The organism is Flindersiella endophytica, from assembly GCF_054779015.1.
In genome coordinates, this window is record NZ_BAAGYY010000008.1 from 1 (window position 1) to 57,052 (window position 57,052).

Consider the following 57,052-nt stretch of genomic DNA (forward strand, 5'->3'; position numbering starts at 1 on the left):
ATTAGCGGCGGGCTGGGCGGGCGGGCTGGGCGGGCGGGCTGGGCGGGCGGGCTGGGCGGGCGGGTGCGTCGGGTACCGTCGTGGTGACTCAGGGAGTTGCTGACCGGCAGGAGCACCCACCTTCATGGATCCAGGCAGGGGAGCCTTGCGCATCGCTCGTGGCGGTGTGTTGGCTGCGGCCTGCCTGTTGCTCGCGATCGCCGGGCACGTTGGCGGTGGCGGGCACCTGCCGCCGCTGCCGGCACTGGTCGTCACCGGTGTGCTGATCGGTGCCGCGTTCGCTGTGCTGGCGGATCGGCGGCGCGGGCTGAAGCAGCTGATGGCCGCCTCCCTCGCGGCCCAGGTGCTGTTCCACGCGGTGTTCGCGCTGGCCGGGCACGATCAGCACACGCTGCTGGTCTCGGGCGCGCCCGCGCTCGTCCGGCATGGCGTGGCGTCGCTCCTGGTGGCCGCGCTGGCCGCCCGCGCCGACGAGATGCTGTGGACGCTGGCCGGCCTGCTGCGGCGGGCGCTCCCGCCGCCCCTGGTGGTGGTGCCGGCGGCTCCGCCGCTCGCGGCGGTTCCGGACTTCGTTCCCCTGGCGAGTCGTGTGTGGACGGACGCCCACTCCTGCCCACGCCGCGGCCCGCCACCCTGCTGACCGGCACGCAGGGCTGTTCCTTCGATTCTTTCGACGCGCTCTTGCGTGCCTGGATGTTTCCTCACCAGGTAGTCAGCACAGGTCAGCGCAGGGAGTACCAGCCATGTCACAGCAGAACCGTGCCGCGAGGCAGGCCAAGCTTGCCGCCGCCCGCGAAGCCGGGGAACGTCAAGCCAGGCGGCGTAATCTCACGATCACACTCGCGGTCATCGCCGCGTTCGCCGCGGTCGTCGGTGGGTTGTTGGCGATCAACGCCGTTACGAACAACGAACAACCGGCCGCCGCCGAAGGCGCGGCGAACGGCGGCGGCGCGCCGCACGTTCGTTCCGACAGCCACCGGCTGGGCACGGCGGCCGACGGGAAGGTCACGCTGGTGGAGTTCCTCGACTTCGAGTGCGAGGCCTGCCGGGCGGCGTACCCGATGGTCGAGCAGCTGCGGAAGGACTACGCCGGCGAGGTCACGTTCGTCGCGCGCTACTTCCCGCTGCGAGGGCACTTCAACGGCGAGCGGGCGGCCCGCGCGGTCGAGGCGGCGGCCAAACAGGGAAAGTACGAGGCGATGTACCAGAAGATGTTCGAAACCCAGTCGGAGTGGGGTGAGCAGCAGGTGCCGGCCGACGACACGTTCCGCGGCTTCGCGCGGGATCTCGGGCTCGACGTCGCCGCATGGGAGAAGGCATACAACGACCCGGCGACGCTACGACGGATCCAGAAGGATCTCGCCGACGGGCAGGAGCTCGGCGTGCAGGGGACGCCGTCGTTCTTCCTGAACGGGGAGCGGCTCGAGCCGCGGTCGTTCGACGACTTCAAGGCCGCGATCGATGCAGCACTCGCCGAGTGAGGCGGTGAACGGCGGCGCCGCCAGGCCGGCGCCGCCGTTTCCGCGGCTGGTTCCGTGGCTGCTGGTCGTGGGTGGCGCGGTCGGGCTGGCCGCCGCGTTCACGCTCACGCTGGAGAAGCTCGCGCTGCTGCGCGACCCGGCTTACGTTCCGACCTGCAGCATCAACCCGGTCCTGTCGTGCGGCTCGGTGATGACCAAGCCGCAAGCCGAGGCGTTCGGCTTCCCGAACCCGCTGCTGGGGCTGGTCTGCTTCACGATTGTCGTCACGGTCGGGGTCGCGCTGCTCGGCGGCGCCCGCCTGCCGCGCTGGATCTGGCTGGGGTTGCAGGCAGGCGTGACGTTCGGCGCGGTGTTCGTGCACTGGCTGATCTACCAGAGCCTGTACGTCATCGGCGCGCTCTGCCCGTACTGCATGGCGGTGTGGGCGGTGACGATTCCGATCTTCTGGTACGTCACGCTGGACAACCTCGGCAGCGGACGGCTGCCGGGGCCGTCATGGCAGCGCGGGGTGGTGAGAGGGCTCACGAACTATCACGCCGTGGCGTTGACGCTCTGGTTCCTCGCCGTCCTCACGCTGATCGGTGTGCGGTTCTGGGCGTACTGGAGCACGCTGCTGGCGTAGACCGGGGCTGCCGTATGTTCAGCCTTTCGTGAGTTCAGCTTCTGATGTACAGTGCTGGCATGCTCGCGATCGCCACACATGCCGAGGTGCTGTCCCGGTTCGGGCACGCCCTGTCGGATCCGACCAGGTCACGGGTGTTGCTGGCGCTGCGCGAAGGGCCGGGATACCCCGCCGATCTGGCGGCCGCGCTGGGCGTGTCGCGGACCAACCTGTCCAACCACCTGGCGTGCCTGCGCGGGTGCGGCCTGGTCGTGGCGGTTCCCGAAGGCCGGCGGACTCGTTACGAGCTGGCCGATCCGCGGCTGGTGCACGCGCTGGGCGACCTGCTCGGCGTCGTACTCGCGACGGATCCGGCCACCTGCCCGCCCGACTCGAGCGGGGAGTGCCGCTGATGGTCGCCCTCGACCTCCCGCGGCAGACCCAGCTGGCCCGGCGGGTGCGCCTGCTGGTCGCGGCGACCATCTCCTACAACGTGATCGAGGCCGTGGTGGCGATCACCGCCGGCACGGTCGCCTCGTCGACGGCCCTGATCGGGTTCGGGCTCGACTCGGTGATCGAGGTCTCGTCCGCGGCGGCGGTGGCGTGGCAGTTCTCCGCACGTGAACACACGGTTCGGGAGGCCCGGGAGAAGCTGGCGCTGCGGATCATCGCGGTCTCGTTCTTCCTGCTCGCGGCGTACGTCAGCGTCGAGTCGGCGCGCGCGTTGCTGGGCGCGGGGGAGGCGTCCCATTCCACGGTGGGGCTGGTACTGGCCGCGCTCAGCCTGGTGGTGATGCCGGGCCTGTCGTACGCCCAGCGGCGAGCCGGCCGCGAGCTGGGATCGGCGAGCGCGGTCGCCGACTCCAAGCAGACGCTGCTGTGTACGTATCTCTCGGCTGTGCTGCTGGTCGGACTGGGGCTGAACAGCCTGTTCGGCTGGTCCTGGGCCGACCCGCTGGCGGCGCTGGTGATCGCCGGCGTCGCGGTCAAGGAAGGCGTCGAGGCGTGGCGCGGCGACGCCTGCTGCACGACGGTGCCGGCTGCCGGACTGGCGACCGCCTCCACCGAAGACGCGTGCGGCTGCGAGCCCGGCTGCGACTGCTGCTCCGACGATCAGTAACGGCGCTGCGCTGACACACTGGCCGATCCCGGCCGTTACTCCTTGTTTCCCGTCACCGGGTGGGCGGCAGTGCCGTTGGACCACGACCGGAGGAGAAGGAGAGCTATGGGTATTGGCACGGGCGTCTTCCTGATCGCCGCAGGCTCTGTCCTGTTGTGGGCGATCGACGCCGACCTCCCGTACATCGAGGACGACACGCTCGGGCTGATCCTGTTGGTCGCCGGCATCGCGGTGCTGGTGATCTCGGTCGTCATGAAGGTCGACCGGCCGGAGGCCGGCGTGGGCACGGGCGTCTTCCTGATCGCGGCCGGCGCCGTGCTGTCCTGGGCGATCGACGCCGACCTGCCCTACATCGCCGACTACGTGCTGGGCACGACCCTCATCGTCGCCGGAGCGATCTCGATCTGCGCGACGCTGGCACTCAGCCTGCAACGCAGACGCGAACGGCAACGCGCCTACGAGCAGCGGGCCGCGTTCCAACCGCCGCCGTCCTATGCCCCGCAGGCTTACCAGCAACAGCCGTACCAACAGCAGCCCTATCAGCAACAGCAGCAGCCTTACGGGCAACAGCAACAGCCGTACCCGCAGGACCGCTACTGAGATTGCGGAGTTCGTCGCAGCAGCGCGATCCCCCAGCGCCGACGAACCGGGATGCGACGGCTCAGCGGTTTCTCGCGTTGGCGGCCGAGCTCATCGACGCCTCGCTCGCGGCCGCCGACCAGCTACGACCGCGCCGGCTGCGAGCACTTCACATCCCTGCCACGCTGGAATGGCTTCGTACCGAAGACGTGCTCCGGCAAGGCTCAGCGGTAGTAGCTCTCGGCGAGCTGCCGGATCTCGCCGGCGGTCTCCGCCTGTCCGAGGAACTCCAGCGCCTGCCGCAGGATCCGGGTCTGCTGGCCCACGTCGCCGGGCCGCCCCAGCGCTGCGCCCATCGGTGTGTCGACGCCGAGCACTCTCGGTGCGCCCATCTGGGCGGCGACCGTGGGCAGCGAGGCGATGATGACCGTCGGGATGCCGGCCGTCTCGATCGCACGTTGCAGCGTGACCGCGGCCCGGTGGCAGCTGCCGCAGCCGCCGGTGAGGACGACGGCCTGGCTGCCGTCGGCTCGTAGCCGGGCGACGAGCTCGGTGGCCGTACGTTCGGCGACCAGCTCGATCTCGCTGCCGCCGCCCTGCATGGCGTAGTGCATGCCGGCGACCGCGCCGATCACACCGGCGGCCGCCAGCTCGCGCAGCCGTTGCAGGGGATAGAGGCAGTTGGGGTCCTGGTTGACGTCGGTGTGGTCGTAACTGCCGGACGAGAACACGATCCGTTCCCGCGGAGTGTCGCCGCGGATCTCGCGGAGGCTGTAGTCGCCGTAGCCGGCGAACGGCTGGTCGCCGTGCACGTGGGCGGCTGCCGCGGTGACGAGCGTGACGGTCGTCTGGCCGAGCGCCTGCTTGGCGTGGACGAGCGGAACCGGTCGTGTGTCGGGGATCGGCACCTCGCAGGCCAGGCCGGCGGCCGCTTGTGGGTACGCGTGGTCGACGAGCTTCTGGTTACGTGCGACGAGATCCGGGTCCCACCTGGCGGGCGCGGGCTCGATGGTGTGGCCGGCCAGCAGGGACTTCAGCATGCCGACGGCGCGGTGGGCGTCCTGCGTTGCCGCGGTGTTCTCGCCGAGGACGTCGGTCTCCTGGCCGGTGTCGCCCTTGTTGACCTCGACCAGCGCGGTCATGTGGACGTTGCCGACGACCATGCCGCGGGCCGCCGACCAGCACACGCCGACCGTCGGCGTTCCGTTGTCGCAGAGCGAACGGCCCCGGGCGCTGATCCGCGCGATCTCGGAGATCTCGGCGGCGAAGTCGATGTGGTTGTTGCCGAAGCCTTCGGTTGCGACGATCGCGCCGGCGACGTCGAGCGCCTCGACGGCGGCGCCGACCCGGGCGGCGACGAACTGCTTGCCCGCTTCGAGATGCGGGCTGCCGACCACGATGACGCCGGCCGGCCAGAGGTCCGGGTCGCTTGCCAGGACATCGAGCAGGGGGTCGCGGAAGTAGTGGAGGGTGGTCTCCTTGCTGGACGGGCCGACGCAGCAGAGCGAGTGGAGCGCGCCGTCACGGATCTCGTTCGTACGCAGGACGACGGGCGCGTTGCCGAGGTCGATGATCGACCGGCCGCCTCGTACGCCGGCGGGCTGGGCCGGCAGGAGCAGGTTGTCGTGCATCGCGCCCTGGCCCATCACGAGCTTGACCAGGGCGATCCGTGGACGGCCCGGGTCGGTGGTGCCGGGCTCGGCGTAGGTTCGTCGTTCCCGGATCGCGTCGTCGGGTGCGGCCAGCAGCGCGGCCCGGATCCGTTCGGCCACCTGGTCGGCGGCCTGGTGGGCGGCGGCGGGGCCGCGCCGCTCCATCCGCGTACCGGCGGCGATCGTCACCGCGACCCGGATGATCCAGTCGCCCGGATCGGGCGTGCCGGCGGCGGCGTCGGCCAGCTTTCCGGCCAGCAAGCCGGCGGAGTTGCCCGCCTCGCCGAGCTGCTCGCCGGCCTCGTCCACGCCGGTGACCAGCAGCACCGCACCGCGAGCGAGCCGGGTGATGCCGGTGCCGAGCCTCCCCTCGACCTTGACGGCGAGCGGCATGACGTCGAGGACAGTGTCGGTGGTGACGTCGCGTCCGGCCGGCGGGAGTACGTCGACGGCCAGCTCGGTGACCAGCGGCACCTCGATACCGTCGGCGATGTCCGCGGCCACCGTCAGCGTGCCGCCGGCCCAGCTGGTGTCCGCGCCGCCTGTGCGCACGTCCGTGATCGGGAGGATCTCGTGGACGAGCTGGGAGGGCGGGAGCAGGGCGCAGACGTCTGGCCCGGTGGCGGTGACCGGCATCGTTCTACCTCGGTATTCTTCTAGTGCGTTGGCGTCAGGAGTAAAAGGCTTGTTGCTGCTGACTCTAGAAGAAGTTTCGTCAGGAGTAAAGATGGAGTTTGGTACTTATGCGGGCCGCGCGGTGCTGACCGCCGTCGATCTCGTGAACAGCTACGACGCTGTGCACGACGTCGAGCGGCTCGCCGGCGCGGAGGGCCTGGTCGCGCTCCTGACCGACCGTGGCTGGGTTGTCGACGCGCCGATCAACGAGCGGCAGCTCGGCCGGTTCCGGGCCCTGCGAGGACGGCTGCGGGCGGCGTTCGAGGCGCCCGAGGTGGCGGACGTGGTTGCCGGGCTCAACCAGGTCCTGGCCGAGCAGCGCGCGGTGCCACAGCTCACCGACCACGACGGTGGCTGGCACTGGCACTACCAGCCGCCGGGCAGTGCGCTGCCGGATCGGGTCGCCACGACCTGTGCGGCGGCACTGCTCGGCGTCATCGCCCGCGACGGCGATGCTTCCCGGTTACGTACGTGCACGGCCGATGGCTGCGGCAACGCGTTCGTGGACGCCTCCCGTAACGGCAAACGCCGCTTCTGCGACGACCGTACGTGCGGCAACCGCACCCATGCGGCCGCCTATCGTGCGCGGCAGCGCCCTCACTGAGGCGGGCTGCCGGTAGGCCAGCGCTCCGCGATCTCCTTGACCTCCGGGTCCTTGATCTCGGCGTGCAGAGCGCCGGGGAAGTCGCCCCAGTAGACCTGGTACGGCCGATCCCAGATCCGATGGATGCCGGTGTCGACGGGCTCGGTGATGCCGAGCGCGTTGTGCATGGCGGCGACCTTCTCGTACACCTTCAGCAGCGCGGCCTCCCGCTGCTGCCAGGTCTCGGCGCGCAGCGCGTTCCACAGCAGCGGCGACAGCTCGGGACCGCAAGCCAGCCGGGAGAACGCGGTGCCGAACCACTTGGAGTACGGGGCGTACTTTCGTTCGAGCAGGAAGCAGAGCCGCATCAGCTCGTGGACCATCCGGGCGCCGATGATCGCCGACCCGAGCTCGTCGCCGACGTCTCCGGACCGTCCGACCAGGTTGGCTTCCGGGTGCACCCGCCACCAGGCACCGATCATCAGATAGAGCCAGACATCGCGCGGATAGTAGGCGAAGCGGTCGCGCACCGCCTGCAGCCCGATGTCGTCGTGGAACACCGCGCCGGCGGTGAACATGCCGAGTCGCAGCTCGTTGAGCGCGAGCCAGTCGGCGGCGTGCAGCTCGGCCTCGATGTCAACCTTGAGCTGCTCCTGCACATACCCACGGATGGTGTGCACACCGAAGTCCGTCTGCCGGCCCTCGAACGTTGCGGGGAGTCCTGCGCGGAGGGCCTCGTCCAGTGCTTCGTGGTGACGGGCGTGGTCCTCGTCGCTCAGGAACAGGAGTGCGCGGGGCTCCCAGTTGTGGTCCCTCGACATGTCGTCGTCGAAGCCGAGCACCTCGGACCCGCGTCCGAGCAGTGCCGCGCTGTGGGGGAGCCTGGGCGCTCTGCGGTCGAGGATGGGACGGACTGCTTCGTGGTAGAAACGGCGGCTCAGTTCCTGGCCCTTGGCGAGTGGCATGGTCGAACTGTCGCAGGTTCGCGCGGGTTGCTGTCAAACGAACAGGTGATCAGCTGGTACGCCGGGGCGCGAGCAGGAAGTCGAGTTCCCGGCCCAACCATCGGGCGAGTGAACCCCTGCGGAAGATGGCCCAGCTGACCAGAGCGCCGTTGTAGCAGGCGAGGGTCGCCCGGGCCAGCTGCTTGATGTCGCAGGGCACGAGCTCGCCGCCGGCTTGCGCGTCGGACAACAGGGCGCGGATCCCTTCGAGCATCGCGTTCGCATGTCCGAGGACGTGCTGGTGGAAGTCGGGATCCGCGAGCTCGAGTTGCAGGAACGCGAGGTGGTTGGCGAGCTCGCCGGGCGCGTCGATTCCGCCTGCCATGCCCACCAAGGCGGCTCGCAGCGCCGCCAGTGGCGACGTGTGCCGGGTGCGTGCGGCGGCGAACCGCACGGCCGGATCGCCTGAGGCCTGCGCGGAGAAGGCGAGTAACAGCCCACGCTTGGAGCCGAACCGCTGCACGAGTGTGGCGGCGGCCAGGTTCACCTCCGCGGCGACGGCAGCCAAGGTGAGGCGGTCCGGGCCAACCCGGGAGATGACGCGGGCAGTCGCGGTCAGGATGTCGTCGTCGCTGACGGTTCGAGGTCGTCCCATTCCTCCATCATAGTTTATGAACGTTCGTTTATAATCGATCCCATGACGACATTCGACATCGATCTGCGCGGCACCGTCGCGGTGGTGACCGGCGCGAGTCGCGGCGCCGGCCGGGGAATCGCACTGGTCCTGGGCGAGGCGGGCGCGACCGTGTACGTCACAGGACGCAGCACCCGAGGCGAACCGTCCGGCCCGGGCCGCGAAGGCAGCATCGAGGAGACGGCCGAGGCTGTCGACGACCGAGGCACCCTACGGGGTGGACGTGGCATCCCGGTCCGCTGCGACCACACCGACGACGAGCAGGTGCGGGCCGTGTTCGCACAGGTCCGTCAGGAGCACGGCCGCCTCGACCTGCTGGTCAACAACGCCTGGGGCGGCTACGAGCAGCGCCCCGACGAGCCGGAGATCGCCTTCTTCGGCACGCCGTTCTGGGAGCAACCGCTGTGGCGATGGGACAGCATGTTCACGTCCGGCGTACGCGCGCACCTCCTGGCGGGCAGGCACGCCGCACCGCTGCTGGTCCAGCATCGTGACGAGCGGCCCGGTCTCGTCCTCAGCACCATCGCCTGGGCGTTCGGCGCCTACCTGGGCAACGTGTTCTACGACACCGCCAAGGCGGCGACCATCCGCATGGCCTACGGAATGGCCGAGGACCTCCGCCCGCACCGCGTGGCAGCCATGGCGATCGCCCCAGGACACCTCGGCGTCAACGAGACGAACGAGTACCTCGGCCGGGCCGTCGCCACCCTCGCCGCCGATCCGGACATCATGGCCAGGACGGGTGCCCAGGTGACGGTCGGCGAGTTGGCCCGTGAGTACAACTTCACCGACACCGACGGCACTCAGCCCGAACCCTTCGGGCTACCAGTGCCCAGCTGACGTCGTCGCCGGATGCCCCCAAGCCGGCCGAGCCAGCCGGCCGGTTTGGGGACGGCGCGATGAAGTGGATGCGTGGGAAGTTCTGGACTGTTTCATCGGCGGTGGGTGGGAATCATGGGGCCATGGTCGAGTTCGGCGCGAACGCCATGCACAAGCTCAAGGAATCCGCTGTCGTACGCCGCTTCCGGCAGGAGAAGCGGATCTACCAGCACAACCATGACCAGCCGCTGGAAGGCTACGCGGCTGCCATGAGCCTCTTCGCCGGCGGCGTTCTCGCAGCCACAGCTGTGGGCCTGCTGGTCGGCCGCAAGGCTCCGAACGGCTTCCGGCTTGCCGATGTGGTCCTCGGCGGGATCGCCACGCACAAGCTGGCCCGGATCGTGGCCAAGGATGCGGTGATGAGTCCGCTGCGCGTGCCGTTCACGCGGTTCGAGGAGCCCACCGGTGCCGGCGAGGTGGCCGAGGAGGTACGCGACGAGGGCACCGTACGCACGGCGTTCGGCGAGCTGATCAGCTGCCCGTTCTGCCTGGCGCCATGGATCGCCAGTGCGTACACCGCCGGCCTGGTGCTCACCCCTCGCATGGCGCGGACGTGGGCGGCGGTCTTCACCACGGTGGCCATCTCCGGCTGGCTGCAGCACGTCTACGCCCACGTACGGACCGACTGAGCCATCGGCCGCAGCCCTGAAGCATGGTGTACTGCCTGCTTCGCAGGGTAGCGCGTGTCGCATGAGGCTAGGGGTCATGGACATCGGCTCGAACTCCGCGCAGCTGCAGGTCGTCGATGTGATTCCGGGAGCGCCACCGCTTCCGACGCATGCGATCAAGGAGCCGACACTCCTCGCAGAGGCGATGAACGAGCACGGCGAGATCGACGAGTCCGGGCTGGCCCGGCTGACCGACGCGGTCGCCCGCGGCATGGTGGCCGTGGAGCGCCTGGGTGTGGGGGAGCTGTACATCTTCGCCACCTCCGCGGTGCGCGACGCCCGAAACCGCGACGAGGCAGTACGCCGGGTCGAGGCGGCGTCCGGCCTGCGGTTGCAGTTCCTCTCCGGCGAGGAGGAAGCGCGGTTGACCTACCTCGCGGTTCGCCGGTGGTACGGCTGGTCGGCGGGCCGCCTGCTCGTCCTCGACATCGGCGGTGGCTCGATGGAGATCGTGCTCGGACGGGACGCCGAGCCGGACTTCGCCGTCTCGCTTCCCCTCGGCGCCGGCCGCCTGACAAGGGCGTACCTGCGGGGAGATCCGCCCACCCGTAAGCAGATCAAGGCGCTGCGCAAGCACGTACGCGAAACGCTGAGTGAAGTGATCGACCGGCTGCGCTGGGAGGCGGAGCCCGCACGGGCGATCGCGACGTCGAAGACGTTCAAGCAACTGGCCCGGTTGGCCGGTGCGGCGCCGCAGCGCAAGGGGCCGTTCAAGCATCGTGAGCTCTCCGTCGACGACCTCGGGGAGTGGATTCCCAGGCTCGCGAAGCTCCCGTCGGCCAAACGCTCCGATCTGCGCGGGATCTCGCGTTCGCGGGCGCGGCAGATCGTCGCCGGCGCGCTCGTGGCGAAGGCGACCATGGACGCGGGCGACATACCGGCGGTCGAGCTCTGCCCATGGGCGCTGCGCGAAGGCATCATGCTGACCTACCTCGAGTCGAAGGCACACCAGTCGGCGTGCACGACGCTGCAAACCGTCCGGCCACGCGCGAACGGCGAGTCCACGCCCCTGCACGTCGTCACCGAAGAAGGCGGGTGACGGGGGCCGCGACCGCCCCCGCGCTGAGGCGAATGCGCGGCGCGGTTGTGGTTAACCAGCGCGGTGGGGGGAATCCCCAGCGCCCGAACGTGAACCACAAAGTCTTGTGAAGGAGACTGGCAATGCCTGATGTCGTTGATCTGATCATGGCCGACCACCGGGAAGTGGAACGGCTCTTCGACGTTCTGCAGAAAGAGCCCGACCAGCGTCCGATCGCCGGGCCGACGGTGACAGCACTGCTGATCGCCCACTCCCGCGCCGAAGAGGCGGAGGTCTACCCGGTCGCCCGCGACGAGGCCGGCGAGACCGAGGAAGTGGAGCACAGCCAGGAGGAGCACGCCGAGGCCGAGGAACTACTCGAGAGGTTGCAGGCCACCGACCCCACCAGTAGCCAGTACGAACAGATCCTGCAGAAGGTCGTCGACTCCGTCACCCACCACGTGGAGGACGAGGAGAAGACCGTCCTGCCAGGTATGCGTGAGCGGCTCAGCGACCAACGCCGCGCGGAGCTCGGCGAGGCTTTCGCCAGGGCGCGCGCCGAACACCTGGGCGACCTGCCGGGCGAGGCGACCCGCGAAGAGCTGGTGCTCCAGGCCAAGAACTCAGGCATCAAGAATGCCGGCAACATGACCAAGGCCGAACTGAAGCGCCGGCTCCAGCCGTAACCATGCGGCCTACCTAGCTAACAGGGGATTGTGACGAGCAATGTGGCGCGGCCGGAGCGAACCGACGCTCCGGCCGCGAAACGTATCACCGGACGCCGAAGCGCCGGCGGTCAGTGGGCTTCCTGCTCGCTGTCGATCGCGGACGGGTCACCGGGCTCGTCCTTGCTCGCCGAGATGTCGCGCGCACCGACCGCCGCCCCTACGTTGTCGAGTTTGCGTTCGATCCGTTCGAGGTCCTCGGCGTCCGCCTGGAAGAGCAGGTGCTTGGCGCCGAGCAACAGGATGGCCTGGAAGACCAGCTGGAACCATTCGCTCTGCCAGTTCTCGAACGTGGAGGCGAAGAAGCTCGGCAGGAAGTCCGACCACGCGAACTCCTGCCCGTGCTGGCTCTGCTCGCTGGTGAACTCGACCATCTGGGTGAAGAACTGGCCGAGCCACGAACCCAGGAAGAGCAGTACGAGGACGTAAACCGCACCCCAGCGACGAAAGTGACGCATAGCAGGACCTTCCGTTCACCGCGTCGAATCACAGCTTTCCGTTTGATAAGGACGGATACCCCGAAGAGACCGGTCAAACGGTTCTGGCCGAGCCCATGCCATTGCTCGGCCGTCAGCGCGGAGAAGAAACGCCGGTGCCCAGCCAGGCGATTGTGAGCATCGCCGAGCTGAGCGTCGGCATCGGTCAGCTTGTCTTGTTCAGCCGGGCGGCCAGCAGGTCCTTGCCTTGGTCGCCTGCCTTCTGGTTGTTCTCCTGGATTCTGCGGAACCACGTGGCCAGTTCCTCGTCGCCTTCGCGCTCGGCGTCCTGGATGTACTCCTCCATCCGCCAGGCGTTCTCCAGCGACAGGTGCAGAATGGTCACCAGGTTGTAGTTCTTGTCCTTCAGCGGACTCTGTGGCATGACGGCCTCCTCGTAGATTGGCTCGAATCCCCCCTCCACGGAGTGCTTCCCCAGGCTCAGAAGTCAAACGCCGGACCCGGCGAAGCCCGAGCGGGAGTACGCCAAGGCCGAACTCACGGCACCCTCGTCCGCCCCAGGTGCGGCTGGCCGTCGCGGAAGCGGTCGTTCGAGGCGAGCGACACATGGCATTCCGGCTCATAGCCGGCCTGCGTGCACACCAACTTCACCAGCACCTCGTTCCACCCCGCCGTGAGCGAGACCGGACCGGCCGAGTCGGCGCTGCCGCCGTAGTTCGGGCGGACGCCGCGATAGCGGTTCGCCGCCTTGACGAACGTGCCGTTCACCCAGTACGCCACCGGGCAGTTCGCGTCGACGACCAGCCACGCCTCCTGGCCGGCCGGTGCGTGTACGAACGTCTGCGCGTACAGCACTCCGCCCCCGGGATCGAACTCCCCGGCCAGCGGAAGCGAGTGCCCGGCAGCCCAGCCGGACCGCCAGCCGGCCGGTGAGAAGTCCGTCTCCAGCAACTCCGCATCCGACCGGCCGTCGGCGGGATACGGCCCGGCCAGCCGGGCGGCGACCGCGCCCACGAGCACGACCGGAACCGGCTGCTGGACCGGCCGTCGCCCGGGCGCCACCGTGAGGTACAGCCGGTTCGAGTTGTCGACATATCCCGACGCGGGGACCTCGATCCGCCAGGCCAGCTCGGCCGAACCGTAGCCGTCGACGGACACGCGCTGAGGAGCCGGCGCGGTCCAGCCGGACGGCACCACGAGGCCGCAGTCGACGTCAACCGCGTCCGGACGGTTGTTGGTGAGCACCGTCGCGACGTCCTTGACGGTCTGCGGAACGGCGACCGGAGAGCCGTTGTACTCAACGGCCACACCGACGTCCGGCGCCGGGAACGAGACCCGCGTCGGGCTGGCGTTCCACAGCCGTTCCACGGACTCGTCGGCGTACAGGTCTTCCTCCGCGACGGTGAGCCGCCCGTGGTCGAGCAGCGAGCGCTCCGAGAGCACGGACATCGCCACCCGCCGGATCCGGCGGACCAGTTCGTCGAGATTGGCCGGGATCGGGTTGGGACCGTCGGACAGATGCCGTACGCCACCCCACGACTCGTTGGTCGCGATCGTGTCGCCGAGCGGCTCGATCCACTTGCCAGGCAGGCCGGAGCGCCCGGCCAGGATACCGAGATAGCTGCCGATCGCCGCGCCCGAGGAATCAGTGTCGTAACCACAGTTGACGGTCTTGCAGATGCCGTCACCGAAGTCCTCGCCGTACAGCAGCCCGATCACCTGGAAACCAAGGTTGATGGGGGAGTACTGCGCGTTGTAGTGCGGCGTCGCCTCCAGCACGCACCGGCGCGCGGCCTTCCAGTCCAGGCCCTCGGCGTGTGCGGTCACGGCGGCGCCGACAGCGGCAGCGGTCCGGCTGCCGGCGGGAACATACGACAGCCCGATGTCGATCAGCCGCTGCCGATCGTCGACCACGAAGCCCGCGGACTCGACCGCCACGTTGAACAGCTCGCCGTAGACCGACTCGCCACCGGCGTGGTCGCAGATCGCGTCCTGGTACGCGTAGAGGGCGGCCACCCGTGGAGCGGCGGGTGCGACGCAGGCCCAGATCTCCGAACGGATCGGGCAGCCCATGCAGTCCTTGAACCAGTTGTTGTGGTTGCCGCTGACCGGTGGCTCCAGCCCGAGCCGCAGGTTGGTCTTCGACAGGCCGTACTCGTCGAAGTTGTAGCCCACGTGGTCGAGCCAGTACCGCGCCAGATCTCGCGCGGTGAGCCCTGGCCCGACCTCCTCCAGAGCCTTCAGCCACGCCAGCTGGATCTCCAGGTCGTCGTTGGGCAGACCGCCCTCGGCGAGCTCGGGGTACCACCACACGTCGAACGGCTCCGGCTCCCCGAACGCCTTCTCCAGCGGGGTTCCGAGCGTTCCTCCGGCGTTCTTGCCCAGCCAGCAGCCGTAGACCTTGTCGTAGAAGACCGAACCATCGAGGTCGAGTTCGAGCACGTTCCGTACCTTCCTTCTTGGGCCTTCACATCGGTGCTGTGGACTCGCGGACGACGAGCTCACAGGGCAACAGGCGGTCGACGACCCGCGCCGGACCGGTGCCGCTCATCCGCTGGTGGAGCAGCGTCATCGCCTCGTGGCCCAGGCGTTGCTTGGGCTGAGCCACGGTCGTGAGCGGCGGCACCGCGTGCTCGGCCAGGTCGATGTCGTCGAAGCCGACGACCGACAGGTCCTCGGGCACGCGCAGCCCGCGCTTGTACGCCGCCTGGATCACGCCGAGCGCCACAGCGTCGTTGGCCGCGAACACCGCGGTCGGGGGATCCGGCAGCGCGAGCAGTGCCTCGAGCGCCGACGCGCCGCCGGTACGGTTGAGCGGCCGCAGCACGGCCAGCTCGCGGGCGACCTTCACCCGCGCGGCCTTCAACGCCTCGGTGTAGCCGCGGCGCCGACCCTTGGCGAGGTTTCGCCCACCGACGTAGCCGATTCGCCGGTGCCCGAGCGCGATCAGGTGCTCCATCGCCTGCCTGGCACCGGCGTGCGTGTCGGTCGTGACCCGGTCGGCGACGGGCGGGTCGAGCCGCATGCCGATCAGCACGATCGGCGTGCCCTGCCTGGCGGCGGCGACCAGGTAGTCGTTGATCGCACGGGTCTCCGGAGGAGTCACGACCAGCCCGTCGACCTGGTGGCTTCGCAGCGCCGTGAGCGCCTGGAGCGTACGGTCCTCGTCCTCGTCGGTCGACGTAGTGACCACGCAGTAGCCGAGCTCGGTGGCGCGTTCCTGCAAGCCCCGCACCAGCTCGGCCGTGAACGGGTTGGCGAGGTCGGAGGTGACGAAGCCGATCAGCCCGGACTTCTTCGTCGTCAGGCTGCGGGCGGCGATGCTGGGCACGAAGCCGAGCTCGGCGATGGCCAGCCGGATCTGCTCCCGCGCGGCCGTCCCGACGTAGCCGCTGCCGTTGACGTACCGCGACACCGTGCCGATCGACACCTTGGCCCGGTCAGCGACGTCGTACATCGTCACCATCCGGCACTCCGATCCGATCGCGGTGGTGTGTAACCGCTTACACAAGACCGCACCGTGAACGGGCAGTCAAGCTGCGTGACCGGTGCAGGCCAGTGCCCGCCAGCTGTCAACCTGGCCGTTACAGGAGCCGGTTTCGCCGGCCACGTTGGGTGCTGAGCGTGACCTGATGCTGGTCAACGGATTTCCCACGCAGTGGAACGCGAGTAGCGTGTGGCTCCCGGCGCGGCGGGTGGTCGCCCTAAGCCCTAGTCGGGCCCCGCCGCGCCGGCTCGGCCCGCCTGCGGGCCGCGTGCTGCCGGCTGCAAAGTGCAAGTTGTCTCGCTATTCGAGACGTGTTGTGACTATTTGTGAGTCCTGTTTCGCAGAGAATCCGATCCGGGCGGGCCGATCTGGTTATCGCCGCGGTTCGGAGGCCGATACTCCTACGAGCCGGTTCACGGAACAGGGATACCAGCCTGGTTACCAGGCGTGCTTTTCGGTCACTTACGACACCCCGGATATCGGCTGTTGTCCTGGCTTGCGCGGCCCGCCACGCCTGATGAAGATTGAGCCCGCGACTTGGAGTTCTTGGGGGCGAGTGCTCGAGTCGCTGGCCAAAACCCCTCGGTTTGGCCGGAAAATGGCCGGCCCGCGAGTGCTTTTGCTCTGTCAACAGAGTTCTGCGTGGAGAGCGCTCGCGGGTCGTGCCTGTCCCCAAGCTTGAATACACGCATTCTTTCGAAGGGCCGTCGCATGGTGGAAAGAACCGCCATGAGCGTGGACCAGATCCACCTCTGGCCGATGATCGATCAGCTGCCGTCCTGCCGTATCCACCACAGCCCACCGGCGATATCGGTGCGGTTCGCGCGCGAATGGAGCATTCATCTGCCCGCGACGGCCGCCAGTGTTGCTTACCTGCGCCGACTCGCCGCCGTCGTGGCGACGTGCGCGGACGTGGTCGACGAGGACGTCACCCGGCGTCGCTCCGGCACGCACAAGAAGACCAACGACAGGAGGACGGAGCCGTAATGCTGCTCGGTCTCCCCACCGCACCACGGTCGCCCGAGCCGCTGAACGCCTTGTTCATCGACGATCGACTGCACTGTTACGGGCCGGACCTGTGCGCGCGGCTGCGTTACTCGTCGTTGGCGGAGGCCGCCCGGGTCACGCCGGCCGGCTCGGTCGCCTTGCTGGAGTTGGGTGGTGCCGGCCTGCTGGACGGCGCCGGCGTGAGCGAAGCGCATCCGTTGCGTGTCATCGAAGCCGAGGCCGAGGTGTCGGTCTGGATCGGCTTGGCTGCGTTGCTCGTCCTGTGCCGGAAGGCGCCGCACCCGCTGGCAGAGACGTTCGATGCCTGGGCGGAACGCCAGCGCGAGTTCGACTCGCTGTTCGCCGTTCCACTGCCGCTGTTCGACGAAGGTCTCGACCTGCTGGCCCGGGCGATCGGCCCGACCGTCCAGGTGCTCGGGACGACCAAACGGTGCGACCAGTCCGGTGGCCGGGCGCTGGACGGACAGGTCGTCGATCCGCCCGACGTCTTCGAGCTGGGAGACATCGTCGGATCCTGCCTGGAGGACGAGGTTTTCCTGTTGGAGCAGTTCGGCGGGAGCTCGGTAGCGGTCCGGGACTGACGCTGATGCGAAGCGGGTAGTCAACGGGTGCTCGAACCCCGTACCCGAAGGGTTGCCCGACGTGCCCGAAGCTGGTTCCAGTCCAGCGGTCCTGCCCCGCGGTGTGGTCGTCCTGCTCTGGACGGCAAGCCTGGTCGTGGCAGTGGCCGGGATCCGTGCGATCTCCGGCCTGATCGGCCCGATCTTCCTCGCGCTGATGCTCGTCATCGCGGTGACGCCGGTGCAGGAGGCGTTGCGCAAGCGCGGGTTGCCCGGGTGGCTCGGCACGGTCGTGACGCTGATCCTGCTCTACGCCGTGCTCCTCGGCCTGGGCGTCGTGCTCGCGGTGTCGGTCGCGCGGCTCGCGGCGCTGGTGCCGCAGTACAGCACCGAGGCGCAGGGCCTGGTCGACTCCGTGGAGAACCTGCTCAGCCGGCTGGGCGTGAGCACCACGGAGGCCGGCAAGCTCGGCGCGCAGATCGACTACAACCGCGTCTTCGACCTGATGACCGGCGTGCTCTCCGGACTCGCGGGGGTCTTCTCCAACCTGCTGTTCCTGGTTCTCCTGATGTTCTTCATGACCCTGGACGCCGCCGGTTTCCCGGCTCGGATGGCCGAGTTCGCCCGAGTGCGTCCGGACGTCGCGACCGCACTCGGCAGCTTCGTCCACGGCACGCGGCGCTACCTCGCCGTCTCGACCGTGTTCGGCGCGATCGTGGCCGTGCTGGACTCCGTGGCCCTGGCGATCATGAGCGTTCCGCTTCCGTTGCTGTGGGGCGTGCTGGCGTTCATCACCAACTACATCCCGAACATCGGCTTCGTCATCGGCGTGATCCCGCCGGCTCTGCTCGGCCTGCTCGACGGCGGCTGGCCGACGATGGTGCTGGTGATCGTGGTCTACAGCGTCATCAACTTCGTTCTGCAAACTGTCGTTCAACCGAAGTTCATGAGCGACAGCCTGGGCTTGACCGTGACGATCACGTTCCTCGGCCTGACGTTCTGGGCGTGGGCGCTCGGCGCTCTCGGCGCACTGCTCGCGATTCCGCTCACGCTGCTGGCGAAAGCGCTGATGGTCGACATCGACCCGGCCAGTCGCTGGGCGAATCTCTTCCTCGAGGCGAGACCAATCAGGCAGCCGGACAAAGAACCTGTCAAGCCGTCGGCGACGCAACCGCCCCCGGAGACCGAGGTCGAGCGAGACGAGGACTGAACGGCGTTGTTGACTGCCAGTAACAAGCTTTGACGGGCATTGTCGCCATCTGAGAACTTGAGCGATTCCAGTCTTGCCCGGCGATTTTCCCGCGGCCGTTGCCTGGTTATCGCCGGACGACTTCCGAACGGTGTGGTTGGGCAACCATCGCTATCGGCGGTGGACAAACCCATCGGATTCAGGCGTGACGCGCCGATCGGACGAGTCAGGCAAGGCTTGCATACTCACTGCAACCCAACTAAGACTTGGTGTATCCATCGTTGTAAGGCGTGCCCTGCAGGGGGGCTTCAGTCGGTTGAATCTCGGCACACGCCGCAACGGGAAATTCGAGAAAGAGGTGTACGGGTGCCTTCGGATCTGGAAGCACGGGGGACCGGGAAATGCGCGACTGAGCGGCGTAGGTCCTACCGCATACGAGATCGCGTGTTCCTTCGGCTCAAACGGGAGTCGAGAAAGCTCAGTCAAGCCGACATGGCCGCGTTCATCGGTGTGTCACGGTCGGCTGTCACGCACTGGGAGTCCGGCGCCAATCCATGTGTCGACGAACGTAACGCCGAACTCATCGCAGTGCTGCTGGACGAGCCGATGCAGGCACTGTTCGTCGAGTAGGTCGACGAGGCACGGCTCCACATCGTGGTAATCGCGAGAAGGAATCTCATCCCATGTCGAAAGTGCGCAGCGGACACGTCGGATTCTGGCCCCGGACCGACCAGGTGCTCACGTACTCCATCCGTGACAGTGATCCGCACGAGGTAACGCTTCGGCTCGCTTCCGGGTGGAGCGTCCACCTGCCGGCGACGGCCAGCGGCGCCGCCTATCTTCGCGGCCTCGCCGCCGTGGTCGCGAAGTGCGCCGAGGACCTGGAAAAGGCAGCGCCCTACCTCGGCCCGAGGTGACCGGGCTGGTCGCGTGGTAGGAAGACGCATGCGGTTCGTCGTCCTGGGGCCGGTTCGCGCGCTGCGTTCCGGCGTCGCGGAGCCGGCCGGTGGTGTACGCGAGCGGTTCGTGCTGGCGAGCCTGCTGGTGTACGCCGACCGGCCGGTGTCCGCGGACGGGCTGGTCGACCAGCTGTGGGCGGTGCCGCCGGACACCGCGCGAGCTCAGCTGCACAACCTGGTCAGCCGGCTGCGTCGCAAGCTGGATCCGGACGGTAGCGGGCTGATCGTCACCCGGCCGGGGGCGTACGAGCTGAGGCTTGCCGGGCACGAGCTCGACCTGCTCGAGTTCCGTTCGGCGGTGCGGGCCGCTGCCGACGCGGCAGACGGTGCCGACTCCGACGGCGGCGATGCCGAGGTCGCGTACCAGCGGATCGGCGCGGCGCTCGACCTGTGGAGGGGACCCGCGTTCGCCGATCTGCCCGCCGAGCTGCTTCGCAACGAGCGTGCGCTGCTGACCGAGGAGTGGTACGCCGCCCGCGAGCAAGCGCTGGCCGCCGGGTTCGCGCTCGGGCGGTATGCCGAGGTGGTCGAGCGTGCCGAGGAGCTGCTGGGGGAGGAGCCGTACCGCGAACGCGCGCTCGAATGGGCGATGCTCGCGCACTCCGCCGCGGGGAGGCCGGCCGAGGCCGTGCGGCTGTACGACCGGGCCGACCGGCTGTTCACCGCCGAGCTCGGAGTCGAGCCCGGCGCCGCGTTGCGTGAGCTGCGGCGGCGTCTGAGCGCGGGCGTGGGCTCGGGCTCGGCAGGGCCTTCGTCCGCGGCGAGCCCGCCTCGTCCGCGCCAGCTGCCACCACCGAGTGCGGCGCTCACCGGGCGGGACAAGCTGGTCGAGGAGCTGACGGCCCAGCTGCGCGAACCGGGCGGCAGCAGGGTGGCCGTGCTCGCGGGGCCGGGCGGCGTTGGCAAGACGACGTTGGCACTGACGGTCGCGCACGAGCTGGCCTCGACCTTTCCCGACGGCCAGCTGTACGCCGAGCTGCGTGGCAGCAGCGCCAACCCGGTGGACCCCCACGACGTCGCGGCCCGCTTCCTGCGCGCCCTCGGCGCCGGCCAGGACGAGATCCCAGAAGCCCGCGACGAACGACTGACCGCCCTCCGCGACCGCCTCGCCGGCACCCGCGCCCTCATCGTCATGGACGACGCAGGAGCCGAGGAACAGGTCCGCCCGCTGCTGCCCGCGATCCATGCAGAGGACTCGCGACCCGCCGAGCCCGCCGAGCCCGCCGCGCGCAGCGTGACTGGCGCGAGTGGTGGGACCAGCGAGGCCGTCGGAAGCAGCGCCGCCAGTGCGAGCGGCGGCACCGCCGCGGGCAGCGAGGTTGGCGGGAGCAGTGCGGCTGGCGCGGGTGGCGTGGTTGGTGCGAGTGGCGTGGTCGCTGGGAGCAGCGCTTTCCTTGTGACCTCTCGATATCAGCTGGCCGGTCTCGCCGGCGCGGACCATCGGCGGGTACCGCTGCTCTCGTCCACCTCGGCGATCGACCTGTTGCGGCGGATCGCCGGCGGCGAGCGGGTGCTGGCGGAGCCGGATGCGGCCGAGGCGATCGTCGCGGCTTGTGGGCGGTTGCCGTTGGCGGTTTCGGTTGCCGCGGCTCGGCTCGCGGTGGAGCCGGAGGCGACGCTCGCCGAGCTCGGTGAGCGGCTCGGCGCCGAGCGCGGGCGGCTGGACGAGTTGCGCGTCGGAGACCTGGACGTACGGGCGACGATCGGGTTGAGCTACGAGCAGCTGAGCCCACCTGCCCGGCAGCTGTTCCGGCGGCTCGGGCTCGCGACCCCGCGTTCCACCGACTGGCCCGAGTGGGTGGCGGCCGAGCTGCTCGAGTCGCCCGACCCCGTACGGACGCTGGACGAGCTCGTCGACGCCCACCTGCTTGAGCCACTTGGCCACGACGTCACGGGCGGCTTGCGCTTCCGGATGCACGACCTGGTCGCCGACGTGGCCCGCGAGCGCGCTGACCTGGACGACGAGCCCGGCCGGCTCCGGTACGTCCAGGAACAGCTGCTCTCGCGCTGGCTCGGCGCCGCGGCGCAGGCCGACGAGTACGTGTCGCCCGACCAGCCGTTCTGGCACGCCCTCGTACACGAAGGCCTGCCGGACCCGCCGGCCGAGCTCGGCGGCGTGCTCCGCGAGCACCCGCGCGACTGGTTCGAGACCGAATGGGCGTGCCTGCTCGCCGCAGTGGGCCGCGCGGCGGAGCTCGGCCGCGCGGACCTGGCGGGGCGGCTGGCGCTGTCGTTGACGGACTTCGCGTCGATCCGCAACTACCTCGACGACAAGGAGCGAGCGCTGACCGTCGCGATCGGTGCGGCCCGGGCGGCTGCTCCGGGCCGGGACGCCGACGAGCTGCTCGGCTCCCTGCTCGGTGCGCTGTCCACCCTGCGCGCCCAGCAGAACGCCTACGCCGAGCTTCGCGACCTGGCCGACGAGCAACGCGCGATCGCCCGCCGGCTGGCCGATCCGGCGATGGAGCTGCGCGCGATCCGGAACGCGGCGTTCGCCGCGGCCTGCGTCGGAACGCTCGTCGAGGCGGGACAGCTGGTCGACGACGGGCTGGAGCTCGCGCGCGAAGGGGAGCTGCCGGGCGTCACGGCGCTGCTGGTGCTGCGGGCCGACCTGCACAACGACGTCGGTGAGTACGCCCAGGCGGTACGTCTCTTCGGCGAGGCGCTGCCCGACCTACGTTCCGGAGGCGGGACCCGCCGGCTCGCGATCGGCCTGAGCATGTACGCCAACCTGCTCACCAACGCCGGCGACCACGCCGAAGCGACGGCCGTGGTCGCCGAGGCGAGGAAGATAGCCGCCGACCTCGGTGACGAGCTCGGGCTCGCCCACCTCGCACTCAACGACGCCGAGATCGACGTCGCCGCCGGCCGCCTGGACACGGCCGAACGCGCGCTCCGCCAAGCCCGCCGCCAACTTGACCGCATGGACGACCGCCTCGGCCTGGCCGCCGTCTTCCTCACCGAGGGCGACCTCCACACCCGCCGCGGCGACCTCGTCGCAGCCCGCGCGGCGCTGGAGCAGTCACTGGCCATCCGCCGCGAGATGCGAACACCGCTGCAGATCGGACGGCTGCTCGCCCGCCTGGAACGTGTCCACCGGGCAGCCGGTCGCCCCGCCGAAGCAGACGAGTGCCACGCCGAGTGGACCACGACCTACGCCGGCCTGAACCTCGACGAGCGTGCACTGCAGCTTCCGGCGTACTACCCGTGAGACCGGCGGAGTAGCCCGCGCGTCCCTTCAGTCCTCGACTGTTGTTGCCAGTGCGTCCGCCGCGAGCACGGCCGCCAGTAGCAGGAACGTGACGACGTGGACCACCGTGCAGTACAGGCAGATCGCGCGGAGTACGACGAACTCGACGTAGACGAGGTAGCACACCATCGCCATGCCGATCCCCGCGCCCGCGATCCGGGCCCAGCGCCAGGTGGCCGCGCGAGGACCCGGCCGCCACGTACCCGGCAGGCAGAGCAGCAGCATCACCACGAAGTACGGAACGCCCGTGACCGCCACCGGGATCACGCCGAACAGCATGGCCTCGGAGCTTGTCGTGACCTTGGCGCAGTTGACCACGCCGGTGTCCGGGCAGGCGAGCACCGTGGGGCTGGTGTAGTGGGCGTACGTCAGATAGACCGCGAAGCCCAGCCCCACCAGGCAGAGCGCGATGCACACCGGTGCCGCCCAGCGTGGAGCGACACGGGTCGCCGTAGGCGTTCTACTTGTCACCGAGCTGCCCTCGCAGCGAGCTGATCGCGGACGACCCGCAGACGTTCGCCGGCTTGCCGCCGGTGGTCTCGCACACCGCGGCGGTGATGGTGTTGGCCGAGCCGTTGATCGCCTGCGCGATCGGGCTCTTCGGGTCCTTCAGAGCGTCGGCGATCTGCTCCATCGACTTGCCCTCCAGCACTTTCGGGTCGTACTGCGTGCCGCGGATGGTGAACTTGCCGGCGAAGTCGACGAACGGGAAGCTGTTCTCGCCGTTGGTGAGCTTGTCGAACTCCGCCTCCTGCCCGGCGGTCAGCTTGTCCAGCGGCGCGTAGCCGTTGCTGTTTCCGTTCTTGGCACGCTGGTTGGTGTTCAGCTCCTTGCCGACGAAGTCGATGTAGTCGCTGCTGAACGTCGAGCCGTGGAACGTGAACGTCGGCGTGTTGGGGTAAACGTCCTCGGCCCCGGAGGTGGTGGCGCCCAGGCCGCTGAACGTGCCGAACCGGCTCAGCGCCACGACCATCGACCAGCGTTCGGCCGCGCAGTAGGGGCAGTACTCCGCACCAACGTAGAGCACCTGCGGCTTGCCGGCCTTGGCGAGCGCCTTGCCGGACGCCTTCGCGGGCAACGACACCGCCGAGCCCTTGCCGATCTGCTCCAGCACCGAAGGCGGCACCGAGGTGGCGGCCTTCAGTACGCTCGCGGGCAGGTCGCCGCTCTGCCGCGCGGAGTCGGTGTCCCTGGTCACCGAGATCGCGACGATTCCGCCGACCACGACCAGGACGCCTGCCAGCACGGCGGCCACGATTCCCAGCCGCCTGCGCCGGTCCGCGCGTTCCTGCTCGGCACGCATGGCCGCGACCTTCGCGCGGGCTGCCTCCTGACCCGCGCGCCGCCGCTGTGCCTTGGACGAAGCCATGACCTTCCCTTCGTACGTGGTTCTTCCACGAAAACTAGTTGCTGGTACGGGACGGAAAGTTCCCGGGGGCGAACAGCTGGGTCAGGCCGATGAAGAGCTGCCCGATCGCGACGACCGCGAGCGCTGTGGGGGACTCGGGTCCACGCTCGTGACCCGCACCCGCCTGGACAGCCGTTCCGCGCGTTCCTGCCAGGCCGTACGCTCGCCCGGACGGCCGCACCGGACACTACGGTCGCGCTCCGGCAAGCCGTCGCTGGCCTCGACCACGACCGGCGGGAGGCGTTCGTCCTCACGCAGGTGCTCGGGCTGTCGTACCACGAGGCCGCCGAGATCTGCGGCTGTCCCGTCGGAACGATCCGCTCCCGTGTCTTCCGGGCCCGCGACGATCTGGTCGCGGAACTTTCGCCGGTCGAGGACGACCGGCCGGCCACGCCGCGGGCAGGCGTCACGTAACCGCAAACCGTCGGCAGGTGCAGACCAGCGGTGCGGGAGGCTGCGATGGACGAGGAACACCGGCCATGGCTGTACAGCCCGGCTCCGGTCGTCCAGCTCACCGACGAGACGTTCGTCGAGGGTATGACCGGGCTGCGCTGGCAGCTGCGCGCTCACCTGTCCGGCGGCGCCCGCTACATCATCGTGGACGTGAGCCGCGTGCGGCACCTGTCGTCGACCGCGCTGGCGGCGCTGCTCGGCGCCCACCGGATCTGCCGGACGCGTGGGGGAGCGGTCGTGCTGCGCAGTCCGGGCCGCCGGACGCTCGACCTGCTGACTCGCACGGGCCTGCACCAGGTGTTCCGGATCGATCGGGCCAGGCCGGAGGCCCTGTCGGCGGGACGGCTCGGCGATCGCCCACCGAGCCGTCCCGCCGACTGACCGCCTGGGTCGCCCCTACCAGGCGGTCAGTGGACCCATCCCCTACTGCTTCGACAGACCCCACTTCAGAGTTTGAGTTCGTGGTATTGCGAATGCGCAGCCAGTTTCTTTGCGGTTTCATGACGATCAGATGATGGAACGCAGGTGGCGGCCAGGTTTACCCCTGCCGGCCCTGCCCCTACCGGCCGGCGCGGAGTGCGGTGTAGTCGGCGGCGGTGAGTGGGGCGGATCGGATGGATCCGTCGATCAGTGGGGCGCCGATGATTTCGCCGTTGTGGAGGAGGCGTACCCGGTCTATGTCTGGTTGGGCGGTGGCGGTCAGCACGATCTGGCCGACGGCCAGGATGGTGTCTTCGACGGGGGAGTTGCGCAGCTCGCCGGTGAGCTCGATGGTCGCCTCACCGTTTTCGACGCCCGCCACCGTCAGCAGGAGGTCGTTGGGGACCGCCGTACTCAGCCCGGCGGCCTGCTCGGTCTCGGTCGGGCCGATGAGCAGGGCGGAGATCGCGTCGTGCAGGCGCGTGCGCGGTGAGCCGCCCGGCAACGTGCGCTCGACACCGATCAGCCGGTCCGCGTCGACGAAGAACGTGACGGGGTTGGCCTGTTGCGTCTGTGTCGGTGTGGAGTCGGGCTCGGGGCGACCGGAGGCCAGCAGGCCGTTCGGCACGTTGGTCGGATCGATCACCGTGGGTCGCTCCTGGCTCGGCACACCGCACGCCGCCAGCAGCGCCACCAGCATCAGCAACCCGGCCAGCCCAGCCGGTCCAGCAGCCCCAATCCGCCGCCACCGCCTCACGGACCCGCCTCCGGCAGCGAGATGACGAAGCGGGCGCCCTGCCCGTCCGAACGGTCGGTGCACCACATCGCGCCACCGTGCGCTGCCACCGTCTCGGTCGCGAGCGCGAGACCGAGCCCCGTACCCGTCGCCGACCGGCGAGGGCCCTTGCCCGTCGCGAAGCGTTCGAAGATGCGCTCCCGGTCGGCCGGCGGAACGCCGGCCCCGTTGTCGTCGAAGCAGAGCAGGACCCGCCGGTCCTGGGCCGTGACGGTGATCCGCGCGGTTCCGCCGGCGTGCTGGTCGGCGTTGTCGAGGATGTTCAGGACGACTCGCTTGAGCCGGGCGGCATCGGCCCGGACCAGCGGGAGCTTCGGAGGGCGCGCCAGCAGCTCAGCCGGGCGGCCCGTCTCGGCGAGCGTGTCGGCGACGAGCGCGGCCACAGAGATGTCCTCGACGTCACCGGGGTCCAGGCCGGCCTCCGCACGCGACAGTTCGAGCAGGTTGCGCAGCAGCTTCTGGAACCGGTCGAGCTCGTCGGTGATCAGGTCGAGCGCGTGCCGCGAGCGTTCGGGCAGCTCGTCGCGCCGCTTGTTGAGCACGTCCACGCCGGCCACCAGCGTGGTCAACGGGGACCGCAGCTCGTGGCTGACGTCGGCGGCCAGCCGGGCGTCGCGTTCGATGCGTTGCTGGAGCGTGTCGACCATGCTGTTGAACGAGCCGACGATCGTGGCCAGGTCGGGATCCCGGGTGGCCGGCAGCCGGGTGTCGAGCTGACCGGCCGCGATCCGGGCCGCCGTGCTGGCCACGCCCTCCAGCGGCCGGACGACCGACCGGCTGGCCCACCAGCCCAGCGCGATGCCCGCCGCGGTCGCCAGCAGTGCCCCTGTGGTCAGCGCGGTGCTGAGCACCTGCAGCGTCTCGTCCAGCTGGGCGAGCGACACGACCTCGTAGATCTCGGCGTCCGCTGACGGCAGCGGGATGCCGACGACGAGCACCATGCTGCCGTCTGCGTGGATCCGCTGGTGGACCGCCTGCCCGTCGGCGACCGCTGTGCGGATGGCCACCGGGATCGAGCCCTCGTCGGCGTCCAGCGCGGACGCGAACCACCGACCCTGGGAGTGGATCACGATCGCCGTGGTGGTCGGCGGCGCGAGGTTGGACAGCACGTCCCGGCCGGTAACCCCACTGGTCTGCAGCCGGTCGCGCGTGATCGTGGCATCGGTGTAGACCTGCCGCAGCACCGACCGCTCGCGCTGCGTCATGAGATAGCTGTGCGCCAGGAGATACGCCAGCGCGGCGAACGCCGTCGTCACGATGAGCGCGCCGAGCCCGAACGCCGTGATCACCCGCGCGCGTAGCCCGCGCGGTCGGAAGAGCGCCAGCCAGTTCGTCATCTGCGGTCGAGGCGGTAGCCCAGCCCTCGTACGGTGACGACCATGCCTGGGTTCGACGGGTCGGGCTCGATTTTGGTACGCAGCCGGCGGATGTGTACGTCGACGATCCGCTCGTCGCCGACGTAGCCGTGGTCCCACACCAGCTCGAGCAGCGTACGACGGCTCAGCACCCGGCCCGGCGCGTTGGCCAGCTCGGTGAGCAGGCGGTACTCCGTCAGCGTCAGGTGGATCTCGTCGTCACCCCGGCGAACGGTGCCGGCCGACGGCGACAGCACCAGCGCCGGCGGGTTCGTGGAGTCGAGTACGAGATCGGGCTCGGCGGCCGCCTGGCCGGTGCCCCTGCTCCGGCGGCGCAGGGCGCGCAGCCGAGCGGTGATCTCCTTGATCTGGAACGGCTTGGTGACGTAGTCGTCCGCGCCCGCCTCCAGCCCGGCGACGATGTCGTGGGTGTCGCTGCGGGCGCTGACCACGATGATCGGCAGGTCTGTGGTGCGGCGGACTTCGCGGATGCAGGTGAACCCGTCCATCCCGCCCAGCATGAGGTCGACGATCGCCAGGTCCGGCGGGTCGCGGCGGATCTGCTCGACGGCGGACTCGCCCGAGTCGGCCTCGAAAATCTGGTAGCCCTCGTCCTCCAGGCCGAGCCGGAGCATCGCGCGGATCCGGTCGTCGTCCTCGACGATGAGCAGCCGATCACCCATGGCGTAATGCTGCCAAATCCTCGGCCCGGGCGCCCGGCTACCAGCTCGGCCGGGCGCCATCGTCATGAGATCTCAATGAACGGCGCTGTCCTCAGCTCCGCCGCCCCAGGACCTCACGAAGAGCGGCGGCGAACCCGTCCGGGTCACCGGTCTGGCCGTACTCGCCGCCCAGGAAGCCGCCGTGGTCGCTGGGGAACGCCACGGCCGTCGTGCCGAGCCGCGCGGCGACGGCGTGGGCGCCGCGGTTGGCCAGCTCGCCCTCGGACGCGACGCCCGCGGCGAGCACGATCCGGGTGGATGCCGCCCGCAGCGCGTCGAAGTCGTGCTCGTAGTGGGTGCAGGTGAGCATGTTCAGCCCGAGCAGAGCGTCGTCGCGGGAGCCGTCGTCTTCGGTGGGCAGGCCGAACATCGCGGGGTCCGGAGCCGGCTGCTTGAGGTAGTCCTCGGTGATCTCGCCCTTGTGGGTGACGATCGCGATGAACTTGGCCATGCCGGCGCCCATGCCGTCGCGCTGGTACGTCTCGGCGATGTCCTTGTTCGCGGCCAGGGCGTACTCGCGGTCCGGCAGTGCCTGCGCTGCCGGCGGCTCGTGTGCCACCAGTGTGCGGACGTCCTCAGGGTGCTTGGCGACCCAGGCCAGGGCGTTGACGGCGCCGCCGCTGCTGGCGAAGACGTCGACCGGGCCCTTGCCGACCTCCGCGACCAGCCGGTGCAGGTCGTCGGCGTGCTCGTCGGGCGTGTTCTGCTTGGCACCGTCGGTGCGCCGGCTGCGCTCCGTACCGCGCGGGTCGTACGTCACCACGGTGCGGTCGCCGAAGTGCCCGGCCAGCGTGACGAAGCCGGCGGCGCCCATCGGCGAGCCGATCACGAAGAGCACCGGCTCGGTGCTGGCGTCGTTGGCGCGGATGTCATAGGTGAGCGTGGCGCCCGGAACGTCCAAAGTGTGCGTCGTCGGCTCGGTCATCTTGCCTCTCCTGGAGTGCGATCTCGATGTCTCATCCTTCTGACTTTCCAGGGAGCCGGAAATCATCGCGGTTTTCGCTACCGGAGCCAGGGATGTTCGCCGCGGTCCAGGATCGCATCGAAGCGAGCCCGCCGGTCCTCGTTCGGGAAAGCCGCCGGCCGGGCCTCGGGACGGGCGACCGCCTCGAACTCCCGCGGGTCCAGCTCCAGCGGGTCGGTCTCGAGGTCGAACAGCACCGGGTTCCGGCCCGGTCGCTCCAGCACCTTGTGCCGGCCGATCCGCACCATCAGCCCTTCGGACTCCGACTCTGCGACCACCACCTGCCGGTCCCAGCTGCCATCGGCCAGATCGTGCCCGGGCAGGTCGCCGGCGGCGATCCCCAGCGCGGCCAGGGCGGTCGGCACGACGTCGATGCCGGACGTGAGCCGCCGGTCGACGGTGCCGGCGGTGCGCTGTCCGGGCTGTTGTGCCGGCTTGATGATCAGCGGCACGCGGACCAGCGGCTCGTACATCGGGCCGGACTTCAACAGCATGTGATGGAAGCCGAGGTACTCGCCGTGGTCGGACGTGAAGACGATCAGCGTGTTGTCGTACGCCTCCAGCTCGCGCAGCCGCGCGAGCACCCGGCCCAGGTCGAAGTCGAGGTGGGTGATCGTCGCGTAGTAGAGCGCCATCGCCTGCCGCAATGCCGCCTCGGTCAGCGCGGCGTTGTCGAAGTAGCCGCGCGGGACGTCGAAGTCGCTCACGTCCGGCGTCCACCCGGGCAGGATCGACAGGCGCGCCGGGTCGTACCGCTCGTGCCACGGTCGCGGCGGGTCGAACGGATGGTGCGGCTTGACGAAGCTGAGGTACATCAGCTGCCCGCCGCCCGCCCAGCGTCGGTCGAGCCGGCCGATCGCGCGGTCGGCGATCCACGTCGTCGAGTGCCACTCCTCGGGCAGGTCGCTCGGCGCGGCGCCGTAGGACGACCAGTAGTGCTGGTTGGCCCGCGAGCGGTACTCCTGCCGCTGGTCGATCAGGTCGTTGCCGTCGACGAGACCGGCGGCCACCAGGTCGCCGTGGTAGTCGTCGACCAGCGGGCCGTCGCCGTTCTGCTCCGCCAGCAGCATCGTCTCGAACCCGACGTCGAGGTACGTCGGCGTCAGGTGCATCTTGCCGATGGCCGTGGACCGGACGGCCGCGGACCTGGCTCGCTCGGGCAGCGTCGGCAGCCCGGCCGCGAGCGTCTGGTTGTTACCGTGCACTCCGTGCCGGTGCGGCGGCAGCCCGGTCAGCAGGCTGTACCTCGACGGCGTACACAGGGGAGCGGTGCAGAAGCTGTTCGGGAAGTACGTGCCGTCGCCGGCCAGCCCGTCGAGCACCGGCGTCTCGACGTCCGGGTGACCCGCGACGCCGAGACAGTCGGCCCGGAACTGGTCGGCGAGGACGACCAGCACGTTGGTTCCGGTGACGCGACTCATCGCAGGTCGAACGACAGCAGCGTGATCGAGTGCGCCGGGAACTCGTACACCCCCTCGCCGAGGTCGGCCTTGCCTCTGTCGCGCAGGGCCACCCGGTCGGGGGCGTCCATTGTGTTGACCGCGAACACCTCATCGGTGCCGGTGCAGAGCTCGTGCACGGCAGCCTGCGGCAGGCGGTCGTGCCCGTCCAGGGCAAGCCGGGTGCGAACGGACCCCGACCGGTGCCGGTTGATCACCGCAAGCTTGAGTTGACGCCGATCCTCGGTGAGCGTCGCCGAGACGTCCAGCATCGGAACGGTCGCCGGGCGGGTCAGGAAGCCTCCGGAGCCGTCCCGGTGGTCGCCCAGCCGTACGACGCCGGTGCGCGCCGGGCTCTGCACGTTCGCCTCGACCGCGATGCTGCCCGTGTGGTTTCGGTACAGGTCCCACACGTGGTAGGTCGCCGACCGGACCAGGCCGCCAGGCCGGACGGCCAGCAGCCCGTTGGCGTTGACCAGGTTGACGGTGTTGGCCATCGTCACAGGAACCGGCAGGCCGCTGGCCCGGTGCAGCGTGTGGAAGACACCGGCGTAGAACAACGCGTCCGCCAGCGTGCGCGGGCTCCAGCGGTTGACCCGGAACCTGGGCGGAGTCTCTTCCCCGGAAGGGATCTCGCGGCCCACGACGCCACCGTCGCCGGACGGCTGGGGCTCCGGCCAGGCCGTCGGCTCCAGGTGCCGGATGTTCCACTCGTCGAGCGCGATCCCGAGCGGCCGTTCCACGCCCGCCTGCCCGGCGAGGTCGGCGACCTCGTGCGCGTAGTCGTGGATCTCCCGTTCGAAGTAGAGCGACTGAGCCACCACGGCGTCGTAGTCGTCGGTGCTGCCGGAACCCGAGTAGAGATGCGTCGACGCGCCGTAGAGGTGCAGCGAGATGTAGTCGATCCGGTTGCCGACCTGCTCCAGAACGGGCCGGGTCCACTCCTCGCCGGGCTTGCCGACCGCGATGAAGCTCAACTCTGGATCGACCGCCTGCATGAAGTGGGCGTGCTCGCGTGCGTCGGCGGCGTACTGCTCGGCCGGGCGGTGGCCCATCTGCCAGCGCCCGTAGACCTCGTTGCCCAGGCCCCAGTACCGCACGCCGTAAGGCTCGCGGCCGCGCAGCCTGGTGTAGTGCGTGTCGCCGCCGTAGTTGGTGTACTCCACCCACCGGACGGCGTCGTCGACGCTGCGGCAGCTGTGCGCGAGGTACGGTTCGGCGCCGACCTCGGCGCACCAGGCGAGGAACTCGTCGGTGCCGAAGCGGTTGGTCTCCTCCGAGCCCCACGCGAGCTCCAGCCGGCGTGGGCGCTGGTCGCGTGGCCCGATGCCGTCCTCCCAGTAGTACGGAGAGGTGAAGTTGCCGCCTGGCCAGCGAACGATCCCCAGGCCCAGTTGCCGGCAGGCCTCGATCACGTCGCGGCGCAGGCCGTCGCGTGGCCCGGATTCGCTGTGGGACAACGGCGATCCCTCGTCGAAGACGCCACCCTCGATGTTGCCGAAGAACGCCGACTCCAGGAAGTGCCCGTAGATGTTGGGATCGATCCGCCCGATCTCCCGGTCGGTGCGGATGTCAACAACGGCGTCGTTCATCGAGGGCTCCTCGCGGTGTCGTCGAGCTGGCTGAGCGCGGTGTCGTAGGTCTTGGCTCCGACGTCGTACATCGACGTCATCCAGTGGTAGAAGTTGTCGCCGCGCTCACGCAGAATCGTGTACAGGCGCGCCATCAGGTCGTGGCGGACGCCGGCGAACGCCGGGTTGGCGTAGAGGTTCTGGAGCTCGTGCGGATCGGCCCGCAGGTCGTAGAGCTCGTTCCGGTCCGAGGGGTTGACGACGAGCTTGTGCTCGCGGGTCCGGATCATCCGTTGTGGATAAGGGAAGTGGTGGCCGTGGAACTCCGCCACCACGTGGTCCGGCCAGTCCGCCGGACGTTCGTCGCCTGTGAGCGGGAGCAGGCTGCGGCCGTCGTAGTGGTCGGGGACGGGCAGGCCGGCCAGCTCGTGGTAGGTCGGGGTGAGGTCGGTCAGCGAGACGAACGAGTCGTCGACCCTCCCGGCGGGCTGCCCGGGAATCCTTGCCAGCAACGGGATACGGTAGATGTCGTCGTACATCGCCGGGCCCTTGTCGTGCAGGCGATGCGAGGCGGTGAACTCGCCGTGGTCGGCGGTGAAGAACACCGCGGTGTCGTCGGTGAGGCCGAGCTCGTCGAGCGTACGCAGGACGCGACCGACCTGCTCGTCGATCAGCGTCACGTAACCCCAGTACGCCGCGATCAGCTCCCGCCACTGTCCGGCCGAGAGACTGTCGAACGTCCAGTGCTCGGAGTAGTGCCGCTGGACGCTCGGCTTGCCGTCGAACGTCTCCGCGATCGACTCCGGCAGCTTGGCGAGCGCGGGATCGTAGCGGTGGTAGTAGTCCTCGGGCAGGCAGTACGGCAGATGCGGGCCGAACCAGTTGCAGGCCAGGTAGAACGGCCGACCGTCGGCCTCGCCCTGCTCGGCGTACCTGTGGAGCCGTTCGATCGTCCGCTCGGCCAGGTAGTACTCGAACGTCGCCTCGACCGGCTGGACCAGCACGCCGCCGAGGAGGTTGCCGGGCTCGCCGTTCGGGAACGTGCCACGCACCTCCGTACGCAGGCGGTACTCCGGCAGGCCGCGCTCGGCGAGGTAGCGGACGTAGTCCGGGTGCCGCACGGGATTGCCCCAACCGGGGTAGTGCTCGCCCTCGAAGCCGAACTCCGCCGGGCCGTTCAGCTTGCCGACATGCCACTTGCCGATGTGCCCGAGCCGGTAGCCGGCTGCCGCCAGCGGTTCCGAGAACGGCGCGTACTGGCCGTCGAGCTCCTCGCGGTAGCCGACGTTGCGTTCGTAGTTGGCCAGCAGCGTGTGCCGGAACGGCAGGACGCCGGTGAGCAACGTCGCGCGGGACGGCGTGCAGATCGCCGTCGGCGTGTAGCAGTGGTCGAACCGGGTGCCGGAGGCGGCCAGGCCGTCCAGAGCGGGTGTTTCGCACACCTGGTTGCCGTAGCAGCCCAGGGTGTCCAGCCGGTGCTGGTCGGTCATCAGCACGAGGATGTTCGTCACGGAGTGTCTGCCTCGATCTCGTCGGAGTCGTCGGAGTCGTCAGAGTCGGCGGGGTCGGCCGGAGCTGGTGCGGCGCCGGGGTAGCCGGCCAGGAGGGCGGACTCGCGCAGGACGAGCGCGATGCCACCCTGGGCCGCGGCGGCGTCGCCCAGGCTGGCGGCGCGGACGTGCAGGCCCTGGCGTACCTGCCGGTGCGCGTAGGCGTCGATGGCCGCCCGGGCGGGCCCGAGCAGCTCGTCGCCCGCGGCAGCCAGCTCACCGCCAACGACGACGACCTCGGGGTTGACGACGTTGCAGGACGCGGCCAGCACCATGCCGAGCCGCCGGCCCGCTTCGGCGAACACGGCACGTACGCCGGCGTCGCCCGCGCGCAAGCGTTCGAGCACGTGGTCGAGGCGTTTGGCCGCGCACTGCTGGAGGATCGCGGCGATCGAGACGTACCGCTCGAGGCAGCCGCGTCCGCCGCACGAGCAGGCCGGGCCGTCCGGGTCGACGGTGACGTGGCCGAGCTCGCCGGCGCCGCCGGTCGCGCCGGAGTGCAGGTGGCCGCCCAGCACCAGGCCACCGCCGACGCCGTAGGACAGCTTGACGTAGAGGACGTTGGCGAAGCCGGCGCCGGCGCCCCAGATCGCCTCGGCCAGCGCGGCCAGCCGGGTGTTGTTGTCGACGAGCACGGGTACGCCGAAGCGCTCGGCCAGTCCGGCTCGGGCCAGCTCGGCCCGGGTGGACCGGGTGGACCGGGTGGGCCGCCGGCTGGTGGCCGGGCTGGCCGGGCTCGCAGGGGGAGGGCCGGCGGGAGGGGTCGGCACTGGGCCGACCACGCCGGCGCCGATGCCTTCGAGCGCCGTGAGCGAGATCTGCCGGTCGGCGGCGAGCCGGTCGACGAGCTCGATGCCGGCGGCCAGCCGCTCGGCCCACGGCGTTCGTTCGGTGCAACGTGCGCTTGCCGTCGCGACCACCTCGTGCGCGACGTTTGCGACGGCGGCCTCGATCCGCTGGTGGCCGAAGTCGAGGCCGAGCGCGAGCCCACCCGCCGGATTCAGCGCGACGAGCGTCGCCGGCCGCCCGCGGCCCCGGGCCGGTGCGGCCTCGGCGGCCCGCTCGACCACCCGGTCGGTCGCGACCAGGTGCTGGACGATCGCGTAGAGCGTGGCCCGCGAGAGGCCGGTGCGCCGGCCGAGCTCGGCCCTGCTCATCGCGCCATGCGCGCGCAGGGCAGCGAGCAGCCGCTCCTCATGACTCTCCCGGAGCAGCCGCAACACGTTCGACGGTGAGTCGGCCACCGGAGCAGTCTGCGTGAGCGCCGATATTTTTGTCAATGCTCAGGAAAATATCCCGCGCGGCCGCAACCGGTCGTGGCATAGGGGCTTTGGTCCTGGCTTTGAGGACGAGTGACCCCTACGACATTCCGCCGCCAACCCGACATACTTGCGGTCCGGGGCTGCCTCGATCACACCTTGGGGGGTGGGTGGGGATCCCAGGATGCCCGCTGGTTCCGAACGCAGCCCCGACACACTGCTGGCCCGGTGTCGCCTCTCGGCGGCACCGGGCCGGCCGTCTTGTCCGTGCGGCGCAGGAGTTCGCCGGCGACCGGGTGATCGACGTGGCCGCCGGCCTACGACGTCTCCAAGCGCTGAGCCTTCAGTTCCCCGCTGCGTAGAGCGCGCTGACCTCGGCGTCGGTCAGTGCACGGTCGTAGACGTGCACCTGGTCGATCGCGCCGCGCCAGTAGTCGACGGGTCCACCGTTGTACCTGCCGCGGCCGATCACTGTGTGGCCGGCGGACGCCTCGCCGCACCGGTTGGCCGCCGTGCCGGCCGGAGCGCCGTCGACGTACAGCTTGAACTGCCCGGCGGCGGCGTCGCGAACGCCGACCAGGTGGTACCACCGGCCCGGCTCCGGTGCGATCGGCGCGAGCGCGCGCCCGCCGACGAAGCTGAACGCGAACCGGTTGTCCTCGCCGGAGTACTGCAGGAAGAACGCGCTGTTCTGGTCGCCGTCCTGGCTGACGGCGGTCGCGAACCCGCCGAGGCTGTCCAGCCTCACCCACGCGGAGACGCTGTAGTTGCCGGTGGTGTCGAGGATGCCGGCGCCGGTGTCGGCGGACTGCGAGCCGGCGAACTGCAGCGCCGACCCCGACCGTCCGCTGACCCACGCCGGACCGTTCACCAGCGTCGCGTCGTGGTCACCGGCCTGGTCGGCCGCGACCGTACCGCTGCCCTCGTCGAACGGCCAGAAGCCTATGCCCGTAAGGCCTGGCGTACCCGGCGGGAACGTCGGCGGATCGGTCGGCGACGCCGCGATCACGGCCTGGTTGGCCGCGCGTACGTCGGCGACGATCGGCTTGGTGAGCGCGCGGTCGTAGGTCATGAGCCCGTTCAGCTCGGACTCCACGTCGGTGGTCTGGGTGTAGATCGCGGCGCTCAGGCCCTGGCACGACCGCAGTTGCCGCAGCCGGCCGGCCATCGAGACGTACCGGTTGGTGAGTGCGACCGGATCCGGCTCGACGGCGTAGCCCCAGCCGCCGCCGGACCAGGTGTGACCGATCACGGGCATCCCGAGGCCGCCGTACTCGCCGAGCACGGACGCCCTGGTGTCGCTCGGTGCGAACGGTGTGCCGGGCCCCGGGTAGACGTGCGAGTCGATGACGTCGCCGTTGCCGCCGTCGACCGAGCCGCAGCAGTTGACGCCGCTCATGTTGTCGACCAGCCGGGTCGGGTCCCACGCCGTTACGGTGTCGGCGATCCGGGCCTGGTCGTACTGGCCCCAGCTCTCGTTGAACGTCACCCACATCACGATCGACGGGCTGGCCTGATGCTGGTCGACCATCGCGCGCAGCTCGGTCTCGAACTGCTGTCGTTCCTCCGTGTTGCTGGACCCGAACATCGCCGGCATGTCCTGCCACACCAGCAGCCCGAGCCGGTCGGCCCAGTAGTACCAGCGGTCGTTCTCCACCTTGACGTGCTTGCGGACGGCGTTGAAGCCGAGCCGTTTGGTCTGGTCGAGGTCGTACTTCATCGCCTCGTCGGTCGGCGGCGTGTAGATGCCGTCCGGCCAGAATCCCTGGTCGAGCGGGCCGAACTGGAACACCGGCTTGCCGTTCAGCAGCAGTTGCCTGGTGCCGGCGACCGTGCCGATGCCGACCGTTCGCATGCCGAAGTACGAGTCGACCCGGTCGCCGCCTGCCAACGTGACGGTCAGGTCGTAGAGGAACGGCCGGTCCGGCGACCAGAGCTTCGGCCTGGGTACCGGCAGCCGCAGCTCGGTTCCCACCGGGCCGGTGACCCGGCCGACGACGCGGTTGCCGTCCCTGGCGGTCGCGACGGCGAGCTGACCGGCCGTCGCCCCGCCGGCGTTCACCGTCAGGCGGAGCGCCTGGCCCGCGACGTCCGGCGCGGTCGTCAGCCCGGTGATGTGGGCCGGCGCGACCGGCTCCATCCAGACCGACTGCCAGATGCCGGAAACCGTTGTGTAGAAGATGCCTCCGGGGTTGATCCGCTGCTTGCCGACCGCGATCCGGGCGGTGTCGGACGGGTCGTAGACGCCGACGACCAGCTCCTGCGTGGAACCGCGGACGAGGGCGTCGGTGACGTCGACCGAGAACCGGTCGTAGCCGCCCTTGTGTACGGTGACCTGCTTGCCGTTGACGTAGACGGTGGCCTGCCAGTCGACGGCGTCGAAGTGCAGCACGAGCCGTCGGGCGGAGCCGACCTTCCAGGTGCCCGGCACGGAGAACGTGCGGCGGTACCACATGCGGTCCTCGGGCCGCTGCAGTCCGGACAGCGTGGACTCGACGGGATACGGCACGACGATCCGTTCGGCGAGCGTACGCCCGATCGGTGGTGCTTCGCCGGCATCGGCGGCCGCGAACTGCCAGCGCCCGTTGAGGTTTCGCCACTGGTCCCTGACGAGCTGCGGACGCGGGTACTCCTGCCACGGCCGGTTGGGATCCACGTCGCCGGTCCATCGGGTGCCGAGCGTGTAGGTCGAGTCGTTGGTCACGAACGCACGGGTGTACGCCTCGAGCATCGTCCCGTCCGCGTACGCGAGACCGCCCTGGCCGTCGTAGGACGTGCGGATCGTGTTGCCCGCCTTGGCCGGGATCGGATACGTCAACGACAGCAGGAGAACCGAGGGATCGCCGGCGTCCAGGCGCGCGGCCTCGACCGGCCACGCCGTGCCGGCGACCGTGACACCGAGGTGCTGGGGGGCGTTCGCGGGGAGCGGTGCGCGAAGGGGAGCACCGAACCGCAGGCGGGCGCTGTCGCCGGCGGCGCTGAGGCCGGCGACGTAGGGTCCGGGCGGATCGAAGCCGTCGGGGAGAGTGAGCGCGCTCGCCGGCACGATCGCCTTCGGCTGGCTGGCGCTCTGCCAGCGCAGGCGCAGGTTGGAGCCGCCGACGTGCTCGAAGTACTCCACCTTGATGTCGTACTTCTGCCCGGCCCGCAATGCGATCGGCGTGCCGACCTGCTCGACGTCCCAGTTGTCGAGCCAGTTGTCGATGAGCAACTGGCCGTCGACCCAGAGCCGGAACCCGTTGTCGCCGATCATCGAGAACGTGTAGGTCTCGTCGTAGGTCGGCTGGATCCGCCCGGTCCAGCGCACGGTGACGTCGTCGTTTCGTCCGGCCAGCTCGGTGAACACGCCTTCGAGGTCGGCGAACTCGAGGTTCGGATCGGCGACGGTCGCCTTCAGCTCGCCGAAGTCGAACGCGCCGGGCGCACTGCTCAGGTAGTAGTCGCCCCTCAGGCCGGGTCGCTCGGGCGCCGCCGCGGTCGCCTGCCGTACGGAGCTCAGCGGCGCCAGCACGCCGAGCACGACAGTCGCCAGCAGGGTGAGGTAGAGCAGCGTTCTCCGGTTGGCCGCCATCGCAGCTCCCTTCCGTCTAGAAGAGACACGCGCGACGGCCGGATGTCAATCGCCGATGCCGGGCGCGCTGCCGGACTCGATGTACGCCACGGCGTCGGCCAGCACGGCGTCCGGCGGCCGCGCGGAGTCGACGACCAGGTGTCCTTCCGGCGGGCCGAAGGTCTGCCACCGGTGCTCGCCGACGCGTACGGCAGGCGACGGGACGTCGGCTCCGCTGGGGAGCCGGTCGAGATCGGGCATCTGGCTCGGCCGCGGCGTCCGGGTCGTGAGCCGGCGCCGCAGCTCGGCGGAGTCGTCGCAGACGCACTCCACGAACCGGTAGCCCGCCCGATGACGTGCGGCGATCGCGGCACCCCTGGCCGGGATGACGTCGTAGTGCGAAGGGCTGTCGACGATCGCGTTGCGGCCCTGTTCCAGCAGGTCGCCGGCGAGCGCGAACAACACGTTGTATCCCGCCTTGCCCGCGAGGCTCCACGGCACGTCGGCGGCGAGCAGCGCGCTCTTGACGACATCGGTGTCGAGCACGGTGGCGTCGAAGCGCCCGGCCAGGCGGCGAGCCAGGGTGCTCTTGCCCGAGCCGGGCGCTCCGGCGAGCTGGATCAGCAGAAGAGTCACCTGCCCGATCCTGCCCCACCCCACACCGGCGATTATCGGACGGTACGTTCGCGCGCGCAGGTCAACAACGCCCGCGCGACGGCATCGGTCTGTACGAGGAAGTCGGCGCCGGCGCGGGCCATGGCGCCGATCGCCGTTCCCCAGTGCACAGGCTCCACCGGCAGGCCGAGTGCGAACCGCCGCGGATGCGCCCGGCCCGCCGCGTCGACGATGTGGTGAGGGCTTTCGGTCACCTCGAGGCCGCCGGTCTCGACCGGTCCGGCGGGGTCGGCGAGGACGTACGGGCGGCAGACGCCGGTGTCGCGGAGCTGCCTGAGCAGCGGATCGGCCGTGTGGCGCAGGTCTGGCTCGGGCAGGTACGCCTCGACGACCGCGGCCGCGAGCACCGGCGGCCCGTCGACCTGGGGCGAGGAGCCGGCGAACACCGAGCGCTCGCGGTCGGCCGTGATCCGGAAGCCGGGGCCGCCGAACTCCAGCAGTCCCGCGTCGGCGAGCGCGAGCAACTCCTCGATCCGCGTGACGGGAGGCCCGCTGCCCACCGACGCCGCGAAGCCCCGAAACCAGCCGTCGAGATCGTCGACGTGCGAGCGCCCGCGCAGCCCGCCGTGCTCGGCCACGATCCGGACCCGCGACCGGGTGGCGCCGAGCGCGGTCATCGCGTGCTTCATTGGGCTGGCCGAGGCGTGCTTCGCCTGCGCGGCGTCCGTCCGCAGGTGGTCGAGGATCCGCCGGTTCAGCGCGTCCCGGCCGGCGAACGACTCGCCGCCGAGCGGGTGGTCGATCCGTTCGAAGTCGAGCCGTGCCGACGGGTCCGGCACGGCCGCCGCGATCAGCTTGCGCATCGGCTCGCTGTCCCAGTCCAGCCGGGCGAACCGCCGGCGGAAGTCGTCCGAGCTGGTCAGCATCCCGTAGTAGACGTACGCGGTCTCCTTGGCGATCAGGGGCCAGAGGTCGCGCCGGAAGTCGACGGTTCCCGCCCTCGAACGCAGCTGCTCGACCACGGAATCGTCGAAGAACAAGGGCTTGTGGACCGGCGGCATCGCGTCGTACGACCCACGCGCGTGGTACGGCACGCCGCGCCGGGAGCCCGGCACCAGCACCGGTTCGGCGCCGGATGGCTCGTACCGGAGGCCGTCGCCCGCACGGACGAACCGGCCACCGCGGCCGACCGTCAGCAGCGAGACGATGTCGAAGAAGTTCATGCCGAGCCCGCGCAGCAGAACGCGTTCGCCGGCCCGGACGCCCGTGAGGTCGAGGTCGACGGGGTTGCCGGCGCCGACGTAGACCAGCCCGTTCTCCTCGGCGAACCGTGCGAGCTCGACCTGGTCCGGCGTCGGCTCGACCGGTGTGTGCCCGGTCGCGATCACCACGGCGTCGACAACCAGCGTGTCCGGAACGCCTTCCAGGCCGAGGACCTGGCGGCCGTCGGCCGTCTCGGATATCGCAACAGCCCGGTGCGGGTGCACGATCGCGCGTACGCCCGAGGGCAGTTCGTCCAGCACGTGCTGGAACGCCCACGCCAGGTAGTGGCCGTTGAAGCGGCGGGTCGGATGCGACCACGGGAGCATCGCCTCCGCCTCTGCCGCGAGATCCGGATCGGCGTGCCGGTGTGACTTCGCCCACTCATACACCGTCGGCCCGGCCAGGATCGGACCGTCGCAGCGAACGCTCGAGTCGGTGAACACGGTCGCGTGCGCGGCGACGGTGTTCATCAGCAGGTGTCCAGGTTGGCCGGATTGCCATACATGTCCGCCACCAGGCGGGTATGGGTCGACCAGATGGACCTCGAGCGCCCTGCCACCCAGCAGGTCAGGAGCACTGGCTGCGATGCGTTCCAACACCGATACGCCACGCGGTCCAGCGCCCACGATCGCGACCGCCGAACCGGCGTCAACCACCACGTAACTCCCAAACCCGGATGAGTGACAAAAACCCACCCGTATAGTGGGCTTTCGACAGTATGTCTCCAGGAGGAGAGAACACCATGAAGGGCACGCTTATTCGTGCGCTCGGGCTTGGTGCGGCCGCCGCGCTGGCTCTTGCCGCGTGCGGGGGCGTCGACACCGGCACCAGCTCCGACTCGACGTCCGGCGACAAGGGTGACGCCAAGCAGGAGTTGACGGTGACCGCGTTCGCCGGTCCCTGGGGTGAGCTCTTCAAGAAGTCGATAGTCGAGCCGTTCGAGAAGCAGACCGGCGCGAAGGTCAACCTCGTCTACGGCGCCAACGCTGAGTGGCTCACCAAGCTGCGCTCGGCCGGAGGCAAGAACCCGCCGTTCGACGTCATCGCGTTCACGCCCGACGCCTCGCTGCCCGCCGCCAAGGCCCGCTTGCTCGAGCCGCTCGACACCTCGAAGCTCTCGAACTGGAAGCAGATCGACACGGTTCTCGCCGGCAAGTCGAGCTACGACGGCAAGCAGTACGGCGTTCCGCTCACCACCGGCTCGACCGGTCTGCTCTACCGCACGGACAAGGTGAAGACGCCGCCCAAGGACTGGAACGACATCTTCTCCAAGGAATACTGCGGGCACGTCGCGCTGCCGCCGCTGACCTACAACCCCGGCCTGGAGTTCTTCTCGGCACTGGTCGCGCAGAACGGCGGCACGCTGTCCGACCCGGCCGCGGTCGACAAGGCGTTCAAGCAACTGGAGCAGTTGAAGGGCTGCGTCTCGGCCAACCCCGCCAATGCCGGCAACGTCCAGACCGTCATCCAGAACGGTGACGCGTGGATCGTGCCGTTCTGGGACGGCCGCGCGTTCGCGATGGAACAGGCCGGCGATCCGGTCGGCTTCGCCTACCCGAAGTCGGGCCCGGTCGGCGCGCTCACGTCGTACTTCGTCGCGAGTGGCACCTCCAACCCCGAGCTCGCCGACAAGTTCCTCGACGTGCTGGCCGCTGCCAAGAACCAGAAGCCGTTCGCCGAGGGCACGTGGTACGCCGCGGGCAACGACCACATCCAGTACAGCAAGGCGTTCAAGGACCGTATCCAGTACGGCCCCGAGGTCTTCGCGAAGTTCAACTGGGTCGACTACGAAACCGCCACTCCCAGGCTCAACGAGTGGCAGCAGCGCTGGAACCAGATCTTCGGGTGAGCGGCCACGTAGAGATCCAGCACCTGGCCGCGGGCTACGACGGCACGCGCGTCCTCGACTTGGACGAGCTGTCGATCCAGGCGGGCGAATTCGTGTCGATCCTGGGCCCGAGCGGGTGTGGCAAGACGACCTTGCTCAACTGCCTCGCGGGCTTCGTCTCGCCGGAGCGCGGCCGGATCACCCTCGACGGCAACGACGTGACGGAGCTGCCGCCGTACCGTCGCGGGCTCGGCATGGTGTTCCAGAACTACGCGCTGTTTCCGCATCTTTCGGTCGCGGACAACGTGGCGTACGGGCTGCGGGTGCGCAGGACCGGTCGTTCGGAGCGTGCGACGCGAGTGGCCGAGGCGCTGCGGCTGGTCGGACTCGCCGACTTCGCCGACCGGCGGCCGCGGCAGCTGTCGGGTGGGCAGCAGCAACGGGTGGCGATCGCGCGAGCGCTGGCGATCCGGCCTTCGGTGCTGTTGCTGGACGAGCCGCTGTCCAACCTCGACGCCAAGCTGCGCCGCGAGATGCGGGTCGAGCTGCGCTCGCTGCAGCAGCAGGTCGGCACCACGATGGTGTTCGTCACCCACGACCAGGAGGAGGCGCTCGCGCTCTCCGACCGGGTAGCCGTGATGAACGCGGGCCGGGTCGAGCAGCTCGGCGCGCCGGAGGAGGTCTACCGGCGGCCGCGCACCCGGTTCGTCGCCGAGTTCATCGGTGCGGCGAACGTGCTGGAGGACGACGGCGAGCTCGTCGCGGTGCGGCCGGAGCGCATCCGGATCGCTTCGCCTCGAGGTGCTGCCGAGAGCGACTCTTCCAGGCAGGGGGCCGTCAGCTACCGCGCGTTCGCCGGTGACGCCTGGCATGTCGAGGTCGAGCTCGCCGACGGTGGCACGCTCAAGGTCTCCGTGGCCGACGTGGGCGTGGGCGCCGCCGACCCGCCGGAGGTCGGCACCGAGGTCACGCTGAGCTGGGATCCCGCCGACGTCATCGCGCTGGGACCGGCCCAGGAACCGGCCCAGGAACCGGCGCAGGAGTCAGCGCCATGAGCCGGAACGGGCGCCAGGGTGGTCGCCGGAGTGGACGCTGGTCCGGCGCGGCCTACACCGTGCCGCTGGTCGTCTTCCTCGGCCTGCTGTTCCTGGTTCCGCTCGTCCAGTTGCTGCGGCTGAGCTTCCGCCCGGTCGACGCCTACAACGCGGTGCTGCCCGGCTTCACGTTCGGGCAATACACCAGGGTCTTCACCGAGTCCTATTTCTACGGCGCCCTCCTGCACACGCTGGTCACCGCGGTCCTCGTCGCGCTCCTCTGCGTCCTGCTGGCCTATCCGGCGGCGTACTACCTCGCCCACCGCAAGCCCGGCACCGTGCGCACGATCCTGTTCGTCATCGTCATCTCGCCGTTGCTGACCAGCGTGGTCGTCCGTACCTACGGCTGGGTCGTGCTGCTGTCCGGCAACGGTCTGGTCAACCGCGCGATCGTCGCCCTCGGCCTGCGCGACCAGCCGGCCCAGCTGCTGACCAGCTATCCCGCGGTCGTGATCGCCGTGACCCATGTGCTGTTGCCGTTCGCGATCCTGCCGCTCACGACCGCGCTCGGCGGCGTCGACGACAACCTCGGCCGGGCTTCGCAGATCCTCGGCGCCGGACCGGTCCGCACGTTCCTGCGCGTGACCGTCCCGCTCAGCCTGCCCGGTGCCGTCACCGGTGGGCTGATCGTGTTCGCGCTGGCGATGGGCATCTACATCACGCCGCTGCTGGTCGGCGGCGTCACCGAGCCCCTGGCCGGCATTCGCGTCTACGACCAGGTGACGTCCGTCTTCAACTACCCCGTGGCGGCCGCACTGAGTTTCGCCTTGCTGGCTTTGACACTGCTGTCGGTGACCGTGCTCGGCGGCATCTTCCGTTCGTACGAGCGGAGGCTGTATGGCTAAGTGGGTCGGGCCCAAACAGATAGGCACAGTCTCTGCCTGGCTGGTGTTCGCGTTCCTGCTCGCGCCGCTCGTCGTGCTCGTCGTCAGCTCGATCAACCCGCGCGACTCCGTGGCGTTCCCGCCGACCGGCTTCTCGCTGCGGTGGTACGACGCGGTGCTCACCTCGCCCGACTGGCTGGTGTCGTTCCGCCTGTCCGGCCTGCTGGTGCTGCTGGTGACGCCGACGACCGTCGTGATCGGGACGCTGGCGGCGTACGGCCTGGCCCGTGGCCGCTTCCCGGGCCGCGGGCTGCTGCAGGGTCTCGCGCTGTCGCCGTTGATGGTGCCCGAGGTGATCACCGCGCTCGGGTTGCTCTACTACTTCCACGGCCTCGGGCTGATCAACACCGTCACCGGGCTGTGGCTGGCGCATTCGGTCGTGGCGTTGCCGTTCGTCGTACGCGCGGTCATGGTCAGCGCCGCCCAGCTCGACCCCGCGCTCGAACGAGCCGCCGCCAGCCTCGGCGCGCACCGGCTGCGTGTGTTCTGGACGGTCACGCTGCCGCTGCTGCGGCCCGGCATCCTCGCGGGCGCGATGCTGGCCGCGGTGACGTCGCTCGGCGAGGTCGCGGTCAGCGCGCTGGTCGCGGGCGCGAACACCACGACCGTGCCGCTGCGGATCTTCTCGGCTGTGCAGTTCCAGCTCGACCCGTCGATGGCCGCGGTGTCGACGCTGCTGATGGCCGCGAGCGTCGTGGTGATGCTGCTCGCCGACCGCTTCGCGAAGATCTCGGAGGCCCTGTGAGAGAAGCACTGTGAGAGTCGGCATCGACGTCGGCGGAACGTTCACCGACCTGGTCGCCGTCACTCCGGGCGGTGTGCTGCACCACAAGGAGCCCAGCACGCCGGACGACCCGTCGCGAGCGGTCGCCGACGGGCTGGCGGTGCTCCAGCGCGCCGGCGAGATCTCGCACGTCTCGCACGGAACGACGATCGGGCTGAACGCCATCATCCAGCGCAAGGGTGCACGGATCGCGCTGGTCGTGACCGCCGGCTACCGCGACGTGCTCGAGATCGGTCGCAGCCGGATGCCGTCGTCGTTCGATCTCTATGCCGGCAAGGAAGAACCGCTCGTTCCGCGGGACCGGATCGTCGAGATCGCGGCCCGGCTCGGGCCCGGCGGCCGGATCGTGGACGCGCCGGACAACGCCGAGCTCGACCGCGTCGCCGACTCGCTGAGAGCCACGAACGCCGACGCGGTCGCGGTGCTGGTCCTGCACGGCTACACCAACCCCGGCTTCGAGGCGGACCTCGCCGCGCGGCTGTCCGACCGGCTGCCAGGGCTGCCGGTCACGGGCTCTGCAGTGATCTGGCCGGAGGTACGCGAGTACGAACGCGCCCTGGTCGCCTGCCTCAACGCCTATATCCAGCCGTTGATGCGCGACTACTTCGACCGGCTGGAACGGCGGCTGGCCGACCTCGGTGTAACCGCGCCTGTGTTCATCACCGCCTCCAACGGCGGCTCGCTCAGCCTGCGTTCGGCCGCGGACCGGCCGATCGAGACCGTGCTGTCCGGTCCGGCGTCCGGCGTCACGGCGGCGGCCCGGATGGCCGAAGCGGCCGGGCTGGCTGAGACACATCCTGGCGTGGTGACGTTCGACATGGGCGGCACCAGCAGCGACATCGCGGTGGTCGTCGAGGGCCGGCCCGAGCTCGCGACGCACACGACGGTGGGCGGATTGCCGCTGATCGTGCCGGTGGTCGCGGTGAGCGCGATCGGCGCGGGTGGCGGCTCGGTGATCTGGGTCGACGAGCAGGGTGTGCTGAAGGTCGGTCCGGCCAGTGTGGGCGCCGATCCCGGTCCGGTCGCGTACCGTCGCGGCGGCGACCGGCCGGCCGTGACCGACGCCTACCTCGCGACCGGCATCATCGACCCGGCGACGTTCCTCGGCGGCCGGATGAAGCTCGACATCGCCGCGAGCGCGGACGCCCTTGCGGAGTTGGGTTCCAGGCTCGGGCAGGATGCTCATACGCTGGCCGCGTCGGCGTTGCGGGTGGCGACCGCCGGCATGGCGACCGAGCTGCAGAAGCTGATGGCACAGCGCGGGCTCGACCCGCGGACGTTCGCGCTGGTGCCGTTCGGCGGTGCCGGCCCGACGCACGCGGCGTTGCTGGCCGACGAGGTGGGCATCGCGCACATCGTCGTGCCACCGGCGGCGGCGACGTTCTGTGCGCTCGGCGCGGCAGTCGCCGACCTGCGCCGCGACTTCGCGCGCAGCCTGCGCCGGCGGCTCGACGAGGCCGGATCCGCCTTGCTGGCTTCGGTTCTGGCCGACCTGGAGGCACAGGCCATGGTGTGGCTGGAGGAGCAGGGCTCGGCGACACCGGAGTTCACCTGCGCTGCCGACATGCGTTACTCCGGACAGGCGTACGAGCTGCAGGTCGGGCTCGATGCCGGAGACCTCGGCGCGGCGGCTGTCGCGGAGGCGTTCCACGCCGAACACGAACGGCTGTACGGCTTCCGCGACGCCGATGCGCCGATCGAGCTCGGCACCGCTCGGCTGGCGGCTGTCGGCCGCGTTCCCCGGATCCGCGCGGCCACGGCACTGTGTTCATCCGGCTCCCACGGCCTCCGGCCGCAGGGGCCCACCCCACTCCTGCCGGCCGGCTCCGGCGCGCCGAGTCCGTCCGGCCGGCGCCGGGTGCTGCTGGGTGACGGCTGGCACGACGCCGCTGTCTACGCCAGGGACGCGCTGCGTTCGCGTGACCGGTTCGACGGCCCGGCTGTGGTCGAGCAGGACGACACGACCGTCCTCGTGCCGCTTGGCTGGTCCGCCCTCGTCGACGAGTCGGCCAACCTGCACCTTCGAAAGGCACAACCCGATGCGGCTTGACCCGGTCACGGTGGAGATCCTCGGCAACCAGCTGGGCGCGCTGACCGAGGAGATGTGTCTGACGTTGCAGCGGACCAGCAGGTCCCTCTACGTCAAGGAGACCGCCGACTTCTGCTGCGCGTTCGCGGGCGTCGACGGCGGTTTCGTCGCCTACCCACAGGGGATCGGTGTGTCCGGCTTCGTCGGTCTGAACGTGCTGACGGCCGTCCGTTCGGCCATCGGCACATCCAGCCCGCTGGAGCCGGGCGACGTCATCATCACCAACGACCCGTACCACTCCGGCGGGCTCGCCACCCACCTGACCGACATCCAGGTGATCGAGCCGTATTTCCACGAGGGTTCGGTCGTCGGCTACGGCTGGGCGTTCATCCACTGCTCCGACATCGGCGGCCGGGTGCCGAGCAGCCTGTCTCCGATCAACGACGAGATCTACCAGGAGGGCCTGCAGATTCCGCCGGTCAAGCTGGTGCGGGCGGGGGAGCCGGACCGGTCGGTCGAGGCGTTCCTGCGCGCGAACAGCCGTACACCCGAAGCCAACGTCGGCGACATCCAGGCGATGCGGGCGGCACTGCGTACCGGGCGGGAACGGCTGGCCGGCGTGATCTCGCAGCACGGGGTCACGACACTGCTGGCGGCACAGTCGGATCTGGTCGAGTTGACCGCGCGGAAGGCACGGGCGGCGCTGGCGCGGCTGGGCTCGGGCACCTACCGCTTCGTCGACTACCTCGACGACGACGCGGTTTCGCCGGTGCCCGTACGCATCTCGGTGACGGCCACGTTGTCGGGCGAGGGCGAGCTGCTGCTGGACTTCACCGGGACCGATCCGCAGGTGGCGGCCGCGTTCAACATCGCGACGCTCGGCACCGTCCACGCCTGGATCACGACGCGGGTGCTGGCGCTGATCTGCACGCTGGAGCCGTCGATCGCGTTGAACGCGGGGCTCATCGCGCCGTTGTCGGTGGTGGCGCCGGAGGGCTCGCTGGTCAACCCCGTCCGGCCGGCCGCGGTCGGTGTCCGGCACGCGGCGGCGTCCCGGGTCAACGACGCGATCGGTGGCGCGCTCGGACTCGCCGCGCCGTCGGTGCTGCCGGCGGCGTCGAGCGGGCTGGTCGTGCCGGTGGTGGTCGCCGAGCAGAGCGCCGGCGGGCAGAACGTCCAGGTGCTCGAGCCGATGGTCGGCGGCACGGGTGCGCGGCTCGGCGCCGATGGCGTCGACGGGCGCGACAGCGGAATCTCGAACCTGTCGAACAACCCGGTCGAGACCGTCGAGACCGAGATCGGCGTGGAGATCCTGCGGTACGGCCTGCGGCGCGACTCCGGCGGCGCGGGCGAGTGGCGCGGCGGCTGCGGGCTGGAGCTGACGTTCCGGGTGCTGGGGGAGGGCTCCCGGCTGCTGGCGCGCGGCATGGAGCGGCTCTGCTTCCGGCCCTGGGGCGTCCGCGGCGGGCGGCCGGGAGCGGCGACCGAGCTGATCGTCAACCCTGGAACCGGCGCCGAACGCCACCACGACAAGATCGACGTCCTTCCGCTGCGTGCGGGCGACGTCGTGACGCTGCTGACCTCGGGCGCCGGCGGCTACGGCGACCCGTTCCGGCGCGATCCCTCCTCCGTCCTTCGCGACGTCGAACGTGGTGTCGTCTCGGCTGCCTCCGCCGCGCGTGAGTACGGCGTCGTGATCGCCGACGGTTCGGTCGACGAACCGGCGACGGTGCGGATGCGATCCCTGCCCCGGGACTCTGCTCATTCGGCGGCTACGCCTCCGGGCGCGCCGGGCGTGGAGTTCGGCCCGGAACGGCAGGCCTGGGAGTCTGTGTTCGACACCGACACGGTCGACCGCCTGGTGGCGGCGTTGTTCCGGCTGCCGTTGCCCCGCCGCTACCCGACCCGGGCCGCCCTCTACGCCGACGTCCTGGCCGAGCTCCCGCCCGGATTCCCGAAGGCCCCCGCGACGGCGGAACAGACAACCGCCGCCCGCCTGCTTTTGCGATCACGGCTCGACGCGCTGTAGTCAATGCGATTCGATATACATATTCGGCCGGAGCGTTACGTAAACGTGTCTTCGATTAGGTAGCCTGAGACCCCGCAATTCGAGGTCGCATTTTTCAGATAGTGATCGCTGCTGCGACGAATTGTTTCGAACTCGAGATCCCTTTGATATGCGCTCGATGCGCACCGGATCTAGCTGCGATGAGAAGATCGAATGCGGTATAAGCCGATCTCTGGCAAGCGCATTCTCACCTCCTGACCAATATGGGTTCAGGAGTCAGATCCGTATGCGCGATTCGGTTGCCGGAGCGGCTCGCAGTAACGCATGGAGGGGATTATCTAATGCGATGGAAGAGGTACGCAGCGCTTGCCGGAGCCCTGGCTCTGGCCGCGGCGGCGTGCAACTCACCCGCCGATCGAGGACCCGGCACCTCGCCTGAGCCGTCGACCTCCCAGAAAGCAGAAATCGGGGCGACCTGGGCGAATCCACCAGTGCCGGCAGAGGAGGTCAAGGGCGCCCAGAAAGGCGGTACGGTCACCGTCGTCACCAGTTCGACGCCCGACACGTTCGACCCAACCCGGGTCTATTTCACCGACTCCCTGCAGATCATGTCGCTGGTCACGCGCAGCCTGACCGCGCTGAAGAACGTCAACGGCAAGTCCGTGCTCGTGCCCGACATGGCCACCGACCTGGGGCGTCCCAACAAGGACTTCACCCAGTGGGAGTGGACGCTTCGTGACGGCCTGAAATACGAGGACGGCTCGCCGGTCAAGGCGGCTGACGTCGCGTACGCGATGAAGCGGCAACTCGCGGTCGCCGAACTGCCGGACGGTCCGCCGTATTCGAAGGGTTTCTTCGCCGGCGGCGACAAATACGACGGCCCGTACAAGTCGGGCGACAACTTCCCGGCGGTCAGCACGCCGGACGACAAGACGATCCGCGTGAAGCTCGCGCTGTCGTTCTCGGACATGTCCTATTACGCCTCTTTCCCGTCGTTTACGGGCATCCCGAAGGTAAAGGACAACAAGACCGACTACGGCAACCATCCGATGGCGACGGGTCCGTACAAGTTCAAGAAGTACACGCCTGGCGTTTCGCTCGAGCTCGAGCGAAACAAGTACTGGGACCCGAAGACCGACCCGGTACGTCACCAGTACCCCGACGGGTTCGTCTTCAAGTTCAACCAGGACCCCACGGTGTTCAACAAGGCACTGATCGCGGACAACGGCCCGGACGAGACCGCGATCACCTACAGCAACCTGAGCCCTGAGGACTACACGCTCGCCAAGCAGGACGCGCCGGACCGGATCGTGCAGGGCCCGGACTCCTGTATCGGTTACGTCTACCTCGACCTACGCAAGATCAAGGACATCAAGGTCCGCAAGGCGATCGGGCTCGCGTACCCGTACGACCAGATCAACACGGCCAGTGGTGTGATCCCGGGCGTGACGTGGGACCCGTCGTGGGGCATCCTCACACCGGTGCTGAAGGGCGTCCAGAAGTACGACGTGTTCGGCACGGGAGGCACCGGCCCTGGCAAGCCTGAAGCGGCCAAGAAGCTGCTCCAGGAGGCCGATGCTGTCGGCTTCCAACTGACCTACTACTACAACTCCGAGAACCCGTTGACGGTCGACGGGTCACTGGCGCTGAAGAAGGGCCTCACCGACGCCGGCTTCAAGGTCAACGCGATCCCCGTGACCAGTGCGCAGACCCGCACGATCAACAGCGACCCGAACAGCAAGGCGAACATGCGTACCGGCGGTGGCTGGTGCCTGGACTGGAACGCCGCATCGTCGGTGTTCCCGGCTCAGTGGCTGCCCGCGCAGTCGCTGAACGAGGGCGGGCCGAATCCGTCGTACCCGATGCTGCCTGAGTTCCAGTGGCTGCAGGACGAGATCAACCGGATCATGAAGCTCCCGGCCAACCAGGCCCCCGCGGCCTGGGGCGCCTTGGACAAGAAGCTGATGGAGGAGTACATCCCGATCATCCCGACAGGTACCGGCGGCAACGCCATCGTCCACGGCTCGAAGATCGGCAACGTCGTGTGGAGCCAGTTCGCTGGCATGCCGACGTTCTCCGAGATGTACGTGAAGAAGTAGGCACAGAGAAGTAGCCACAGACAGGCACAAAGCCTGCGGGCGGGAGCGTCACGGGGGCGTTCCCGCCCACAGGCGTTTCAGGCCGGGTTCATTGTCCGGTGTGGGCGACTGTGATCTCGGCTGCGGAGACATGTCCGTTCCCGCCCGCCTTGGCGACCAGGCGGACGTAGCGCGCCGCTGCCGCCGGCCACTCCACGGTCTTGGTCGTGCCGTCGCCGGCCCAGCTTCCGGCGGCCACCTCGGTGTATGTCGTTCCGTCCTGGCTGACCTCGATCGCGTACGACGTGATGACGCCGTTGGGGTTGCCGTCCTGGCGTGGCTGGTACTGCAGAGCGATCGCCTGATAGTCGCGGCCGAGGTCCAGCGTCAGCGACTGCGGTGGCGGCGTGTACGGGCTCCACGACTCGTGCCACATCGTGCCGCAGTCGCCGTCGATCGCCTTGCCCGCTTCGTATCCCGGCTGCTGGCTCGTCGCCGAGGCGGTCATCTCCGACTGCGGCACTACGTGCGGGAAGCGCGGCACCTCCTCGTCCGGCGGCGTGCCCACTCCGAGCGCCGGCAGGGCCGTCCGGGAGACGCCGATCTCCGCCGCCGTCGCGGAGCGCGGGCAGCCGTTCACCGCGCTCGCCTCCAGCCGGACGTACCGTGCCCGCACCGGCCGGGGGAGCGGCGCGGTCTTGGTCGCGAGCGTCGCCTCCCAGAATCCCTCGGCCGCCTTGGAGAAGCTCCGGCCGTCCTCGCTGGCGTACACGGTGTACGCCGTCACCGCGCCGGCCGTCGACGTCACCGACGGCGTGTACGTCACACCGCCGACCGTCGTCGATGTGCCGAGGTCGAGCGTGAGCGCCTGCGGCAGCTGCGCGAGCGGCGAGTACTCCGAACGCCACGTCGACCAGAGCCGGTCGTCGATCGCGTGCCGGGCCGGGTAGCTGTGGCCGAAGTCGTTGGCGGCGTGCTCGCTGGTGGCTGTCGCGGTCATGCCCGAGTGCCGGACGAACGCCGGCCACGGCCGGGTCGGCGTGACGCTCAGGTTGTCGAACTGCGCGCGCTGCCACCCGCCGACCCGCAGCCCGGCCTGCCCGGTCGTGTGGCTCGCGTCGCGGACGGTCGCGAGCACCTGGCCGTCGAGCAGCGCGGAGATCTCCTCGCCCTGGAAGCGCAGGCCGAGCCGATGCCAGGTGCCGGCGCCAACAGCGTCACCACCGGCGTCACCACCGGCGACAGTGCCGGAGGCCAACGTACGATCGCGTCCCTGCACGTCCTGCGTGAACAGCGTCCAGGCGCCGGTGTCGGCGACCTGCAGGTGGTAGCCGGACGCGTTGTGCTGCTGGCTGTCGACCCGGCCGAGCAGCTCGACCGACCCCGGCTGGTCGAGCCGCGCGTCGACGCCGACCTCGTAGTCGCCCCACCAGCGCGGGTCGCCCACCATCGTGGTCGGCGGGATGGTCACGCCGTGCCAGCTGAGCGGCTGCACCACCACCTGCTGCTCGTAACACGTGCCGGCGCGGCCCTCGCACGGCGCCGCCGCGAACCCGCCGTGCACGTCTGCGAAGTAGCGCGCGAGCCCGAGCGAGCCGGCCCGTTCGAAGGTCTCGCGGTACGGAACGGGCAGCTGCGCGCCCGGATCCGCCGCCGGCCGGGCCGCGCCTTTCGCCTGTCCGGTCGTCGTCGAGAGCGTGTACACGTGACCGGGCTCGACGGTCAGCTCGTACGAGCCGTTCCTCGGCCGGATCGCCTGCTGGTGTACGAAGTCGTCGTCCGTGGTCGTGGTGGTCAGGTCGGTCGACCAGACGTGGACGGGCGCGGTCGACAGGCCTCCGGTCACGTCGAACCGCAGCGTCTCGGCCCCGGTGGAGTCGAGCGTCTCGACCACGGTCGTGTAGTCGGCGGCGGACGGGGACGAACGCTGCGGCGAGCGCAGGCTGACGTAGCTCGCACCGCCGGTGGTGTAGCCGCTGGCGTCGTCGAGGTAGCGCCAGCCCGGATCGGTGAACTGCGTCGTGTGCGCGTCGACCCAGACGCTCGGCCCGATCTCGTAGAAGCCGGACCACGGCCGTTCGGCGGTGAGCAGCCCGGTGCCGCCGATCGGGAAGTTGTCGTACCACGCGGCGAGCAGGGCCCAGTTGAGGTTTCCGGTGATCCGGCCGTCGATGTAGTGCCGGTTCATCGCCCTGGCGAGCGGGCCGGGCCCGATGTCGTAGTCCTGCGTGCTGTTCTCGCTGTCCCACAACGGCTTGCCGAGCGCGCGGGCGGCCGCGCTGACGTGACACTGGCGCTGCAACGTACGCCACTCGCAGACGTCGTGCTCGCCGAGTACGTCGATCGCGTCGTCCAGTTCGGGATCGGCCTGGATCTGTGGCGCGGGGAACCAGTAGTCCGGCGGGTTGTGGTTGTCGCTGGCGACGATCTGGACGTCGCCGAAGCCATTGGCGGAAAGGGCGTCCGAGAGCTGGACGTAGACGTCGCGGTTGAAGCCGCTCTCGTTGGCTCCGCCGAGGTAGTCGATCGTGAAGCCGTTCTGCCTGGCGCACTTCAGCCACTCGACGAGGTACTCCACCCGGTCGTGCGACCAGTAGCCGCCGTCGAACCAGCCGGGTGCGCCCCAGGGCAGGCCGTAGAACGTGACGGCGGGGTTGCGTTTCCTCGCCTCGCGCATCAGCCACCACTCGTAGCCGAGGCCGCAGTCGACCTGGGTGGGGGAGCGCATGTGGCTGGGCTCGGAGCCGACGGTCGCGTCCACGTCGCCGCCGATCTCGACCTTGAGGATGTCGAGGGCTGCGCCGTACCGGGGCTTGAAGAGATAGTCCAGGATCTGGCCGCGCTCGCGCTCGGGATAGTCGAGCAGCAGCCGGGACGACCCACCGGCGCTCACACCGCCCACGCCGTCGAATGCCAGGCCCTGGTCGCGGCCGTCGATCGTGATGCCGGTCGTCGTGGTGGCGGCGTTCGTCAGCCCGGCCGGTTGCCGTCCGACCTGCGTGCCAGTGCTCTCCGCGACCATGAACGGGACCGACACCAGTGCGGCGACGACCGTGTGCACGGCGACCATCGCGACCGAACGGCGGACGCGGACCAGCCGCTGCCGGAGATGCCATCCCAGTGCGTGTTCCCGCTGATCCGCCGGCGTGGCGTACGGGCGGTGTCGTGGACCCAGCTCCATGGGAATAGTCATACATTATCTGGAACTCGTGGACAGAGGTCAGACCGGGAACGGCCAGCGTTCCCGGGACGGCACCCGGGCAAGCCGGGCGTACCGGCCGCGGTCGGCGGTCAGCGCCCTCCGTCCGATGGCGGGACGGGCCGCCAGTTGAACGCGATCAGCACCTGCGCCACGACGTAGGTACCCATGACGACGAGGTCCTGGTGGGGAAACTCGAGACCCGTCACCCGCAGGCCGATCATGATGTCGGAGGCGGCGAACAGGACCGCGCCAATACCGACGCCCCAGTTGGTCGCGACCGCCACGGCCACCGTGCCGAACAGCAGCAGGCCGTACCCGAGCAGCGGCCAGCGCAGGTCGCCGGCTCGTTGCCAGGTGACGTACGCCATCGGCACGTAGAGCGCCATCGTGAGCACGGCGATCCACGGGCGCCTGCGCAACGTGCGCCCGGCGCCGAGACCGAGGCAGCCGACGATGTAGCAGAGGTGCGTGCCGGCGAACAGCAGGAGCCCGATCAGAAAGGCCGTTCGCCCTGCGAAGAGCAGCGCGGTGTCTCCACCCGAGGCCAGCACCAGGCCGGCGAGGAGGGGTATGGCGGCCGGCAGCTGCTCGCGGCGCAGCCGGCTGAGGGTGTAGCCCGCGAGCAGGAGCATCAACGGTGGCTTGGTGGCCACCCTCAGCCACTCGATGTCGGCGACGATGCCGATCAGCTGCCCCGCCGCGCAAGCGAGGCCCGCAACGGCCAGCGCCCCTCGTACCGGCGCGGAACCGAGCGGTCCCCGTGCGGTGCCCCCGGCCCGGCGCGCCAGCTTGTCCAGTCGTTGGCGAGCGTTCATGGACCAATCCTGGCGTGATCGCGGGTGTCTCGCTCAGGAAAGACGCGACCAGGCGCCCGAATTACCGGTCGAGGAACGGAATCAGCTGGTTCTCCTCGTATGTCAGGTGTGCTTCCAAGGTTTCGATCAGCCGGTCGACCTCGGCGAGCAGGTCGCCGTCGCCGTCGGCGATGACGTGCTGCAGTTCGTCCACCAGCGCCGCGATCCGCTCGTGTTCCACCCGCAGCTTCCGCAGCGGCGGATCGAGCTCGGGGAAGCGTTCGGCCAGCATCGGGAAGATGCCGGTGTCCTCACCCAGGTGGTGATGGTGCAGGCCCTGGCAGAACGTCAGGCAGTTGATCCGCAGTTGCGCGCCCAGGCCGGGGCCGGAGCTTCCGGACTCCGCGAGCTCGCGCCTGATCAGCGCGAGCTCACGCCGGAACGCCGTGTGGATGCGTACGAGCAGCTCGCCGAACGAGCCACCGCGTGGCCCGCCGCCACCCGCCTGCGCCAGCGCGACGACGGGGATCACGCGGGAGGTCTTGGCCTGGTAGGCCGCCCAGCCCGGATTCGCTTCGGCGGCACGGGCGAACGCCTGGTCGCGCTCGGCTCCTGTGAGCACGGTGGCCTTCGCGTCGTAGGTGAACAGCCCGGTCTCGATCACGGCCCGCGGATCGGCCAGCAGGTTGTGGTACCAGTCCGGGTGCTTGTCCGAGCCGGCGGCGGATCCGATCACCAGGACGCGTTCGGCACTGTCGGGCAGATAGGCCAGCGGCGTGGTGTGCTTGGCGCCGGTCCTGGCGCCGGTGGTGGTGAGCAGCAGCAGGCGGCCGCCCTCGAACGGACCACCGACCTCACCCGCGTTCGCGCGGAACTCGTCGATGATCTGCTGGTTGAAATTGGGCATGGATGTAGTCGTTCTCCTTGTGAGGGTGAGTGAGAGCTGGGCGCGGCGAAGCCGCGAAATGTGAAGCAGACAAGAGAGAACGACATCGGCGGGCTTCTCGCCCGCCCCACGGTCACCTGGTGACCGGGAACCTCACTCGTGCATGGCCAATGGCCGACCCGGCAGTCACGAGGTGCATGCTACGGGGCAAATCCCAGCCGGGCAAACTCTCCCTTGCGGCGGTCGGCGTACACGTCACGCAGGCGTTCTCGTTCCCGTCCGGCGATCCGGTGATCCGGCGGAGCTGCAGGACCTGTCCGCGGACGAGCAGAAGGCGCTGGAGACGCTGGGATGGTTCTGGCAGCACGCCGGAGCGTTCAACCAGCTGCAGTCGCAGCAGCCCGAGACGCTGGCGCACGGGCTGGAGGACTCGCCCGCGGGCCTGGTCGGCTGGAACAGCCAGTTGCTGGATGCCGGCCTTGACGACGACTTCGTGTTGACGCACATCGCGATCTACTGGTTCAACCGTACGGCCGGTTCGCCGAGCGCGACCACCACAACATCCAGTCGTGGAACGTCTACGACCTGACGTCGCACTACATCGCGCACTAGACGATCTGTTCCAAGGGGTCGCCTGACGCGCGACGCCTGGCATCCACGCTGGCTGCGTTGTCGTCGATCGCCGGAGGCCCCTCCTGGCTCCTCCTCCGCCTTGCCAGCGCGGCGCCATGCGCCGCGCGCTTGACCGGCGACCCCTTGGAACAGATCGTCTAGGCGCCGGAGCTGCCGGCCAAGGACATCGCGGAGTTCTACGCCAAAGCTGCGCCAGGGCTCGGCTGTGGCGCGGCGTCCGTTCTGGTAGACGAGAGGTATGAAAGTCCTCTTCACCACCACCGCGGGCGCCGGGCACTTCCATCCGCTGGTGCCGATCGCCCGCGCGGTGGTCGCCGCCGGGCACCAGGTCGCCGTCGCCTGCCCGGCTTCGTACCGTCCGACCGTCGAGGCGGCGGGGTTCCCGACGTTCGCCGCGGGGCGGGACGACGCGTCCGACCCCGAGGTCGCCGGGCTGTATGCCCGGCTGTTCGAACTGCCGCTCGACGATCCGGCCTCGTCGGATGCGGGAAACGGGCTGGCCATCCGGATCTTCAGCGGTCCCAACGTCCGCATCATCCTGCCGCACCTGCGTGAGGTCGCGGGCGAGTTCCGCCCGGACCTGATCGTCAGTGAGGAGGGCGAGCTGGGTGGTCCGGTCGCGGCGGAGCTGCTCGGGCTGCCGTACGCGACGGTCAACGTCAGCCTGCAGCAGCTGGCGGGCCGGTTCTACGACACGGTCGCGGAGTCGCTGGACCCGATCCGCGTCGCCAACGGGTTGCCGCCGGATCCGGGCCTCGTCCTCCGGCACCGCTACCTGCAGCTGACACACGCGCCGGACTCGCTGGAGGCCACCGGCGTGTCCCGGCTGCCGACGACGCGGGTGATCCGGCCCGAGCCGCTCGAGGGCGAGACGGGGGTGGCGCCCTCCTGGCTTGCCGAACTGCCCTCCGACCGGCCGACGGTGTACGCGACGCTCGGCACCGAGATGTCGAAGCTG

General features: G+C 69.8%; 51 protein-coding genes (1 of these 51 cut by a window edge). 28 read left to right on the top strand and 23 right to left on the bottom strand.

Annotated elements, in window-relative coordinates; translation table 11 throughout:
• Positions 1-124 precede the first annotated feature (124 nt).
• From ACYVF6_RS05010 to ACYVF6_RS05035, 6 genes are all read left to right on the top strand, one after another.
• Entirely contained in the window at positions 125-640 is a 516-nt protein-coding gene (locus tag ACYVF6_RS05010) for a hypothetical protein (RefSeq protein WP_460516244.1), read from the top strand.
• 103 nt (positions 641-743) lie between these two features.
• Positions 744-1,481: a DsbA family protein gene (locus ACYVF6_RS05015; RefSeq protein WP_460516247.1), complete on the top strand. Its 738-nt coding sequence runs from the start codon at positions 744-746 to the stop codon at positions 1,479-1,481.
• Complete coding sequence (locus tag ACYVF6_RS05020) at positions 1,462-2,103, top strand: vitamin K epoxide reductase family protein (protein WP_460516250.1); 642 nt, start codon at positions 1,462-1,464, stop codon at positions 2,101-2,103. Before ACYVF6_RS05015 ends, ACYVF6_RS05020 begins: the two co-directional genes overlap by 20 nt.
• A gap of 59 nt (positions 2,104-2,162) precedes the next feature.
• Positions 2,163-2,495, top strand: a complete 333-nt coding sequence (locus tag ACYVF6_RS05025) for an ArsR/SmtB family transcription factor (protein WP_460516253.1) — start codon at positions 2,163-2,165, stop codon at positions 2,493-2,495.
• Entirely contained in the window at positions 2,495-3,202 is a 708-nt protein-coding gene (locus ACYVF6_RS05030) for a cation diffusion facilitator family transporter (protein WP_460516256.1), read from the top strand. The genes ACYVF6_RS05025 and ACYVF6_RS05030 overlap by 1 nt, the downstream gene beginning before the upstream one ends.
• Before the next feature lie 105 nt (positions 3,203-3,307).
• The gene (locus ACYVF6_RS05035) at positions 3,308-3,802 is read left to right on the top strand and encodes a hypothetical protein (protein WP_460516259.1); all 495 of its coding nucleotides are present in this window, start codon (positions 3,308-3,310) and stop codon (positions 3,800-3,802) included.
• Positions 3,803-4,005: 203 nt separating this feature from the next.
• Here the strand turns inward: ACYVF6_RS05035 and ACYVF6_RS05040 are convergent, their stop codons facing one another.
• A complete protein-coding gene (locus tag ACYVF6_RS05040; protein ID WP_460516262.1) occupies positions 4,006-6,069 on the bottom strand; it encodes a glycine/betaine/sarcosine/D-proline family reductase selenoprotein B in 2,064 nt (687 codons plus the stop codon).
• Positions 6,070-6,160: 91 nt separating this feature from the next.
• On the opposite strand from ACYVF6_RS05040, the gene ACYVF6_RS05045 reads away from it, so the two are divergent.
• The gene (locus tag ACYVF6_RS05045; RefSeq protein ID WP_460516265.1) at positions 6,161-6,712 is read left to right on the top strand and encodes a CGNR zinc finger domain-containing protein; all 552 of its coding nucleotides are present in this window, start codon (positions 6,161-6,163) and stop codon (positions 6,710-6,712) included.
• On the opposite strand, the gene ACYVF6_RS05050 is transcribed toward ACYVF6_RS05045, so the two are convergent.
• Both ACYVF6_RS05050 and ACYVF6_RS05055 read right to left on the bottom strand, forming a co-directional pair.
• The gene (locus ACYVF6_RS05050; protein WP_460516268.1) at positions 6,706-7,656 is read right to left on the bottom strand and encodes a DUF4037 domain-containing protein; all 951 of its coding nucleotides are present in this window, start codon (positions 7,654-7,656) and stop codon (positions 6,706-6,708) included. The two genes, ACYVF6_RS05045 and ACYVF6_RS05050, sit on opposite strands and share 7 nt — an antisense overlap.
• A gap of 49 nt (positions 7,657-7,705) precedes the next feature.
• The gene (locus tag ACYVF6_RS05055) at positions 7,706-8,290 is read right to left on the bottom strand and encodes a TetR/AcrR family transcriptional regulator (RefSeq protein WP_460516271.1); all 585 of its coding nucleotides are present in this window, start codon (positions 8,288-8,290) and stop codon (positions 7,706-7,708) included.
• 42 nt (positions 8,291-8,332) lie between these two features.
• Between ACYVF6_RS05055 and ACYVF6_RS05060 the strand changes: the two genes are divergently transcribed.
• From ACYVF6_RS05060 to ACYVF6_RS05075, 4 genes are all read left to right on the top strand, one after another.
• Positions 8,333-9,169, top strand: a complete 837-nt coding sequence (locus tag ACYVF6_RS05060; protein ID WP_460516274.1) for a Rossmann-fold NAD(P)-binding domain-containing protein — start codon at positions 8,333-8,335, stop codon at positions 9,167-9,169.
• A gap of 122 nt (positions 9,170-9,291) precedes the next feature.
• Positions 9,292-9,837 (top strand): DUF1360 domain-containing protein, encoded by a 546-nt coding sequence (locus ACYVF6_RS05065; protein ID WP_460516277.1) that lies wholly within the window; start codon positions 9,292-9,294, stop codon positions 9,835-9,837.
• A 76-nt stretch (positions 9,838-9,913) separates the two neighbouring features.
• Positions 9,914-10,915 carry a Ppx/GppA family phosphatase gene (locus tag ACYVF6_RS05070; RefSeq protein ID WP_460516279.1) on the top strand — a complete coding sequence of 334 codons (1,002 nt, stop codon included), beginning with the start codon at positions 9,914-9,916 and terminating at the stop codon, positions 10,913-10,915.
• A gap of 122 nt (positions 10,916-11,037) precedes the next feature.
• On the top strand, positions 11,038-11,580 hold the full coding sequence (locus tag ACYVF6_RS05075) for a hemerythrin domain-containing protein (RefSeq protein WP_460516282.1): 543 nt from the start codon (positions 11,038-11,040) through the stop codon (positions 11,578-11,580).
• Positions 11,581-11,690: 110 nt separating this feature from the next.
• On the opposite strand, the gene ACYVF6_RS05080 is transcribed toward ACYVF6_RS05075, so the two are convergent.
• The 4 genes from ACYVF6_RS05080 to ACYVF6_RS05095 form a co-directional block, all read right to left on the bottom strand.
• Entirely contained in the window at positions 11,691-12,077 is a 387-nt protein-coding gene (locus tag ACYVF6_RS05080; RefSeq protein WP_460516285.1) for a DUF6766 family protein, read from the bottom strand.
• 184 nt (positions 12,078-12,261) lie between these two features.
• On the bottom strand, positions 12,262-12,480 hold the full coding sequence (locus ACYVF6_RS05085) for a hypothetical protein (protein WP_460516288.1): 219 nt from the start codon (positions 12,478-12,480) through the stop codon (positions 12,262-12,264).
• Positions 12,481-12,593: 113 nt separating this feature from the next.
• A complete protein-coding gene (locus ACYVF6_RS05090; protein ID WP_460516291.1) occupies positions 12,594-14,498 on the bottom strand; it encodes an ADP-ribosylglycohydrolase family protein in 1,905 nt (634 codons plus the stop codon).
• 25 nt (positions 14,499-14,523) lie between these two features.
• Complete coding sequence (locus ACYVF6_RS05095; protein WP_460516294.1) at positions 14,524-15,567, bottom strand: LacI family DNA-binding transcriptional regulator; 1,044 nt, start codon at positions 15,565-15,567, stop codon at positions 14,524-14,526.
• Between the two features lie 711 nt (positions 15,568-16,278).
• Between ACYVF6_RS05095 and ACYVF6_RS05100 the strand changes: the two genes are divergently transcribed.
• The 6 genes from ACYVF6_RS05100 (at position 16,279) to ACYVF6_RS05125 (ending at position 22,470) form a co-directional block, all read left to right on the top strand.
• Positions 16,279-16,530: a hypothetical protein gene (locus ACYVF6_RS05100; RefSeq protein WP_460516297.1), complete on the top strand. Its 252-nt coding sequence runs from the start codon at positions 16,279-16,281 to the stop codon at positions 16,528-16,530.
• A complete protein-coding gene (locus ACYVF6_RS05105) occupies positions 16,530-17,132 on the top strand; it encodes a hypothetical protein (RefSeq protein ID WP_460516299.1) in 603 nt (200 codons plus the stop codon). Before ACYVF6_RS05100 ends, ACYVF6_RS05105 begins: the two co-directional genes overlap by 1 nt.
• Positions 17,133-17,193: 61 nt before the next feature.
• Positions 17,194-18,321, top strand: coding sequence for an AI-2E family transporter (locus ACYVF6_RS05110; protein ID WP_460516302.1), 1,128 nt, complete (start codon positions 17,194-17,196; stop codon positions 18,319-18,321).
• Positions 18,322-18,744: 423 nt separating this feature from the next.
• Positions 18,745-18,930, top strand: a complete 186-nt coding sequence (locus ACYVF6_RS05115; protein WP_460516304.1) for a helix-turn-helix transcriptional regulator — start codon at positions 18,745-18,747, stop codon at positions 18,928-18,930.
• A 53-nt stretch (positions 18,931-18,983) separates the two neighbouring features.
• Positions 18,984-19,217 carry a hypothetical protein gene (locus ACYVF6_RS05120; RefSeq protein ID WP_460516307.1) on the top strand — a complete coding sequence of 78 codons (234 nt, stop codon included), beginning with the start codon at positions 18,984-18,986 and terminating at the stop codon, positions 19,215-19,217.
• A 28-nt stretch (positions 19,218-19,245) separates the two neighbouring features.
• The gene (locus ACYVF6_RS05125; RefSeq protein WP_460516310.1) at positions 19,246-22,470 is read left to right on the top strand and encodes an AfsR/SARP family transcriptional regulator; all 3,225 of its coding nucleotides are present in this window, start codon (positions 19,246-19,248) and stop codon (positions 22,468-22,470) included.
• Positions 22,471-22,497: 27 nt separating this feature from the next.
• Here the strand turns inward: ACYVF6_RS05125 and ACYVF6_RS05130 are convergent, their stop codons facing one another.
• Positions 22,498-22,980, bottom strand: a complete 483-nt coding sequence (locus tag ACYVF6_RS05130) for a vitamin K epoxide reductase family protein (protein WP_460516313.1) — start codon at positions 22,978-22,980, stop codon at positions 22,498-22,500.
• A complete protein-coding gene (locus tag ACYVF6_RS05135; protein WP_460516316.1) occupies positions 22,970-23,878 on the bottom strand; it encodes a DUF929 family protein in 909 nt (302 codons plus the stop codon). The genes ACYVF6_RS05130 and ACYVF6_RS05135 overlap by 11 nt, the downstream gene beginning before the upstream one ends.
• Before the next feature lie 186 nt (positions 23,879-24,064).
• Between ACYVF6_RS05135 and ACYVF6_RS05140 the strand changes: the two genes are divergently transcribed.
• Both ACYVF6_RS05140 and ACYVF6_RS05145 read left to right on the top strand, forming a co-directional pair.
• A complete protein-coding gene (locus ACYVF6_RS05140; protein ID WP_460516400.1) occupies positions 24,065-24,331 on the top strand; it encodes a sigma factor-like helix-turn-helix DNA-binding protein in 267 nt (88 codons plus the stop codon).
• Positions 24,332-24,376: 45 nt separating this feature from the next.
• Positions 24,377-24,751, top strand: coding sequence for an STAS domain-containing protein (locus ACYVF6_RS05145; protein ID WP_460516318.1), 375 nt, complete (start codon positions 24,377-24,379; stop codon positions 24,749-24,751).
• Between the two features lie 178 nt (positions 24,752-24,929).
• On the opposite strand, the gene ACYVF6_RS05150 is transcribed toward ACYVF6_RS05145, so the two are convergent.
• From ACYVF6_RS05150 to ACYVF6_RS05200, 11 genes are all read right to left on the bottom strand, one after another.
• Entirely contained in the window at positions 24,930-25,547 is a 618-nt protein-coding gene (locus tag ACYVF6_RS05150) for a GerMN domain-containing protein (protein WP_460516321.1), read from the bottom strand.
• On the bottom strand, positions 25,544-26,923 hold the full coding sequence (locus ACYVF6_RS05155; RefSeq protein WP_460516324.1) for a sensor histidine kinase: 1,380 nt from the start codon (positions 26,921-26,923) through the stop codon (positions 25,544-25,546). The genes ACYVF6_RS05150 and ACYVF6_RS05155 overlap by 4 nt, the downstream gene beginning before the upstream one ends.
• Positions 26,920-27,624, bottom strand: coding sequence for a response regulator (locus tag ACYVF6_RS05160; protein ID WP_460516327.1), 705 nt, complete (start codon positions 27,622-27,624; stop codon positions 26,920-26,922). The genes ACYVF6_RS05155 and ACYVF6_RS05160 overlap by 4 nt, the downstream gene beginning before the upstream one ends.
• Before the next feature lie 91 nt (positions 27,625-27,715).
• Positions 27,716-28,588 (bottom strand): alpha/beta fold hydrolase, encoded by an 873-nt coding sequence (locus ACYVF6_RS05165; protein WP_460516330.1) that lies wholly within the window; start codon positions 28,586-28,588, stop codon positions 27,716-27,718.
• Between the two features lie 77 nt (positions 28,589-28,665).
• Entirely contained in the window at positions 28,666-30,048 is a 1,383-nt protein-coding gene (locus ACYVF6_RS05170) for a sulfatase family protein (protein ID WP_460516332.1), read from the bottom strand.
• Positions 30,045-31,658 (bottom strand): alpha-L-arabinofuranosidase C-terminal domain-containing protein, encoded by a 1,614-nt coding sequence (locus ACYVF6_RS05175; protein WP_460516335.1) that lies wholly within the window; start codon positions 31,656-31,658, stop codon positions 30,045-30,047. Before ACYVF6_RS05175 ends, ACYVF6_RS05170 begins: the two co-directional genes overlap by 4 nt.
• Positions 31,655-33,148, bottom strand: coding sequence for an alkaline phosphatase family protein (locus tag ACYVF6_RS05180; protein ID WP_460516338.1), 1,494 nt, complete (start codon positions 33,146-33,148; stop codon positions 31,655-31,657). Before ACYVF6_RS05180 ends, ACYVF6_RS05175 begins: the two co-directional genes overlap by 4 nt.
• Positions 33,145-34,431, bottom strand: a complete 1,287-nt coding sequence (locus tag ACYVF6_RS05185; protein ID WP_460516341.1) for an ROK family transcriptional regulator — start codon at positions 34,429-34,431, stop codon at positions 33,145-33,147. The genes ACYVF6_RS05180 and ACYVF6_RS05185 overlap by 4 nt, the downstream gene beginning before the upstream one ends.
• Before the next feature lie 358 nt (positions 34,432-34,789).
• Positions 34,790-38,017: a LamG-like jellyroll fold domain-containing protein gene (locus tag ACYVF6_RS05190; RefSeq protein ID WP_460516344.1), complete on the bottom strand. Its 3,228-nt coding sequence runs from the start codon at positions 38,015-38,017 to the stop codon at positions 34,790-34,792.
• A 45-nt stretch (positions 38,018-38,062) separates the two neighbouring features.
• Positions 38,063-38,632, bottom strand: a complete 570-nt coding sequence (locus ACYVF6_RS05195; RefSeq protein WP_460516347.1) for a P-loop nucleotide/nucleoside kinase family protein — start codon at positions 38,630-38,632, stop codon at positions 38,063-38,065.
• 32 nt (positions 38,633-38,664) lie between these two features.
• The gene (locus ACYVF6_RS05200) at positions 38,665-40,569 is read right to left on the bottom strand and encodes an FAD/NAD(P)-binding protein (RefSeq protein ID WP_460516350.1); all 1,905 of its coding nucleotides are present in this window, start codon (positions 40,567-40,569) and stop codon (positions 38,665-38,667) included.
• Between the two features lie 47 nt (positions 40,570-40,616).
• Between ACYVF6_RS05200 and ACYVF6_RS05205 the strand changes: the two genes are divergently transcribed.
• From ACYVF6_RS05205 to ACYVF6_RS05235, 7 genes are all read left to right on the top strand, one after another.
• Positions 40,617-41,723, top strand: coding sequence for an ABC transporter substrate-binding protein (locus tag ACYVF6_RS05205; protein ID WP_460516353.1), 1,107 nt, complete (start codon positions 40,617-40,619; stop codon positions 41,721-41,723).
• Positions 41,720-42,757, top strand: coding sequence for an ABC transporter ATP-binding protein (locus ACYVF6_RS05210; RefSeq protein ID WP_460516356.1), 1,038 nt, complete (start codon positions 41,720-41,722; stop codon positions 42,755-42,757). The genes ACYVF6_RS05205 and ACYVF6_RS05210 overlap by 4 nt, the downstream gene beginning before the upstream one ends.
• Positions 42,754-43,641, top strand: coding sequence for an ABC transporter permease (locus ACYVF6_RS05215; RefSeq protein WP_460516359.1), 888 nt, complete (start codon positions 42,754-42,756; stop codon positions 43,639-43,641). Before ACYVF6_RS05210 ends, ACYVF6_RS05215 begins: the two co-directional genes overlap by 4 nt.
• Complete coding sequence (locus ACYVF6_RS05220; protein WP_460516362.1) at positions 43,634-44,425, top strand: ABC transporter permease; 792 nt, start codon at positions 43,634-43,636, stop codon at positions 44,423-44,425. The genes ACYVF6_RS05215 and ACYVF6_RS05220 overlap by 8 nt, the downstream gene beginning before the upstream one ends.
• 10 nt (positions 44,426-44,435) lie before the next feature.
• Positions 44,436-46,514 carry a hydantoinase/oxoprolinase family protein gene (locus ACYVF6_RS05225; RefSeq protein WP_460516364.1) on the top strand — a complete coding sequence of 693 codons (2,079 nt, stop codon included), beginning with the start codon at positions 44,436-44,438 and terminating at the stop codon, positions 46,512-46,514.
• Positions 46,504-48,522, top strand: a complete 2,019-nt coding sequence (locus ACYVF6_RS05230; protein WP_460516367.1) for a hydantoinase B/oxoprolinase family protein — start codon at positions 46,504-46,506, stop codon at positions 48,520-48,522. Before ACYVF6_RS05225 ends, ACYVF6_RS05230 begins: the two co-directional genes overlap by 11 nt.
• A gap of 320 nt (positions 48,523-48,842) precedes the next feature.
• Positions 48,843-50,600: a periplasmic substrate-binding domain-containing protein gene (locus tag ACYVF6_RS05235; RefSeq protein WP_460516370.1), complete on the top strand. Its 1,758-nt coding sequence runs from the start codon at positions 48,843-48,845 to the stop codon at positions 50,598-50,600.
• An 88-nt stretch (positions 50,601-50,688) separates the two neighbouring features.
• Here ACYVF6_RS05235 and ACYVF6_RS05240 read toward each other — a convergent pair whose 3' ends face one another.
• The 3 genes from ACYVF6_RS05240 to ACYVF6_RS05250 form a co-directional block, all read right to left on the bottom strand.
• Positions 50,689-53,760 carry a discoidin domain-containing protein gene (locus ACYVF6_RS05240; RefSeq protein WP_460516373.1) on the bottom strand — a complete coding sequence of 1,024 codons (3,072 nt, stop codon included), beginning with the start codon at positions 53,758-53,760 and terminating at the stop codon, positions 50,689-50,691.
• A 110-nt stretch (positions 53,761-53,870) separates the two neighbouring features.
• Positions 53,871-54,596, bottom strand: a complete 726-nt coding sequence (locus ACYVF6_RS05245; protein ID WP_460516376.1) for a lysoplasmalogenase — start codon at positions 54,594-54,596, stop codon at positions 53,871-53,873.
• Positions 54,597-54,657: 61 nt separating this feature from the next.
• Entirely contained in the window at positions 54,658-55,482 is an 825-nt protein-coding gene (locus tag ACYVF6_RS05250; protein ID WP_460516379.1) for a nitroreductase/quinone reductase family protein, read from the bottom strand.
• Positions 55,483-55,654: 172 nt separating this feature from the next.
• On the opposite strand from ACYVF6_RS05250, the gene ACYVF6_RS05255 reads away from it, so the two are divergent.
• Together ACYVF6_RS05255 and ACYVF6_RS05260 are read left to right on the top strand one after the other, a co-directional pair.
• Positions 55,655-56,050 (top strand): hypothetical protein, encoded by a 396-nt coding sequence (locus ACYVF6_RS05255; protein WP_460516382.1) that lies wholly within the window; start codon positions 55,655-55,657, stop codon positions 56,048-56,050.
• 282 nt (positions 56,051-56,332) lie between these two features.
• Positions 56,333-57,052 carry the 5' portion of a glycosyltransferase gene (locus ACYVF6_RS05260; RefSeq protein WP_460516385.1) on the top strand. Its footprint extends 471 nt past the window's final position, so only the first 720 of its 1,191 coding nucleotides appear in the window; it begins with the start codon at positions 56,333-56,335; its stop codon lies beyond the right edge, outside the window.

Excerpts from the sequence above, each read along its gene's own strand:
- ACYVF6_RS05235 (WP_460516370.1), top strand. The coding sequence starts at position 48,843 with ATGCGATGGAAGAGGTACGCAGCGCTTGCCGGAGCCCTGGCTCTGGCC.
- ACYVF6_RS05035 (WP_460516259.1), top strand. The coding sequence starts at position 3,308 with ATGGGTATTGGCACGGGCGTCTTCCTGATCGCCGCAGGCTCTGTCCTG.
- ACYVF6_RS05030 (WP_460516256.1), top strand. The coding sequence starts at position 2,495 with ATGGTCGCCCTCGACCTCCCGCGGCAGACCCAGCTGGCCCGGCGGGTG.
- ACYVF6_RS05160 (WP_460516327.1), bottom strand. The coding sequence starts at position 27,624 with ATGGGTGATCGGCTGCTCATCGTCGAGGACGACGACCGGATCCGCGCG.
- ACYVF6_RS05120 (WP_460516307.1), top strand. The coding sequence starts at position 18,984 with ATGTCGAAAGTGCGCAGCGGACACGTCGGATTCTGGCCCCGGACCGAC.
- ACYVF6_RS05080 (WP_460516285.1), bottom strand. The coding sequence starts at position 12,077 with ATGCGTCACTTTCGTCGCTGGGGTGCGGTTTACGTCCTCGTACTGCTC.
- ACYVF6_RS05170 (WP_460516332.1), bottom strand. The coding sequence starts at position 30,048 with ATGAGTCGCGTCACCGGAACCAACGTGCTGGTCGTCCTCGCCGACCAG.
- ACYVF6_RS05230 (WP_460516367.1), top strand. The coding sequence starts at position 46,504 with ATGCGGCTTGACCCGGTCACGGTGGAGATCCTCGGCAACCAGCTGGGC.
- ACYVF6_RS05155 (WP_460516324.1), bottom strand. The coding sequence starts at position 26,923 with ATGACGAACTGGCTGGCGCTCTTCCGACCGCGCGGGCTACGCGCGCGG.
- ACYVF6_RS05240 (WP_460516373.1), bottom strand. The coding sequence starts at position 53,760 with ATGGAGCTGGGTCCACGACACCGCCCGTACGCCACGCCGGCGGATCAG.
- ACYVF6_RS05175 (WP_460516335.1), bottom strand. The coding sequence starts at position 31,658 with ATGAACGACGCCGTTGTTGACATCCGCACCGACCGGGAGATCGGGCGG.
- ACYVF6_RS05215 (WP_460516359.1), top strand. The coding sequence starts at position 42,754 with ATGAGCCGGAACGGGCGCCAGGGTGGTCGCCGGAGTGGACGCTGGTCC.
- ACYVF6_RS05245 (WP_460516376.1), bottom strand. The coding sequence starts at position 54,596 with ATGAACGCTCGCCAACGACTGGACAAGCTGGCGCGCCGGGCCGGGGGC.
- ACYVF6_RS05220 (WP_460516362.1), top strand. The coding sequence starts at position 43,634 with ATGGCTAAGTGGGTCGGGCCCAAACAGATAGGCACAGTCTCTGCCTGG.
- ACYVF6_RS05145 (WP_460516318.1), top strand. The coding sequence starts at position 24,377 with ATGGACGAGGAACACCGGCCATGGCTGTACAGCCCGGCTCCGGTCGTC.
- ACYVF6_RS05050 (WP_460516268.1), bottom strand. The coding sequence starts at position 7,656 with ATGCCACTCGCCAAGGGCCAGGAACTGAGCCGCCGTTTCTACCACGAA.
- ACYVF6_RS05010 (WP_460516244.1), top strand. The coding sequence starts at position 125 with ATGGATCCAGGCAGGGGAGCCTTGCGCATCGCTCGTGGCGGTGTGTTG.
- ACYVF6_RS05040 (WP_460516262.1), bottom strand. The coding sequence starts at position 6,069 with ATGCCGGTCACCGCCACCGGGCCAGACGTCTGCGCCCTGCTCCCGCCC.
- ACYVF6_RS05135 (WP_460516316.1), bottom strand. The coding sequence starts at position 23,878 with ATGGCTTCGTCCAAGGCACAGCGGCGGCGCGCGGGTCAGGAGGCAGCC.
- ACYVF6_RS05065 (WP_460516277.1), top strand. The coding sequence starts at position 9,292 with ATGGTCGAGTTCGGCGCGAACGCCATGCACAAGCTCAAGGAATCCGCT.
- ACYVF6_RS05250 (WP_460516379.1), bottom strand. The coding sequence starts at position 55,482 with ATGCCCAATTTCAACCAGCAGATCATCGACGAGTTCCGCGCGAACGCG.
- ACYVF6_RS05165 (WP_460516330.1), bottom strand. The coding sequence starts at position 28,588 with ATGACCGAGCCGACGACGCACACTTTGGACGTTCCGGGCGCCACGCTC.
- ACYVF6_RS05015 (WP_460516247.1), top strand. The coding sequence starts at position 744 with ATGTCACAGCAGAACCGTGCCGCGAGGCAGGCCAAGCTTGCCGCCGCC.
- ACYVF6_RS05075 (WP_460516282.1), top strand. The coding sequence starts at position 11,038 with ATGCCTGATGTCGTTGATCTGATCATGGCCGACCACCGGGAAGTGGAA.
- ACYVF6_RS05085 (WP_460516288.1), bottom strand. The coding sequence starts at position 12,480 with ATGCCACAGAGTCCGCTGAAGGACAAGAACTACAACCTGGTGACCATT.
- ACYVF6_RS05070 (WP_460516279.1), top strand. The coding sequence starts at position 9,914 with ATGGACATCGGCTCGAACTCCGCGCAGCTGCAGGTCGTCGATGTGATT.
- ACYVF6_RS05020 (WP_460516250.1), top strand. The coding sequence starts at position 1,462 with ATGCAGCACTCGCCGAGTGAGGCGGTGAACGGCGGCGCCGCCAGGCCG.
- ACYVF6_RS05125 (WP_460516310.1), top strand. The coding sequence starts at position 19,246 with ATGCGGTTCGTCGTCCTGGGGCCGGTTCGCGCGCTGCGTTCCGGCGTC.
- ACYVF6_RS05025 (WP_460516253.1), top strand. The coding sequence starts at position 2,163 with ATGCTCGCGATCGCCACACATGCCGAGGTGCTGTCCCGGTTCGGGCAC.
- ACYVF6_RS05045 (WP_460516265.1), top strand. The coding sequence starts at position 6,161 with ATGGAGTTTGGTACTTATGCGGGCCGCGCGGTGCTGACCGCCGTCGAT.
- ACYVF6_RS05055 (WP_460516271.1), bottom strand. The coding sequence starts at position 8,290 with ATGGGACGACCTCGAACCGTCAGCGACGACGACATCCTGACCGCGACT.
- ACYVF6_RS05205 (WP_460516353.1), top strand. The coding sequence starts at position 40,617 with ATGAAGGGCACGCTTATTCGTGCGCTCGGGCTTGGTGCGGCCGCCGCG.
- ACYVF6_RS05060 (WP_460516274.1), top strand. The coding sequence starts at position 8,333 with ATGACGACATTCGACATCGATCTGCGCGGCACCGTCGCGGTGGTGACC.
- ACYVF6_RS05190 (WP_460516344.1), bottom strand. The coding sequence starts at position 38,017 with ATGGCGGCCAACCGGAGAACGCTGCTCTACCTCACCCTGCTGGCGACT.
- ACYVF6_RS05105 (WP_460516299.1), top strand. The coding sequence starts at position 16,530 with ATGCTGCTCGGTCTCCCCACCGCACCACGGTCGCCCGAGCCGCTGAAC.